The sequence below is a fragment of the Collinsella sp. HCP3S3_D1 genome, assembly GCF_052064015.1.
GTDB lineage: Bacteria > Actinomycetota > Coriobacteriia > Coriobacteriales > Coriobacteriaceae > Collinsella.
Genome location: NZ_JBQHWK010000001.1, coordinates 1 through 56,478, shown reverse-complemented (window position 1 = coordinate 56,478; position 56,478 = coordinate 1). Strand labels below are relative to the sequence as shown.

General features: G+C 59.7%; 51 protein-coding genes and 1 riboswitch. Of the genes, 31 read left to right on the top strand and 20 right to left on the bottom strand.

Going from position 1 to position 56,478, the window contains the following annotated elements; genetic code table 11:
* Positions 1-122 precede the first annotated feature (122 nt).
* Complete coding sequence (ettA, locus tag ACTNDJ_RS00255; RefSeq protein ID WP_055251458.1) at positions 123-1,802, top strand: energy-dependent translational throttle protein EttA; 1,680 nt, start codon at positions 123-125, stop codon at positions 1,800-1,802.
* Positions 1,803-1,861: 59 nt separating this feature from the next.
* Here the strand turns inward: ettA and ACTNDJ_RS00250 are convergent, their stop codons facing one another.
* Positions 1,862-3,169 (bottom strand): hypothetical protein, encoded by a 1,308-nt coding sequence (locus tag ACTNDJ_RS00250; protein WP_441063765.1) that lies wholly within the window; start codon positions 3,167-3,169, stop codon positions 1,862-1,864.
* A gap of 139 nt (positions 3,170-3,308) precedes the next feature.
* A complete protein-coding gene (locus ACTNDJ_RS00245; protein WP_441063767.1) occupies positions 3,309-4,271 on the bottom strand; it encodes a hypothetical protein in 963 nt (320 codons plus the stop codon).
* A gap of 203 nt (positions 4,272-4,474) precedes the next feature.
* Here ACTNDJ_RS00245 and ACTNDJ_RS00240 point away from each other — a divergent pair, with 203 nt between their 5' ends.
* The 7 genes from ACTNDJ_RS00240 (at position 4,475) to ACTNDJ_RS00210 (ending at position 10,993) form a co-directional block, all read left to right on the top strand.
* Positions 4,475-6,454 carry an NAD(+) synthase gene (locus tag ACTNDJ_RS00240; RefSeq protein ID WP_441063768.1) on the top strand — a complete coding sequence of 660 codons (1,980 nt, stop codon included), beginning with the start codon at positions 4,475-4,477 and terminating at the stop codon, positions 6,452-6,454.
* Between the two features lie 118 nt (positions 6,455-6,572).
* Positions 6,573-7,736, top strand: coding sequence for a pyridoxal phosphate-dependent aminotransferase (locus ACTNDJ_RS00235; protein WP_427718501.1), 1,164 nt, complete (start codon positions 6,573-6,575; stop codon positions 7,734-7,736).
* Between the two features lie 201 nt (positions 7,737-7,937).
* Positions 7,938-8,888, top strand: a complete 951-nt coding sequence (locus ACTNDJ_RS00230; protein ID WP_441063770.1) for an L-lactate dehydrogenase — start codon at positions 7,938-7,940, stop codon at positions 8,886-8,888.
* 172 nt (positions 8,889-9,060) lie between these two features.
* A complete protein-coding gene (locus ACTNDJ_RS00225) occupies positions 9,061-10,065 on the top strand; it encodes a nucleoid-associated protein (RefSeq protein WP_441063771.1) in 1,005 nt (334 codons plus the stop codon).
* Positions 10,066-10,077: 12 nt separating this feature from the next.
* Entirely contained in the window at positions 10,078-10,500 is a 423-nt protein-coding gene (locus tag ACTNDJ_RS00220; RefSeq protein WP_441063773.1) for a hypothetical protein, read from the top strand.
* Entirely contained in the window at positions 10,497-10,841 is a 345-nt protein-coding gene (locus tag ACTNDJ_RS00215) for a type II toxin-antitoxin system RelE family toxin (protein WP_441063775.1), read from the top strand. The genes ACTNDJ_RS00220 and ACTNDJ_RS00215 overlap by 4 nt, the downstream gene beginning before the upstream one ends.
* Positions 10,838-10,993 (top strand): hypothetical protein, encoded by a 156-nt coding sequence (locus tag ACTNDJ_RS00210; protein WP_441063776.1) that lies wholly within the window; start codon positions 10,838-10,840, stop codon positions 10,991-10,993. The genes ACTNDJ_RS00215 and ACTNDJ_RS00210 overlap by 4 nt, the downstream gene beginning before the upstream one ends.
* A gap of 70 nt (positions 10,994-11,063) precedes the next feature.
* Here the strand turns inward: ACTNDJ_RS00210 and dapD are convergent, their stop codons facing one another.
* Genes dapD through dapA form a run of 3 tightly spaced genes read right to left on the bottom strand, consistent with a single transcriptional unit; the run spans position 11,064 to position 14,865 of the window.
* Positions 11,064-11,783 (bottom strand): 2,3,4,5-tetrahydropyridine-2,6-dicarboxylate N-acetyltransferase, encoded by a 720-nt coding sequence (dapD, locus tag ACTNDJ_RS00205; protein WP_154517324.1) that lies wholly within the window; start codon positions 11,781-11,783, stop codon positions 11,064-11,066.
* 39 nt (positions 11,784-11,822) lie between these two features.
* Positions 11,823-12,563: a 4-hydroxy-tetrahydrodipicolinate reductase gene (dapB, locus tag ACTNDJ_RS00200; RefSeq protein ID WP_441063777.1), complete on the bottom strand. Its 741-nt coding sequence runs from the start codon at positions 12,561-12,563 to the stop codon at positions 11,823-11,825.
* Positions 12,556-14,865: a 4-hydroxy-tetrahydrodipicolinate synthase gene (gene dapA / locus ACTNDJ_RS00195; protein WP_441063779.1), complete on the bottom strand. Its 2,310-nt coding sequence runs from the start codon at positions 14,863-14,865 to the stop codon at positions 12,556-12,558. Before dapA ends, dapB begins: the two co-directional genes overlap by 8 nt.
* A 65-nt stretch (positions 14,866-14,930) precedes the next feature.
* Positions 14,931-15,099: riboswitch (Lysine riboswitch) on the bottom strand.
* Positions 15,100-15,243: 144 nt separating this feature from the next.
* Between dapA and ACTNDJ_RS00190 the strand changes: the two genes are divergently transcribed.
* From ACTNDJ_RS00190 to ACTNDJ_RS00180, 3 genes are all read left to right on the top strand, one after another.
* The gene (locus ACTNDJ_RS00190; protein WP_441048599.1) at positions 15,244-16,431 is read left to right on the top strand and encodes an N-acetyldiaminopimelate deacetylase; all 1,188 of its coding nucleotides are present in this window, start codon (positions 15,244-15,246) and stop codon (positions 16,429-16,431) included.
* 100 nt (positions 16,432-16,531) lie between these two features.
* Positions 16,532-16,813, top strand: a complete 282-nt coding sequence (locus tag ACTNDJ_RS00185) for a type II toxin-antitoxin system RelE/ParE family toxin (RefSeq protein WP_441063780.1) — start codon at positions 16,532-16,534, stop codon at positions 16,811-16,813.
* Positions 16,785-17,126 (top strand): HigA family addiction module antitoxin, encoded by a 342-nt coding sequence (locus ACTNDJ_RS00180; protein ID WP_441063782.1) that lies wholly within the window; start codon positions 16,785-16,787, stop codon positions 17,124-17,126. Before ACTNDJ_RS00185 ends, ACTNDJ_RS00180 begins: the two co-directional genes overlap by 29 nt.
* A gap of 416 nt (positions 17,127-17,542) precedes the next feature.
* On the opposite strand, the gene ACTNDJ_RS00175 is transcribed toward ACTNDJ_RS00180, so the two are convergent.
* Complete coding sequence (locus ACTNDJ_RS00175; RefSeq protein ID WP_441040960.1) at positions 17,543-17,836, bottom strand: hypothetical protein; 294 nt, start codon at positions 17,834-17,836, stop codon at positions 17,543-17,545.
* Positions 17,837-17,967: 131 nt separating this feature from the next.
* Here ACTNDJ_RS00175 and ACTNDJ_RS00170 point away from each other — a divergent pair, with 131 nt between their 5' ends.
* A complete protein-coding gene (locus ACTNDJ_RS00170) occupies positions 17,968-18,465 on the top strand; it encodes a hypothetical protein (protein ID WP_441063784.1) in 498 nt (165 codons plus the stop codon).
* Positions 18,466-18,762: 297 nt separating this feature from the next.
* Here ACTNDJ_RS00170 and ACTNDJ_RS00165 read toward each other — a convergent pair whose 3' ends face one another.
* Complete coding sequence (locus ACTNDJ_RS00165) at positions 18,763-18,957, bottom strand: hypothetical protein (protein WP_441063785.1); 195 nt, start codon at positions 18,955-18,957, stop codon at positions 18,763-18,765.
* 107 nt (positions 18,958-19,064) lie between these two features.
* On the opposite strand from ACTNDJ_RS00165, the gene ACTNDJ_RS00160 reads away from it, so the two are divergent.
* From ACTNDJ_RS00160 to ACTNDJ_RS00150, 3 genes are all read left to right on the top strand, one after another.
* Positions 19,065-19,607: a DUF4352 domain-containing protein gene (locus ACTNDJ_RS00160; protein ID WP_427795827.1), complete on the top strand. Its 543-nt coding sequence runs from the start codon at positions 19,065-19,067 to the stop codon at positions 19,605-19,607.
* Positions 19,608-19,646: 39 nt separating this feature from the next.
* Entirely contained in the window at positions 19,647-20,069 is a 423-nt protein-coding gene (locus ACTNDJ_RS00155; RefSeq protein ID WP_441063786.1) for an XRE family transcriptional regulator, read from the top strand.
* Between the two features lie 98 nt (positions 20,070-20,167).
* The gene (locus ACTNDJ_RS00150) at positions 20,168-21,547 is read left to right on the top strand and encodes a serine/threonine protein kinase (RefSeq protein WP_441063787.1); all 1,380 of its coding nucleotides are present in this window, start codon (positions 20,168-20,170) and stop codon (positions 21,545-21,547) included.
* A 37-nt stretch (positions 21,548-21,584) separates the two neighbouring features.
* Here ACTNDJ_RS00150 and ACTNDJ_RS00145 read toward each other — a convergent pair whose 3' ends face one another.
* Together ACTNDJ_RS00145 and ACTNDJ_RS00140 are read right to left on the bottom strand one after the other, a co-directional pair.
* Complete coding sequence (locus ACTNDJ_RS00145) at positions 21,585-22,718, bottom strand: coiled-coil domain-containing protein (protein WP_441063789.1); 1,134 nt, start codon at positions 22,716-22,718, stop codon at positions 21,585-21,587.
* A 234-nt stretch (positions 22,719-22,952) separates the two neighbouring features.
* Entirely contained in the window at positions 22,953-23,288 is a 336-nt protein-coding gene (locus ACTNDJ_RS00140) for a hypothetical protein (RefSeq protein ID WP_441063790.1), read from the bottom strand.
* Positions 23,289-23,508: 220 nt separating this feature from the next.
* Between ACTNDJ_RS00140 and ACTNDJ_RS00135 the strand changes: the two genes are divergently transcribed.
* Both ACTNDJ_RS00135 and ACTNDJ_RS00130 read left to right on the top strand, forming a co-directional pair.
* Positions 23,509-24,765, top strand: a complete 1,257-nt coding sequence (locus ACTNDJ_RS00135) for a carboxylate--amine ligase (protein ID WP_441063792.1) — start codon at positions 23,509-23,511, stop codon at positions 24,763-24,765.
* A gap of 85 nt (positions 24,766-24,850) precedes the next feature.
* Entirely contained in the window at positions 24,851-25,597 is a 747-nt protein-coding gene (locus ACTNDJ_RS00130) for an aspartate/glutamate racemase family protein (protein WP_441063794.1), read from the top strand.
* Positions 25,598-25,791: 194 nt separating this feature from the next.
* On the opposite strand, the gene ACTNDJ_RS00125 is transcribed toward ACTNDJ_RS00130, so the two are convergent.
* From ACTNDJ_RS00125 to ACTNDJ_RS00105, 5 genes are all read right to left on the bottom strand, one after another.
* The gene (locus tag ACTNDJ_RS00125) at positions 25,792-26,538 is read right to left on the bottom strand and encodes an energy-coupling factor transporter transmembrane component T family protein (protein ID WP_441083168.1); all 747 of its coding nucleotides are present in this window, start codon (positions 26,536-26,538) and stop codon (positions 25,792-25,794) included.
* A complete protein-coding gene (locus tag ACTNDJ_RS00120) occupies positions 26,531-28,297 on the bottom strand; it encodes an ABC transporter ATP-binding protein (RefSeq protein ID WP_441083167.1) in 1,767 nt (588 codons plus the stop codon). Before ACTNDJ_RS00120 ends, ACTNDJ_RS00125 begins: the two co-directional genes overlap by 8 nt.
* Before the next feature lie 168 nt (positions 28,298-28,465).
* Complete coding sequence (locus ACTNDJ_RS00115) at positions 28,466-29,035, bottom strand: tryptophan transporter (protein WP_427794869.1); 570 nt, start codon at positions 29,033-29,035, stop codon at positions 28,466-28,468.
* Between the two features lie 144 nt (positions 29,036-29,179).
* The gene (locus ACTNDJ_RS00110; protein WP_441015732.1) at positions 29,180-29,410 is read right to left on the bottom strand and encodes a hypothetical protein; all 231 of its coding nucleotides are present in this window, start codon (positions 29,408-29,410) and stop codon (positions 29,180-29,182) included.
* Between the two features lie 261 nt (positions 29,411-29,671).
* Positions 29,672-30,589, bottom strand: coding sequence for a diacylglycerol/lipid kinase family protein (locus ACTNDJ_RS00105; protein ID WP_427727874.1), 918 nt, complete (start codon positions 30,587-30,589; stop codon positions 29,672-29,674).
* 98 nt (positions 30,590-30,687) lie between these two features.
* On the opposite strand from ACTNDJ_RS00105, the gene rnd reads away from it, so the two are divergent.
* The 7 genes from rnd to ACTNDJ_RS00070 all read left to right on the top strand — a co-directional run bounded on the left by rnd (position 30,688) and on the right by ACTNDJ_RS00070 (position 37,798).
* Positions 30,688-31,821, top strand: a complete 1,134-nt coding sequence (rnd, locus tag ACTNDJ_RS00100; RefSeq protein WP_154517283.1) for a ribonuclease D — start codon at positions 30,688-30,690, stop codon at positions 31,819-31,821.
* Positions 31,822-32,059: 238 nt separating this feature from the next.
* Positions 32,060-32,764: a zinc metallopeptidase gene (locus ACTNDJ_RS00095; protein ID WP_154517280.1), complete on the top strand. Its 705-nt coding sequence runs from the start codon at positions 32,060-32,062 to the stop codon at positions 32,762-32,764.
* Between the two features lie 115 nt (positions 32,765-32,879).
* Entirely contained in the window at positions 32,880-34,331 is a 1,452-nt protein-coding gene (xseA, locus tag ACTNDJ_RS00090) for an exodeoxyribonuclease VII large subunit (protein WP_441083166.1), read from the top strand.
* Positions 34,332-34,373: 42 nt separating this feature from the next.
* The gene (gene xseB / locus ACTNDJ_RS00085) at positions 34,374-34,640 is read left to right on the top strand and encodes an exodeoxyribonuclease VII small subunit (protein ID WP_006234311.1); all 267 of its coding nucleotides are present in this window, start codon (positions 34,374-34,376) and stop codon (positions 34,638-34,640) included.
* Positions 34,641-34,795: 155 nt separating this feature from the next.
* Positions 34,796-35,131: a histidine triad nucleotide-binding protein gene (locus ACTNDJ_RS00080; RefSeq protein ID WP_035137921.1), complete on the top strand. Its 336-nt coding sequence runs from the start codon at positions 34,796-34,798 to the stop codon at positions 35,129-35,131.
* A gap of 147 nt (positions 35,132-35,278) precedes the next feature.
* A complete protein-coding gene (locus ACTNDJ_RS00075; RefSeq protein WP_006234305.1) occupies positions 35,279-36,457 on the top strand; it encodes an acetate/propionate family kinase in 1,179 nt (392 codons plus the stop codon).
* A 162-nt stretch (positions 36,458-36,619) separates the two neighbouring features.
* Positions 36,620-37,798, top strand: a complete 1,179-nt coding sequence (locus tag ACTNDJ_RS00070) for an acetate/propionate family kinase (RefSeq protein ID WP_441083165.1) — start codon at positions 36,620-36,622, stop codon at positions 37,796-37,798.
* A 554-nt stretch (positions 37,799-38,352) separates the two neighbouring features.
* Here ACTNDJ_RS00070 and pta read toward each other — a convergent pair.
* The gene (gene pta, locus ACTNDJ_RS00065; RefSeq protein WP_427718446.1) at positions 38,353-39,333 is read right to left on the bottom strand and encodes a phosphate acetyltransferase; all 981 of its coding nucleotides are present in this window, start codon (positions 39,331-39,333) and stop codon (positions 38,353-38,355) included.
* A gap of 231 nt (positions 39,334-39,564) precedes the next feature.
* Between pta and glf the strand changes: the two genes are divergently transcribed.
* Entirely contained in the window at positions 39,565-40,767 is a 1,203-nt protein-coding gene (glf, locus tag ACTNDJ_RS00060; RefSeq protein WP_427794426.1) for a UDP-galactopyranose mutase, read from the top strand.
* Positions 40,760-41,791: a glycosyltransferase family 2 protein gene (locus ACTNDJ_RS00055; protein ID WP_427729077.1), complete on the top strand. Its 1,032-nt coding sequence runs from the start codon at positions 40,760-40,762 to the stop codon at positions 41,789-41,791. Before glf ends, ACTNDJ_RS00055 begins: the two co-directional genes overlap by 8 nt.
* Positions 41,792-42,066: 275 nt before the next feature.
* On the opposite strand, the gene ACTNDJ_RS00050 is transcribed toward ACTNDJ_RS00055, so the two are convergent.
* The 5 genes from ACTNDJ_RS00050 to ppk1 all read right to left on the bottom strand — a co-directional run bounded on the left by ACTNDJ_RS00050 (position 42,067) and on the right by ppk1 (position 48,289).
* Positions 42,067-43,068, bottom strand: a complete 1,002-nt coding sequence (locus ACTNDJ_RS00050) for a P1 family peptidase (RefSeq protein ID WP_441083164.1) — start codon at positions 43,066-43,068, stop codon at positions 42,067-42,069.
* Between the two features lie 100 nt (positions 43,069-43,168).
* Positions 43,169-43,750 (bottom strand): Maf family protein, encoded by a 582-nt coding sequence (locus tag ACTNDJ_RS00045; protein ID WP_441083163.1) that lies wholly within the window; start codon positions 43,748-43,750, stop codon positions 43,169-43,171.
* On the bottom strand, positions 43,747-44,289 hold the full coding sequence (locus ACTNDJ_RS00040) for a DJ-1 family glyoxalase III (RefSeq protein ID WP_427718432.1): 543 nt from the start codon (positions 44,287-44,289) through the stop codon (positions 43,747-43,749). The genes ACTNDJ_RS00045 and ACTNDJ_RS00040 overlap by 4 nt, the downstream gene beginning before the upstream one ends.
* A 176-nt stretch (positions 44,290-44,465) precedes the next feature.
* The gene (gene rlmD / locus ACTNDJ_RS00035; RefSeq protein WP_427748199.1) at positions 44,466-45,794 is read right to left on the bottom strand and encodes a 23S rRNA (uracil(1939)-C(5))-methyltransferase RlmD; all 1,329 of its coding nucleotides are present in this window, start codon (positions 45,792-45,794) and stop codon (positions 44,466-44,468) included.
* A gap of 86 nt (positions 45,795-45,880) precedes the next feature.
* Positions 45,881-48,289, bottom strand: a complete 2,409-nt coding sequence (gene ppk1, locus ACTNDJ_RS00030) for a polyphosphate kinase 1 (RefSeq protein ID WP_441083162.1) — start codon at positions 48,287-48,289, stop codon at positions 45,881-45,883.
* A gap of 549 nt (positions 48,290-48,838) precedes the next feature.
* On the opposite strand from ppk1, the gene arcA (ACTNDJ_RS00025) reads away from it, so the two are divergent.
* The 5 genes from arcA (ACTNDJ_RS00025) (at position 48,839) to ACTNDJ_RS00005 (ending at position 56,015) form a co-directional block, all read left to right on the top strand.
* On the top strand, positions 48,839-50,080 hold the full coding sequence (gene arcA, locus ACTNDJ_RS00025; protein ID WP_427719159.1) for an arginine deiminase: 1,242 nt from the start codon (positions 48,839-48,841) through the stop codon (positions 50,078-50,080).
* A 261-nt stretch (positions 50,081-50,341) separates the two neighbouring features.
* Positions 50,342-51,466, top strand: coding sequence for an aminotransferase (locus tag ACTNDJ_RS00020; protein ID WP_441083161.1), 1,125 nt, complete (start codon positions 50,342-50,344; stop codon positions 51,464-51,466).
* Between the two features lie 580 nt (positions 51,467-52,046).
* Positions 52,047-53,288 (top strand): arginine deiminase, encoded by a 1,242-nt coding sequence (arcA, locus tag ACTNDJ_RS00015; RefSeq protein WP_427719159.1) that lies wholly within the window; start codon positions 52,047-52,049, stop codon positions 53,286-53,288.
* Positions 53,289-53,393: 105 nt separating this feature from the next.
* Entirely contained in the window at positions 53,394-54,389 is a 996-nt protein-coding gene (gene argF / locus ACTNDJ_RS00010; protein WP_154515223.1) for an ornithine carbamoyltransferase, read from the top strand.
* A gap of 138 nt (positions 54,390-54,527) precedes the next feature.
* Positions 54,528-56,015 carry a YfcC family protein gene (locus ACTNDJ_RS00005; RefSeq protein ID WP_427795812.1) on the top strand — a complete coding sequence of 496 codons (1,488 nt, stop codon included), beginning with the start codon at positions 54,528-54,530 and terminating at the stop codon, positions 56,013-56,015.
* Positions 56,016-56,478: the final 463 nt, after the last annotated feature.

Genomic DNA, 56,478 nt, shown 5'->3' with positions numbered 1-56,478 from the left:
TTAGGGGGTATGGGTAACCGTGCCCCTTTTTCGTTACGTTTTAGAGCTGGTTTTCTCATCTCGTTTCCACTAAAGCGAAACAAGAATAGGGAAACAGCAGGTAGAAAGGATAAAACAGGCAAATGGCAGAGTTTATCTACCAGATGTATCAGGCTCGCAAGGCTCATGGCGACAAGGTGATCCTTGACGACGTGACCCTGAGCTTCTATCCCGGTGCCAAGATCGGCGTCGTGGGCCCTAACGGCATGGGCAAGTCGACCCTGCTCAAGATCATGGCCGGCATCGAGGAAGTCTCCAACGGCGATGCCAGACTTACCCCCGGCTACACCGTGGGTATCCTGCAGCAGGAGCCGCCGCTCGACGACGACAAGACCGTCATCGAGAACGTGCGCATGGCATTTGGCGACATGATCGCCAAGGTCGATCGCTTCAATAAGATCGGCGAGGAGATGTGCGACCCGGACTGCGACATGGATGCCCTCATGGCCGAGATGGGCAAGCTCCAGGACGAAATCGATGCCGCCGACGGCTGGGATATCGATTCCAAGCTCGGCCAGGCTATGGATGCCCTGCAGCTGCCCGATTCCGACATGCCGGTCAATGTGCTTTCCGGCGGCGAGCGCCGTCGCGTGGCCCTGTGCAAGCTGCTGCTCGAAGCTCCCGACCTGCTGCTGCTCGATGAGCCCACCAACCACCTGGACGCCGAGTCGATCCTGTGGCTCGAGCACTTCCTGCACAACTACCAGGGCGCGGTGCTTGCCGTCACACACGATCGCTACTTCCTGGATAACGTTGCCGAGTGGATCTGCGAGGTCGACCGTGGTCACCTCTATCCCTACAAAGGCAACTACTCCACGTATCTGGAGACCAAGGCCGCGCGTATCGAGGCTCAGGGCAACCGCGACGCCAAGCTCGCCAAGCGCATGGAGGCCGAGCTCGAGTGGGTGCGCTCCAGCCCCAAGGCCCGCCAGGCCAAGAACAAGGCCCGTCTGGCTCGCTATGAGGAGATGGAGGCCGAGGCCCGCGCAAGCCAGAAGCTCGACTGGACCGACATCCGCATCCCTGTGGGCCCGCGTTTGGGCAACAAGGTGCTCGAGGCCCATCACCTGCACAAGGAGTTCGACGGTCGCGTGCTCATCGACGACCTATCGTTCACCCTGCCGCGCAACGGCATCGTGGGCGTCATCGGCCCCAACGGTGTGGGCAAGACCACGCTCTTCAAGACCATCGTGGGCCTGGAGCCGCTGACTTCGGGCGAGCTCGAGGTGGGCGAGACCGTCAAGATCTCCTATGTCGATCAGAACCGCTCCGGCATCGACCCCGACAAGAACCTGTGGGAGGTCGTCTCGGACGGCCTGGACCACATGATGGTCGGCGAGACCGAGGTCCCCAGCCGCGCGTACGTGGCGAGCTTTGGCTTTAAGGGCCAGGACCAGCAGAAGCGCGCTGGCGTACTTTCCGGTGGCGAGCGCAACCGTCTGAACCTGGCGCTTACGCTCAAGCAGGGCGGCAACCTGCTGCTCCTCGACGAGCCCACGAACGACCTCGACGTCGAGACGCTGTCCTCGCTCGAGGCGGCACTGCTCGAGTTCCCGGGCTGCTCGGTGGTCATTAGCCACGACCGTATGTTCCTGGACCGCGTCGCCACGCACATTCTGGCGTGGGAGGGCACCGACGAGAATCCGGGCAACTGGTATTGGTTTGAGGGCAACTTCGAGGCCTATCAGGCCAACCGCATCGAGCGCCTGGGCGAGGACGCAGCCCAGCCGCATCGTATTCACCGCAAGCTGACGCGCGATTAGTCGAGCTCAGGTGACCTAACGAGAAAGGGACGATAACCTTGAGGGTTATCGTCCCTATTTTACTTGGTAGAAGGCTCGACTTTGTCGATGGTCCAGGTGGCTCCAAGACCGCCGGTGGTGTTGCGGCGGATGCGCACGGTGACTTCGTGGCGCTCGCCGGCCTGCGTGTAGCGCAGGGGGAAGCTTGCGCGGTTTCGCGTGGCCTCGATGGTACCGCGCTCGCGGGCGATCCAGTAGTACTCGCCGACGATGCCGAGCGTGTCGGCGCCGTAGGGGAGATAGGTCGACAGCTGGTGTAGCAACGGGCCGGGGCAGAAGACCTCGGTTGTGAAATCGACGGGGAAGTCCTCGGGGATGGTCGGTGCTGCGGGTGCGGGGGTTGGGACCGCCGCGGGTGCCGAAGCCGGTGCCGGTGCGGGAATTTGGCCGCAAGCAGCGGCGGGCACGGACTCGATGACGTGTGCGGGCTTTGGCGTCGCTTCCGGCTTGATCGTAGAATCTGCGGGCTCCACGGTGACGGGCGCGTCTGCGGCTGCGGTTTCAACCTCAACCTGCGTCGCGTTCTCGTTCTCGACGCTCGACTTTGCCTCGGCTGGCGTGGAGGCCATGGTGGTGATGCCGGCGTTTGCGTTCTCGGGGTCATAGACGACCGTGAGCGAGATGGCGGGCTGCGGCGTCTCGGGCTCTGGCGTCGACTCGGTAGCGTCTTGATCGTCGGGCTCGTCGGACTGATCGTCCTCGGCCTCGTCGCCAAAGACATCGCTGTTTTGGAACGCAGACGTCTCGGGTTGGTTGGCGGCTTCTTCGGTTGTCGACTTGGGAGCCTCGTCGAGCTCCGCAGTGGCTTCCTGCTCTGATATGACCTCGGGATCGGTCGTGGCGGCGATTTCGGTTTCGGCTCCTGCCGTTACCTCAATAGCGACTTCGATCTCTGTCTCGGGCTCGGGTTCCGGTACGGCTTCAACCATGGCTTCTGGCTCGGGACGCTTAACGTGCTTGGGGCGCACGGCCTTCAGGTCCTTCTCGCCGCGCTTTTTCTTTTTGTAGGACTGCTTGGCGCCCTTGGCAGCCTTGGGCTTGTCCTCGCCTTTGGCAAGGGCGGCATCCCAGGCCTCGTTGGCGATGACGGTGGCATACAGGCGGCCGCCTTTAAAGACGGTCAGCTTAATGCAGTCGTCGAGCTCCTCGAGCAGCTCGCGCGTGGACTCGAAGCCCAGGTCATAAGCGGCCATGTCACCAGCGGCGAGCGCCTCCTCGACCTGCGTCATAAACGTTTGCTTGCCGCACCCAATCGCATCGCGCAGCAGGCGATACAGATAGATGTGGTTGCCCAACGATAGTGTGGGCTTAACTATTGTCTTGCTCATGGCAAATCTCCTCTATACACACCAAAGCATCTTACCATCGCATGGGGCTTGCCATCTCGTCGCCCATGGCAAACGGGCGCGACCGTTTGCCGGTTCGCGCCCGTTATGCAGGTCGGTTATCTATGAGAGGCAAACGTGCTTAGTTGCCCGATGCCGTGCCTTGGCTCGAGCTGTCAGATGGCGTGCCGGACGCGGATCCGCTCGAACTGTTCGAACTGTTCGAGCTATTGGTGTTGCTGTTGTCGGTGGAGCTTGTGCCCGATGTATTGCCGCTCGTCTGGTCGCCCGTGCTCGGTTGAGAGCCGTCGGTCGTTTGGCTTGAGTCAGTCGTGCCGGATTGCGTGCCGCTGTTGTTCACAGAGGAATCGGCGTTCTGCGATTGATCGGGGGCGTTCGAGGACGAATCGGTGGATGCGGAGTCGCCCTGCGAGTCGTCCTGCTGGCTTTGCGATTGATCTGAGCTATCCGCGTCGTGCTCGGTCATGCGCGACGATAGGATTGGCTCGGGGCGCTCGCCCAGACCCTCACCGGCGGTGGTGATAAGGATGGCGCCGGCGCAGGAGATGACCGCGACGATGGCGATGGCGATCGAGAAGACGATGACCTTCTTTTGCGTCTGGCTGCGCTCTGCCGCCGCCTTGGCACGCAGACTGTTGGGGGCGACGCGCGCCGTGGTCGCGCGCCCCGCAACCTGGCGCATCTCCTGCGTAGTCGCGGCGCCGCCCAGGTGCTCCTCGGCATTAAGGTCAACGGGCTCATAAGCGCCGGCAGGGTAGTCGACGGCGGCGTGCGTACCTTTGAGGGCTTCGGCGCTGGCAGAGATAAAGTGGCGGTAGACCTGCGAGGACACAACGGTGATGACCGAGCTCACGGCGGCACCGATCACCGATCCGGCGATGCCGATCTTGGAAGCAAGTGCGACGCTCGTGGCGGCAGCTGCGGCGCCGGCGATGATTTGGGGAATGGAAATGTCGTCGAACAGGCCCTTTTTGGGCGCGATGGCCATGGTCTGTCCGATGGAATGGTTTTCGTGAACGCCGTTGTTGAGTGCGGCCGGTGTCATGACGCGCGTGCGCGGCGCGTCGGTGTACTTGGTTGTCATACGGGGCCCTCCCGGTGTAAATCTGCTTCGTTTCGTGTAGCCATCAGGGTACCCACCAGATGTGAATCGTACGTGACATTTAACAGATACCATCAACTCATCAATAGCTCACCAAATTGGTGGGATGCGGTTACACCCGGCGGTTGAACTACAATAGGGCTTGCTAATTGTTGTGAATGGCGTCTACGCACGGGAGCATTCTTATGAATCTTCACCTTTCTCAGTCTGATGGCTTTTTGCGTGTGGCGGCGGCCTCGCCGCGGATTCGCGTGGCCGATGTCGAGGGCAATGCCGAGGTTGCGCTGGCGGCTGTTCGCGAGGCGGTCGAGCGCGGTGTTCGTGCTCTGGTGCTGCCCGAGCTTAATCTGACTGGCTATACCGCGGCTGATCTGTTTCATAACCGCACATTACTGCATACCTGCGAGACTGCACTGGCACATATTCTCGATGAAACCCGCGAGCTGCCGATTGTCTTTACCATCGGTCTTCCCGTTGCGGTGGCCGAGAATATCTACAACTGTGCCGCCGTGTGCTGCGCGGGCGAGCTTTTGGGCCTCACGGCCAAGAAGTATCTGCCCAACTATGGCGAGTTCTATGAGCGCCGTTGGTTTGCTCCGGCGCCCGCCGATCCCGTGTGGGTTGAGTTTGCCGGTCAGGGTCCGGTTCCGCTGGGTTCGGGGCTTGTCTACCGCTGCTGTGATGAGGGCGTCGAGGATTTGGTACTCGGTATTGAGGTCTGCGAGGACCTGTGGGTGCCGGCGCCCCCTTCGACCGAGATGGCGCTTGCCGGTGCGACGGTGATCCTCAATCCGTCGGCCTCGGACGAGATTATCGGTAAGGCAGACTATCGCCGCAGCCTTATCTCTAACCAAAGCGCGCGCCTGTACTGTGCCTATGCCTATGCAGACGCGAGCGAGGGCGAGTCCACGACCGACATGGTCTTTGCAGGCGAGAACCTCGTCTACGAAAACGGTTCGAAGCTCGCCGCCACGAAGCTCCTCACCTGCGATATGGCGGTGGCCGATGTTGACCTCGACCGTCTGGTTGCCGAGCGCCGTCGTTCGACCACGTGGACGCGCGCGGACGATGCGCCGGAGGCCACGACCGTTGAGTTTTCGTTTGAGGGCGTGCTGGCCGAAGAACCTGTCCTGCGCGATGCGCTCGACATCGACCGTGTCTTCCCCCGCGCGCCCTTTGTGCCGGACGACCATGGTGACCTGGCCGGGCGCTGCGAGACGATCCTCAATCTGCAGACTGCCGGCCTCAAGACTCGCCTTGCCCATACGGGTACCAAGGCTGCAGTCATCGGTCTTTCGGGCGGCCTGGATTCCACGCTGGCACTGCTTGTGACCGTGCGTGCCTTCGATGCGCTGGGGCTGCCGCGCACCGGTATCACAGCCGTGTCCATGCCCGGCTTTGGCACGACACATCGCACCAAGTCGAATGCCGAGTCGCTCGCTCGCGACCTGGGTGTGAGCTTCCGCGAGGTTTCGATCCACACGGCCGTGGAGCAGCACTTCAAGGACATTGAGCACGACCCGGCAGTTCAGGACGTGACCTACGAGAACAGCCAGGCCCGCGAGCGTACGCAGATTCTGATGGATCTGGCTAACCAGGCTGGCGGTTTTGTCATCGGCACGGGCGACCTGTCGGAGCTGGCGCTTGGCTGGGCTACCTATAACGGCGACCACATGAGCATGTACGCCGTCAACGCGAGCGTGCCCAAGACGCTTGTGCGCCATCTGGTACGTTATGCCGCTGATGTCTTTGGCGGGCGTATTGCCGAGGTCTTGCTCGATATCCTCGATACGCCGGTGTCCCCCGAGCTTCTTCCGCCGACGGGCGACGGTGAGATTGCTCAGAAGACCGAGGATTTGGTGGGCCCGTACGAGCTGCACGATTACTTCCTCTATTACCTGCTGCGTTTTGGCTTTGAGCCGGGCAAGATCTACCGTATGGCGCTCAAGAGCTTTGAGGGTGTCTATGACGCCAAGACCGTCCACACGTGGTTGCGTACGTTCTATCGTCGCTTCTTTGCCCAGCAGTTTAAGCGCAGCTGTCTGCCCGATGGTCCCAAGGTGGGCTCGGTGACGCTCAGCCCGCGCGGCGATTGGCGTATGCCGAGTGACGCCAGCTCGCGTCTGTGGCTTGCGCGGATCGACGCGCTCAATCCAATTGACTAAGGTTGGCTAAATTGAACCAATACGGGGGTTGCAAGCGTTACACTTTTGCAATCTGATGGCCCGTATCGCGCGGCGCTCTTGTCGGAGCGCCGTATTTTTTATATCGAAAGGTGGCACCATGCAGGCATCGCAGCGTCTCGACCGCTTTGGCGCGGAGGTCTTCGCCTCGCTCAACAACAAACTTCTTGCGCTGAAGGCTCAGGGCAAGACCATTTACAACATGAGCGTGGGAACGCCCGACTTTAAGCCGTACGACCACGTGGTCGACGCGCTCACGCAGGCCGCCCAAAATCCCGAGATGTGGAAGTATTCCCTGCGCGACCTGCCCGAGCTTAAGCAGGCCGTGTGCGATTACTATGAGCGTCGCTTTGGCGTTTCGGGCATTACGCCGTCCATGGTGCAGTCGTGCAACGGCACGCAGGAGGGCGTGGGTCATTTGGGCCTGGCCCTGCTCGATCCGGGTGACACCATTCTGGTTCCCGATCCGTGCTATCCGGTCTTTGAGGCGGGCGCCAAGATCGCCGATGCCAAGCTCGAGTACTATCCGCTGGTGGCGGAGCACAATTACCTGCCCTATGTGGCGGGCATCGATCCCGAGGTGGCCGATCGTGCCAAGTACATGATCGTGTCGTTGCCCGCCAACCCGGTGGGCTCGGTGGGCACGCCCGAGGTCTACGAGGAGATCATCGCCTTCGCCCGCGAGCACGACCTGCTGATCGTCCATGACAACGCGTACTCCGACATCGTGTTTGACGGCGAGCCCGGCGGCAGCTTCCTGCAGTATCCCGGCGCGCTCGAGGTGGGCGTGGAATTCTTCTCGCTTTCCAAGTCGTTTAACGTCACCGGTGCGCGCATCGGCTTTTTGGTCGGCCGTGAGGATGTGGTCTCTGCCTTTGCCAAGCTGCGCAGCCAGATCGACTTTGGCATGTTCTTCCCGATTCAGAAGGCCGCCATCGCCTGCCTCAATGGTCCGCGCGATGAGGTCGAGGCGCAACGTCTGAAGTACCAGGAGCGCCGCGATGCCCTGTGCGACGGTCTTGAGGACCTGGGCTGGGAGCGTCCCAACGCGCATGGCTCTATGTTTGTGTGGGCCAAGCTTCCCGGTGGCCGCACCGATTCCATGGCGTTTTGCGAGGAGCTTATGGAGAAGGCCGGCGTTGTGGTGACGCCGGGCGCGAGCTTTGGCCCTTCGGGCGAGGGGCACGTGCGCATGGCGCTGGTCCTGCCGCCCGATCAGATCGCTTTGGCTGTCGAGGCCATCCGCGAGGCGGGCCTGTATTAGAAGACTATTTGGGCTCGTCAATAGCTCGAAACCGATTTCGTGCAGTTATTTTACGAATCCTGCAAACAATTTCGGTAAACGGTCGATTTTTGGCTGCGTATAGGAGCATAATCAAAGTCCCGATTGGATGCATTGGGATTACGTCAAGCCGCTCGGGTCGTTCCCGGGCGGCTTGTTTGTGGAGAGAGATGGGAGTTTCTAATGGTTAACGAGAAGAAGGTCGCTATTGTCGGCTGCGGTTTCGTCGGTTCGTCTTCGGCGTTCGCGCTGATGCAGAGTGGTCTGTTCTCCGAGATGGTTCTCATCGACGTGGACAAGAACCGCGCCGAGGGCGAGGCCCTGGATATTGCGCACGGCATGACGTTTGCCGAGCCGATGAAGATCTACGCCGGCGATTATTCTGATGTCGCCGACGCCGCCATGATCGTCGTCACCGCTGGCGCTGCTCAGAAGCCCGGTGAGACCCGCCTGGACCTGGTCAACAAGAACGTCAGCATCTTTAAGTCCATTATTCCCGAGATTAAGAAGTCTGGCTTCGACGGCATTCTGCTCATCGTCTCCAACCCGGTCGACGTTCTGACCTACGCCGCCATCAAGATGTCCGGTCTGCCCGAGGGCCATGTCATCGGCTCCGGTACCGTGCTCGACACCGGCCGTCTGCAGCAGATGCTCGGCGCCCACGTCGAGGTTGACCCGCGCGACGTCCAGGCCTACGTCATGGGCGAGCATGGTGACTCCGAGTTTGTCGCCTGGTCCAGCGCTCAGGTTGCCGGCGTGCCGCTGAACACCTTCTGCGAGCTTCACGGCCACCTGGAGCATGAGGTTGCCGAGAAGCGCATTGCCGAGGACGTCAAGAACTCCGCCTACACCATCATCGAGAAGAAGCACGCCACCTACTACGGTGTCGCTATGGCGGTAAAGCGTATCTGCACTGCCGTCATGCGTGACGAGCAGACCGTTCTGCCCGTCTCCTCGCTCATGGTGGGCGAGTACGGCCTGTCCGATCTGGCCATCTCCATGCCGACGGTTGTTGGTCGCGACGGTGTCGTCTGCCGCGTTCCCGTGCCGCTGAACGATGACGAGCAGCATGAGCTCACCGCCTCCGCAAAGGCCCTCAAGGACATCATCGACAGCGTCGACTTCTCCTGCTAAATCAAGCTCGCTAGAGCGAAAAGCTACAATGAAGGCGTCCGGGCCCATGTGACCCGGGCGCTTTTTTATGCATTGGGGACAGGTTTGTCTGCACCAATCTTCGATGCGCCTGGGGCGGACTCGACCGCTATACTGGTTCGTGCTAAAAGCGATCTAGAACGGAATGCCGTATATGAAAATCAATCACGCGATTCTGCATATCCTGGACTTTGACTCTGCCGTCAACGTCATGAGCCAGCGCGAGCTGGATATCGAAAGCCGTACCGTGCGCAGCTTTCTGACCACGCATCTGCGCCGCGCGCGTACCTCGGCCGACAATAAGCGCGCCACGTTTGCGGAGAACTCTGCGTTTGGCGGCGAGCTCAAGGGCTATTTCTTTGGTGAGCGTGAGTTCGTGGACTTGTCTCAGCAGATTGCGGAGTTCATCTCTTCCGAACTCACCAAGGCCGAGAAAGCCGAGTCCACCGACGTGCTTGTGGCGGACTTTGACGATGATGAAGATGCCCGCTGGTTTGCCGTGATGCTGCTGGGCTCCAAGCAGGCATTCATGCACGAGGTGGGTCGCGAAGAGGGCGAGGTTCGTAACGACATCGCGCGCCACTACGCCATTTTGCCAAACCCCTCGCAAAAGGTGCCGAGCTATGCCATCGTGCGTGCAAGCACCATGGAGATCGGCTATGTGGATAAGAAGCGCAAGATTGCCGGCGAGGATCGCATGCTTATCCCTGATGGTCTGCTGCAATGCGACACGGGCGTATCGGGCAAGGAAGTCATCGACACCGTGACGCGTGTGGTCGAGGAAGTCGCCGAAGAGCACGGCGCCAACACGGCCGTAGCGCTCGCCAAGGTTAAGGCTGCCGTTGCCGAGAAGGTTGAGGATGACGAAGAACTGCCGCCGTGGGATATCGTCGATGAGGTCTTTGAGGACGAGCCGGTCATCAAGGAGAGCGTGCGTGCGGCGCTGACCGAGGAGAAGGTGCCCGAGCGCGTGCCCGTGGAGCGCAAGCAGGTCGAGCGAGCGGCCGTACGCAATCATAAGATTCGTACCGACACGGGCATCGAGATCAGCTTCCCGGCCGAGATGGGTTCAAACTCCGAGTACATCGAGTTCGTCAACGAGCCCAACGGCCTCATCTCCATCGAGCTCAAAAACATCGGTAGCATCGAGAATCGATAAGGCTTTTAACTTTTGAATAAAAGTCTGGATTATATTTTGAAGTATACTTTGAAATATAATCCAGATTATTTTTTGGAGGTCAAAATGTCCCCACTTGTTCTGGAAAAACCGGTGTTTACAAAAGACCAGGTTGTTTCTGCTACCGAAGCAAGCAAGTCCTTATCCACCATTCGTAAACGCGCAAAACGCGCGCCTCAGTTCATTGCTGATCATAATGATATCGATACCGTGATTATCGACTATGCTGCCTATGAGGAAATGTACGGCGCGCTGCAGTATCTGCGTGAACTTGAGATAAATCGCATCGCTGCGGATCGAGTCAAGCATGGTCCGCATGAGTTTGTTCCGTTTGAGGACGCCTTAACTGCCGAGGACCTCGCGGAGCTTGAGTCGATGGATCCGGACGCGATTCCCGACGAGGACCTTTTCGAATGAGCGGGCATTTTGTTGTCGGCTTTTTGAATCGAGACGTCGAGAAGGAATATCAAAAACTAGATGGATCCCAGCGCAGGCTCGTCCGTATTGCCGTCGCAAAATTAAAGACGCGCGCTGATGAAATCGGAACGCCGCTTCACGGCGAGCTCGCCGGCTGCAAAAAGATTAAATGGCGGAATGCGGGACTCAAAATAGTTTTCCGAATCCGAGAGGACGGAATGGTTGAGATTGCCGAGATTGTAGCAATAGGGCGGCGCGATCGTTCCGAGGTCTATAAGACGGCCGTAGGGCGCCTGTCAAAGCAACCCGCCATGGTTGAATACGACGGAGCCCTGAGATGATGAAGACCGAAGCCTCGGACGAGGGCTTCGGCCTTTTTACTTGGGGCTTAATCACGTTGCAGGTTGAGCATAAGTCAGCGAAAACGACCCAGAGCGAGCAAGGTGACGTGAAAGAGGAGGGCATTGACCTTCTGGTCATGCCCGACGATTGAACGTCAGATTGCCGCTCTGGGTCGTTTGGAGCGTCGAGCCGTTACGCGGTTTGGTAAAACCGCGTAACTATTAGAGCTGGCGCAGACCTTCCTCGAGACCGGTCTTGCTGTCGGTCTTCTCGTCGCGCATCTTGATAACGCGGGCAGGGACACCGGCCACGACGGCGCCGGCGGGGACGTCCTCGACGCACACGGCGCCGGCGGCAACGACAGCACCCTTGCCTACGCGCACGCCTTCCAGGACCACAGCATTGGCGCCGATCATAACGTCGTCCTCGATGATGACGGGCGTGGCGCTGGCGGGCTCCACGACGCCTGCCAGCACGGTGCCGGCGCCGATGTGGCAGTTCTTGCCCACGGTGGCGCGACCGCCCAGCACGGCGCCCATATCGATCATGGAGCCTTCGCCAATGACGGAGCCGATGTTGATGATGGCGCCCATCATGATGACGGCACGGTCGCCGATCTCGACGCGGTCGCGGATGATCGCGCCCGGCTCGATGCGGGCGTTGATGCCCTTGAGGTCGAGCATGGGCACGGCGGAGTTGCGGCAGTCGTTCTCCACATCGTAGTAGTCGATGGAATCGACGTTGGCGTCGAGGATTGCCTTGAGCTCATCCCAGTCGCCAAAGACGGTCTTGCCACGGCGGCCGCCATAGACATGCGCATTGCCCCACTGGACCTTCATGCCCGGCTTTTCGCGCACGTACAGCTTGACGGGCGTCTTCTTGGGCGCGGTGGCGATATAGTTGATAATCTCCTGTGCATCCATTTCGGCTGCGTTGCTCATTTGCGGTCTCTCCTTTGGGTGGATCCGGTTGATACCTGGTTAGGCAAACATGACCTGGTCGAACGTATAGAAGCCGGGTTCGCGGGTGACGAGCTTCTGCGCGGCTGCCAAGGCGCCGTTGACAAAGATCTGACGACTCGTGGCGCGATGCGCGAGCGTGACCTCCTCGTCCTGGCCAAAGAAACTCACTTTGTGCACGCCGGCGACAGTGCCACCGCGCAGCGAGTGCATGCCGATCTCCTTGGGGTCGCGCGCTCCGCACATGCCCTCGCGGCCATAGACGGGGTGGTAGCCTGCCTCGGGCTCGGCTTCGACGACGGCGTCGAGCAGCAACTTGGCAGTGCCGCTGGGGGCGTCGACCTTTTGGTTGTGGTGCGTCTCGACGATTTCGCAGTCAAAGCCGGGCAGCTCTCGCGTGGCCTGTGCCACCAGATGACGCAGGGCTGCGATACCGATGGAGTAATTGCCGGAGTGCATGACGCGGGTGCTCTGACCCAGCTCGCGCAGGCGATCCATCTGCTCGGGCGTATAGCCTGTGGTGCCCGAGACCAACGCCGTGCCCGTGCGCTCGACATAGGCGACGACGGCGTCGAAGGTCGCAACGTTCGAGAAGTCGATGATGACGTCGGCTGCCGGAGCGTTCTCGAGCTCGGACAAGTCGAAGCCGATCTGGGCGACGATGTCAAAAACGGGCTCTCCGGCAGCGTCGACAATACCCTCGGCGGTAGTGCGGATGAGCGAGCCCATGCGGCCCGTTCCCATAATGACGGTCTTAATCAAGCAGACCAGCTCCCTTCAGAGCATCGGTAAGTGCGGAGCGCGTGTCGTCTGCCATGGGGCACAGCGGCATGCGGTAGTTTGCCTCGATCATACCCATCTGGGCGAGCGCTTCCTTGACGGGGATGGGGTTGACCTCGCTAAAGAGGGCATTGATGAGCGGCTGGCCGGCAATCTGGATATCGCGGGCACGTGCCACGTCACCGTCCAGATAGGCGCGGCACATGTCATGTACGAGCTGCGGCTGCACGTCGGCCCACACGCTGATGGTGCCCGAAGCACCCAGACTCATGAGCGGCACGGTGAGCGCGTCCTCGCCCGAGTACATGCGGAAGTTGTCGGACAGCAGGTGGGCGATCTTGGCAGCGTAGGCGACGTTGCCCGAGGCTTCCTTAATACCCATGATGTTGGGGTGCGCGGCCAAGCGCTCCACGTTGCGCTCGCTGATGCCGCAGCCACAGCGGCCGGGGATGTTGTACAGGATGCAGGGGATGTCTACGGCATCGGCGACGGTCTTAAAGTGCTGGTAGATACCCTCTTCGTTGGATTTGTTGTAGTAGGGGGTAATGAGCAGTAGACCGTCGGCTCCCAAGCCCTGGTAAGTGAGCGACTTGGTGAGCATGGTCTGCGTGGAGTTGGAGCCCGAGCCGGCGATGACGGGGACGCGTCCTGCAACTTGCTTGACCACCGCGGCGACAACGGAGTTGTCCTCGTCGTCGGTCATCGTGGCGCTCTCGCCGGTGGTGCCCAGGGCGAGGATGGCGTCGGTGCCATTTTGCAGGTGGAAATCGATAAGGCGCTCGAGCGCATCAAAGTCGACACTGCCGTCCTTTTTAAACGGCGTAACCAGGGCGACGATTGAGCCCTCGAGATTGCGGATGTCCATGTTCTTCTCCTTCGCTTCGGCGATCTGGATGCGCTTGTTCCATTGGGCGGCGACTGCCAGGCGCTCGTCTTGGGCGCGGCGGCGGGCACTTTCGGCGCGCGACTTGGCCAACAGTTCTCGGCCGCACGGCAGCACGTCGAGCGTGGCAAAGTAATCGCCCGGGCGCTCGGCGCGGCGGATGAGGTCGGCCGCGCCATCGGGGCGCAGCAGGACCTCGGCGGAGCGCAGCCGTCCGTTGTAGTTGTAGCCCATGGAGTAGCCATGCGCACCGGTATCGTGGATTACAAGCAGGTCGCCCATGTCGATATGCGGTAGCTCGCGATCGATGGCGAACTTATCGTTGTTCTCGCACAGATTGCCCGTGATGTCATAGGTGTTCGTGACGGGCGCTGTGCCCTTGTCGGCGCCGCCCGGCTGACCCATCACCGTAATGTGGTGGTAGGCACCATACATGGCGGGGCGGATCAAATCGACGGCGCTTGCATCGACACCGATATAGTCCTTGTAGATCTGCTTCTCGTGGATGGCCTTGGTGACCAGGCAGCCGTAGGGGCCCATCATAAAGCGGCCCATCTCGGTGTAGATTGCCACATCGCCCATGCCTGCGGGGACCAGGATCTCGTCGTATGCCGCGTGCACTCCCTCGCCGATGGCGTGAATGTCGTTGGCCTGCTGCTCGGGTAGGTAGGGGATGCCGACGCCGCCGGATAGATTGATGAAGGCGACGTGTGCGCCGGTCTCGCGCTCCAGGCGCACGGCAAGCTCAAAGAGGATGCGCGCGAGCTTGGGGTAGTAGTCGTTGGTGACGGTGTTGCTGGCAAGGAAGGCGTGGATGCCAAAGTCCTCGGCACCCTTGGTCTTGAGCATACGGAAGGCCTCGAAGAGTTGCTCGGTGGTCATGCCGTATTTGGAGTCGCCGGGGTTGTCCATGATGCCGTTGGAGAGCTGGAACAGGCCGCCCGGATTAAAGCGGCAGCTGACCGTCTTGGGGATGGGTCCCGCAACGCGCTCAAAGAACTCGATGTGGCTGATGTCGTCAAAGTTGACGATGGCACCCAGCTTGTCGGCGAGCTCAAAGTCCGCAGCCGGCGTGTCGTTGGACGAGAACATGATGTCGTGTCCCGTGATACCCAGCGAGCGGGCGATCATGAGCTCGGTATAGCTCGAGCAATCGCAGCCGCAGCCGTATTCGTTGAGAATGGAGATGAGTGCCGGGTTGGGGTTGGCCTTGACGGCAAAGTATTCCTTAAAGCCCGGGTTCCACGCAAAGGCGTCGCGCACCTCTTGCATGTTGCGGCGGATGCCCGCCTCGTCGTATAGATGAAACGGCGTGGGGAACTGCTCGACGATATGCTCGAGCGTCTCCTTGTCCACAAACGGCTGCTTGGCCGCATATGCCTCGTTGGGGGTCAATGCCATGTCCCGTAAACCTCGCTATCCAGACGGCGCCATCTGCGCATCGAATCCGCATAGCGTGGACCCAATGTCCGGATAGCGCTCCCGCATTGCTGCAGACAGTCCTGTGGGTGTTTCCCACAGGCCCACCAGGTTGTTCGTGCCCGAAAAACCCAGTTCGGCGGGTTTCGCCTCCCCGCGGGGTCAAAGCCTGCCGACTCGCCCGCGGCTCTTCGTGCCCGCGCCTCTATCAAGTGGTAAAGACCCTATCACGTTGCACTTTACCAAACAAGAGTATTCGTATATAACGTTTAAAAAATGCAGGGATATGCTGGAAACATGTGCGCCACAATCCTGTATCACAATAAGTTGCAACAAATGTGCCTCACGAAGGGATCCTCTATGACCGAGCTCCAAGAACTCCGTCGCTATCGCCGCGATCTCCATCGCATTCCGGAGCTCGATTTCGATCTTCCGCAAACCATTGCCTATATCGAGGGCGTGCTGGCACCGCTCACCTGCGAAGTGACCCATCCGTGCCCCAGCTGCGTCTGCGCTTTCTTCGACGCCGGCGTTGATGCCGCGCATGCCACGGCGATTCGCGCCGATATGGATGCGCTGCCCATTGAGGAGGCGACAGGGGCGGCCTTTGCCTCGACCCATCCCGGCAAGATGCACGCTTGCGGACATGACGGTCACATGGCCATGGCACTTGCCGCCGCGACGTATGTCGACCGTACGATTCGCGAGCAGCCGGGCGTCATGAGGCGCAACGTGCTCTTTGTGTTCCAGCCGGCCGAGGAAACGACCGGTGGTGCCAAGACGGTATGCGAGAGCGGCGTGTTCGAGCGCTATGGGGTCGACCGCATTTTTGGCTTCCATGTGTGGCCCGATCTGCCTGCCGGCACGTTGGCGAGCTGTTCCGGTCCGCTGCTGGCGCGTTCGAGCGAGACGCATATCTATATTCACGGTACGAGCATCCATATTGCTAAGACCTATGGCGTGCCGGTCGAGGAGTCGCACGATGCCGCGTTGGCGGCAGCGAAGTTTTTGGTTGCCGAGCGCGAGCTGATGGACGAGCTGGGCGGCGACGAGCCCTGTATCGGCAAGTTTGGTCTGCTGCAGGCCGGTACGGTTTGCAACGCGGTGGCGGGGGAGGCCCATGTGGCCGGAAGCCTGCGTGTGTTTACGGACGGCATGTTCGACCGGGCGCGCGAGGGCGTGCGCCGCGTGCTGGACGATGCCTGTGCCGCAACGGGCTGCACGTACGATCTCGACTTTGCCGAGGGCTATCCGCCGGTCGACAACGACTCCGAGTTGTTCGCCAGCGTCGCGCCTGCCTTGCCCGGCCTGCAGCTTGTGGAGGAGCCGCTGTTAATTGCCGAGGACTTTGCGTTCTATCAGCGCCATCTGCCGGGCGTGTTCTTCTTGCTGGGCACGGGTGTGCCGGAGGGTCAAGAAAACCCGAGCGATTCGGATGGCTGTCCCGCCTATGCCACGAGCGCCCTTCACACTGATACCATGCTCTTTGACGAGGAAATTCTGCTCAAGGGCCTCGATGTCTACAAACGATTGCTTTTGCTTGGTTAATCGGCGCGGTCGCATGTTCTAGAAAATACGAACAAATGTACGGTATAATAGAGATGTATGTCTGTAGAAACGTTTGACGTTATTAACGTAAGGCGATACTATGATTGCATCGTACAAAGATGAGGATACCGAACGTTTTGCAATGGGTGTGCGGGTCAGGAGGTTCGTGCCCTTTGAGCGGGTCGCATTGAGGAAGATTCGTCAACTGCAGGTTTGTGATTCACTTGATGACCTTCGCGTTCCTCCGGGCAATCGTCTTGAAGCGTTGAAGGGCGATCGCGCCGGCCAATATAGTATCCGTGTTAATGAGCGCTATCGGGTCTGCTTTGAGTGGAGACAGGGGATGGCTTGGAATGTCGAAATCGTCGATTATCACAAGTGATGAGACCGCGCCCGATTTGCTGTTACCGGTGACTCCTGGTGAACTTCTCAAAGAGGAATTTCTTGTTCCTATGGGCATTTCTCAATATCGTCTTGCTAAGGAGACCGGGATTCCGGCACAGCGTATTGGGCAGATTATTTTGGGGAGGCGTCGTGTTACGGCTGACACCGATCTTCGCCTTTGCCGCTACTTTGGCCTAACGGATGGTTATTGGCTGCGCGCCCAGATAGCGTTTGACCTCGAGGCGGAAAAGAGGCGCATCGAGCCGGAACTGGATAAGATCGTTCCTGTTCAGCAGGCTATCGCATTGTAGTGTTCAAAGATGTTGAGGTTGAAGTGACGATGGGGCGACGCCGACAGTCTGCCGTTTATAGTCCCGGTGGGTGTGGATGCGGCTTGTTGTTGCTTCCGGTTATTGCTGTGAGCATTGGCGTTATGTTTGCGCTTGCCGGGTTGGCGGCAGCGGCACTCGTGTTGCTGATCGTGGCCATTGGCGTGACGATTTGGCTCTGCCGCAATCGCGAGCAACGCCATGCCGACGGCAAAACCAATGTCGGCGGGGGTCGTCTTCCTGATTATTGCGTACCCGCTGAGTGTCAGCTACCTGGTGTTCTTTGTCCTGTTGATGATCAGTGCCTTTACCGGGGAATCCGTAACGGTGGGGTAGGCTTCGACGAGCTTCTTGAGGATGAAGCTAGGGGGCGGACCCTGAATGAACCGCGCCCCGCATCAACAAGTTTCATTCGTTGTGTAGCAATCCGAATGCGCAAGCGTTTGGCGCGAGAGCACCGCCGCCAGCAACACGGGGATGCAGGCCGCAATCGCCAGCCCCCATGCCAGCCCATCGCAAAAGCGCGTCAACGTCGAGCCTGACCACGGCCATTTCCTGCTCGAGTTTGTAGGCTCGCTCGATGTGAGCTCGTCGATCTTGAGCTCCATAACCGCGCGGCTGCGCGAGTTGGACTCGACCACTCCGATCGGTGTTACAGTGACGCCGATGAGCGTCACTGCAATAGACTCCACTGGATCTCCTGGCAGGACATAGGTCAACTTGCGATTGCATTATCCGCTGTGGTCACAAATCAGCTGGCAACTGAGTAATCGGCCTAAAGCACGGGGTAAAATACGCCAAAGAGGAAGGAATGGAGGCTGAAATGGAAGAGTTCGAGTTCAAGGACGAGCAGCAGGAAGAGAGCGTGAAGACAACGCTGACGGAAACCGACCTTGAGCTTGACGATGCGGAAAAGAAGCCTCTCATGCAGGCCACCCGAGAAAAGGTGGAAGCCATTCCCGATATCGTTAAGGAGCGCGCAGCGAAAGCCGTCCAATTCGTCAAAGAACATAAGAAGGGGATTGTCGCCTGGGCGGCTGCCATTGGGGCTGTCGCCTACGTTGCCAACAACTCGCATGAGAAAGATCAGCTGCTGGAAAAGAATACTCGGCTGACGGAAGAAAACGCTCAGCTGTCAGACGACCTCGTAATAGAGCGCGAGGTCTCAGACCGTTTGGCATCGCGAGTGGTGGAGCTCGAGAATCTCTGCGATGAGAAAGACGACTATTTCCAAGAGACGATTTCGGACGGACTGCGTCATGGAAGTTCCCTCGCCGGAAAGCACATGGCCGACCGAAGGCAATATCTCAATGAGGGGTAGGCCGGTTCTTGCTACGCGCCATTACGCCCAACGCCTAGCCTGCAACGCTGGGGCGGCGCACTCATTCCTGGCAGCAGCGCAGGAAAGACGTCTGCGCAGCCGTCAGGGGTGCTATTTGGTTCAGTTCCAAGCCTCATCCAGCCGTCAGCTAACCCGCCTGCCCCTCGCCGTCGTCGCGGCGTATCGCGCCCATCGTCTGCTTTGAGCCGCAGGCCGTGTCATTGCCGCCCACGATGGCCTTGTGGTTGTTGGATGTGGTCGGGCCCATGCGACCCTTGGGCGGTTCTCAGCCCGCATCTACCAGGATTCTGTCGAGCTCGTGCGAGCATCGAGCGTGCAGGGCATGCTCGAGAGCGTCGTCGTCCGTATGGACCACGCCGTGCAGGTTCGCCATGTCGGAAATCGAGGCAAGGCGCTGCAGGCGTAGAACCAGTAGTTCAAATCGATGTTGGCAAGCCTCGAGGTGTCATCGGCGATGGACACGCGCTTCATGCTCTTCTATATGGCAACCTTAGCTCTCAGCTAATGAATTCAAGTTTAATCCTTCCTACGATGTGCTGTGTACCGGCGCGGTAGCCGGATCGTAGGAAGGATGCATAATGAAAAAGCTCGAAAACGAAGTGCTGCTGAGCCGTCGCGCTGCACTTGGCGCATTCGCCACCGTCGCCTTGGGGACTGCCGGTCTTCTTGCCGGTTGTGGTAGCGATAAGGCGACCGTCACCGAGGACGCTGGCGATGGCGACAAGAAGGAAGAGGCGAAGAAGGAAGAGCAGCCTACGACTGACCTGGCGGTTGGCACGACGGTGACCACGGCTGCCGGTCTTTCCGTCGTTGTCGATTCCGTCCAGCCCGGCCTTACAAATTATGACGGTTCGACTATGACGGGCATTCACGTCACGTACGTCAACAATGGCGATGAGGGCGCAGATTACAATGTCTACGACTGGAAGGGCGAGGACGCCAACGGCGCCCAACAGAATCAGGGTTACTACAGCGAGGGCTCCGATGAGCTGCAGTCTGGTACCCTTTCCGCCGGTGGCTCCGTGGCGGGCAATATCTACTTTGATGGCGATATCAAGAAGGCACTGTATTTTGCCAACATGTTTGATAAGTCTGCCACTGCAAGCTGGGTGCTGGCCTAGCATGTCGCTACCGTTGCGCCGGATGGGAGGTGAAGTCGTATGCCCGATAAAAAGCTGACCGAGGAGTTGCTCAATGAGCTTCTCGATGCGCCGAACATTGATGGCTATATCAGGGAGCACGACTTTGCCGCCCCGTCGCTTTCGGATTACCTGAAGCAGCTACTGCAGGAAAAGGGCTTGGAGCGCTCGCGCGTGGTTCGTATGGCCGATCTCAATGAGACCTTTGGCTATCAGATCTTTACCGGTGTGCGTCATCCGAGTCGCAATAAGGTGCTGCAGATTGCCTTTGCGATGGCGCTGACGCTCAAAGAGACCAACCGTGCGCTGACGGCTGCCGGGGTAAGCGTCCTTAACTGCAAGGACCGCCGCGATGCGATTATCATCTTTTGCATCGATCGCGGGTGCAGCCTCCAAAAGGTCAACGAGGAGCTGTATCGCTTTGGCGAGGAGACGGTGAATTAGCCGCTGATATCTGAGCCGGCGGAGCTGTCGAACAACGATGCAAACGAACGGGGCGCGGATGCGATGGGGTGTCTGCGCCCTGCGCTATGATGGAGGCTATGGATACTCAGGCCCCAACATATTCCAATGACGAGCTGACCGCAGCGCTTGCCGAGCACCTGGCGTCGCTCGATCGCGACGACAGCTATCGCGTGGAGCGTGTACTTAAGCGCTCGTCCGTTGAAACAACCGAGCTCGTGTACTTTGAAGGAGCCGGCGGTGGTTCGCTCGGTCCCTTTGTCCGTAAACGCATCGATGCTTCGGCTCAAATCGGCGGGGCATACGAGCGTCTGTTTGCCGCTCAGCGGGCAGGCAGGCGTTTTGAGCACCTGCCCAGAATCGTCGATTGTCGTCGTTCGGGCGACGAGCTCAACGTGGTTATGGAATACATCGAAGGGGAGACACTCGGGGCACTGGTGGACCGTCTGGGATCCGCTCCCGATTATGCGCGTGAATTGTATCCTGTCCTTTGCGACGCCGTGGGCGAGCTCCATGCCGGTTTTGCAATGGCGGGGGAGGCTTCGGCGCCGGTGATCCATCGCGACCTCAAGCCGTCGAATATCATCGTGGCAGGTGCCAACTATACGCCTGATGACGGCCTGACGTTTTCATCGCTGGTGATTATCGACTTGGGGATCGCGCGCGTGTGGCGCGATGGCGCCGATGCCGATACTGTCAAGTTTGGGACACGGCCCTATGCGCCGCCCGAGCAGTATGGGTTTGGGCAGACGAGCGTGCGAAGCGACGTCTACGCACTTGGCGCCCTGTTGTTCTTCTGCTTGACGGGAGTCGACCCTAAACCAGGGCTCGACATGCGCGAGCAATGCGAGGCATGCGGCGTTCCCGGCCCATTGGCCGATGTCGTTTGCATGGCGATGGCGCTCGATCCGGCCAAGCGCTTTGCGAGTGCGGAAGCGTTGGGACGGGCGACGCGCGCGGCATACGATCTGAGTCGCCCCGTGCGGCCTCCTGCGCCTGCGCCTGTCCGTACTCCGGCCTCGGAGACGTTGTTGACGCCCCAAGGGCTCCAGAACCCCGCAAGGCTTCCTAGGCCTGCCACCTCCGCTGCATGCGGTCTGCTCTCTCGCGTTCCGGAGTCCCTGGGGCGCATTTGGAATACGCTCGTCTGCTTCTCGCTGCTTGTGTTCTTTGCCGGAAGTCACTTTGCCGTCTTTCAACCCACGGGAGCAAACCAAAGCTACCCGACGTGGCTTCTCATAATCGAGTATTTTTTCTTTGTCGATGGCCTTATGGCGCTTATGCATTTTGCGGTGCTCGATAAGCGCCGTCTACGTCGGCGATTCGCACTGCTCGACAGCTATCGCGGCAAGAAACTCGCGAAACTCTGGCTCAAGGCATTGGGTGTGCTGCTCCTATGCATGATCGTCATAGTCGCGGTTGCCAATGCGACCGGCGTCGTCGATACCTCCGCTACCTAAAAGAAAAGGGCCCCATTGGGGCCCTTTGCAGTTGCACTTAGATGCGGTTCATCTGAGCGGCGACTTTGTTGTACCAGTCCTGCCACGTGGGTGGGCAGTACTTTTTGGCCGCAGCCGGGGTAAGGGTGGAGCCGTAGTTGGCGCCCAGATAGGCAACGTGAGCGAAGATGCCCTCGCTCCAGCTGCCAAAGCTGCGCCAACCGCCGCCACGTGCACTCCAGCCCCAGGCGTTGTAAGAATTGGCGCAATAAGCACCCTTGGTGCTCTCGATGCAGGCGATGGCGGGGGACCAACGGGGGTCGACACCGGTATTCCAAGCGGCGACGGCAAAGTTATAGCCCTGGCCTGCCATAGGGGAGCCGGCGAGGTAATTGTCGATGCGGCTCGTCCACTCATTAATGAACGAATCGTAATCGGAACTACCGGTGTTGGCGTTGTTCACCGTGGTGTCGATGGTGGTGTTGGCGTTGGTGGCCTGGCTGCTGGAATTGCTGCCGCTCACGCCCTCGCCCGAGAGCTTCTCGGCGGCAGCGGCCTTATCGGCCTCAAGCTTGGCAAGCTCGGCGGCATTTTCCTGCTCGGCTTTTGCCTGTGCCTCGCTGCGGAGCTGCTGGGCCTGCGCCAGCGCATCCTCGGCGTTTTTCTGCTCTGCCTCAAGCTGAGACTTGGCCTGCTGGAGCTCGGCCTTGTTCTGCTCGAGTTCGGTTTGCATGTTATTGAGCTCTTCGATCTCGTCGACGCTCGAGCTCGTGATCTGGTTGGTGTATTTGCAGGTCGTGATGAACTCACCCAGGCTCTGTGCGTTGACCAGGAAGCTCACGATGGGGTTGGTGCCCTTCTGGTACTTATACAGATCGCGCATGGCGGAGCTTGCCTTGGCCTGCTGTTCGGGTAACTCGGCCTCAATCTTATCGATGTTCGCCTCATTGGAGTCGATCTGCTTCTGCAGATCGCCGAGCTTGGTGCGGGCATCGTTGTAGGCGCTCGTGGCGGCTTCGATCTTCTGCTGGGCGGCGGCAAGCTGATCCTGCGTTGCCTGCGAGGCGGCATACGCCGCGACGGGGGAGAGCATCGGCGTGGCCGTCAACGCAACGGCGAGCGCGGCGCTCGTGATGATACGAGCCGGCTTCGACGCGATGAGCGCTGCGGTGCGATGATTCGAATGCTGCATCCAGTCCCTCTGCAATCAATCGTAGGTTATTGTTCCTCAGGTATTCTACTACTGCTTTCGACCTCAACTTGAACCTTAAAGGTTTTAAAGGGTCAAGTTGAACTTGAGACTTTGGCTTTGACCTGCAGTTATATCGAATTGTTGAGAAACCATAGAGTTCAACTTTAACGTTACGGGGGCCTGTTTGGGACGGGCTTTGGACTGTGAAGGCTATCTCAACGTTGGGGTTTGTGGCTATAAGGCCCCATTGCGGCGAGCTTGCCCTACTTCGTTGAGCGCCTGGGCGGGGGTGAACGAACAGGTGCCGTCGCCGAGTTTGATTACCCCGATGTTGTCCCCGGCGTGGGCATCGGAGACGAGGCCAAACTGATCGATGGCGGTATCGTGTCCGCCGGCGACGGGCGTCTTGCGCGTGCCTTTGTGCGCCGATGTATCGATGGAGGTGATGTAGGCGGCACCGTCGTAAGCGTCGTTTGCGGTGCGCAGAGGAGCAGTCGCTTGCTCGCGCTGCGCCAACTCGCGTTTTGCGGCATCGAGGATGGGGTTATCGGTTGGAAGTTCCTGGATCACGCGTGCGCCTTTCACTCGGGGGTATCAATATGCTGAACCCTACAACAACGGTGGGTTCATTACCGTTTGTCATACGGCGGTGAGCGCGGCCTTCATGCTGGATAATTGCGTTGATTGTCATAGATACAGTGGAGCTTTAGGTGGAAACGGTCCGGCACGCTAAAATAAACAGGTTGCATAAAGACCGCCCGTCGTGGGCAGTTCTAGATAGGAAGTTTCCATGGCATTGCAGTTTACAGAGCGCGAGTTTATCCCCGTGCTGCTCGGTGGCGACATCAACGCCTATTCGGTGGCGCGCGCCTTTTACGAGGAGTATCAGGTCAAGAGCCTGGTCTTTGGCAAGTACCAGACCGGTCCTGCGTACCGCAGCCAGATTATCGACTACACGCCCAATGTGGATATCGACACCATGCCGGTCATGATCGAGACCATTAACGGTGTCGCGCAGGCCAATCCCGATAAGAAGATTATTCTCATGGGCTGCGGCGACAACTATGTCGCGCTTGCCGCACAGGCTCAGGATGCCGGCGAGCTCGCCTCAAACGTCATTGCGCCCTATGCGCCCTACAGCATGCTCGAACAGTGCCAGAAGAAGGAAATCTTCTACGAGCTGTGCGAGAAGCACGGTGTTCCCTATCCGCATACGTTTACCTTTACCATGGCCATGCTCAACGCCCGGGGCGAGGCTCCTGCCGAGGTGCTCGACCAGATTGATTTTCCCTTCCCGATGATCCTGAAGCCTTCCGACGGCATCATGTGGTGGGAGCACGAGTTCGAGGGCCAGAAGAAGGCCTACGAGATCGCCGATCGCGCCGAGCTGGAGCAGGTCATTCGCGACGTATACGCGAGTGGCTACACCGATGATCTGATCCTGCAGGATCGCGTGCCCGGCAACGACGAGTACATGCGCGTGCTTACCAGCTATTCCGACCGTAACGGCAAGGTGCGCATGATGTGCCTGGGCCACGTGCTGCTCGAGGAGCACCAGCCTCACGGCGTTGGCAACCACGCCTGCATCATCACCGAGCCCAATGACGAGCTCATGGGCGGCGTGCGCAAGTTGCTCGAGGACCTCAAGTTTACGGGCTTCTCCAACTTTGACGTCAAATATGACGAGCGCGACGGTTCGTTTAAGTTCTTCGACTTCAACACTCGCCAGGGCCGCAGTAACTACTACGTCACCAACAGTGGCTTTAACGTTGCCAAGTACGTAGTGGACGAGTATGTGTACAACCGCCCGTTTGTGCCCGAGTTTGTGACGGCGCAGAACGAGGCGCTGTGGATGGTTGTCCCCATGGGCGTGGTCGATAAATACGTCAAGGATCCCGAGCTGCGCGCTAAGGCGCATCGCCTGGTCAAGGAGGGTAAGGCCGCCGACCCCTCGTTTATGAAGGGCGACTTTGTCTTTAACCGCTGGCTGCGCATGTGGCACACCAAGCTGCGTCACTTTAAGCTGTTTAAGACGTATTACAAATAGGATGAACGTCGCGCCTGCCCGGTTTGTATCGGACGGGCGCGGGTATGATACGCGCAATGGTGCGAGCGTCACCAAGGAGGCGGCGATGGAAAAGCTGGGAGTTATCGGCGGTATGGGCGCCGAGGCCACGTCGTATTACTACGACCAGGTGGTGCGTCACACGGCTGCTACCTGTGATCAGGAACATATCGACATGGTGGTGCTCTCTAAGTCGACCATGCCCGACCGCACGCTGGCCATTAAGACCGGCGACCATACCGAGCTGCTGGCGACCATGAAGGAATGCGCGCAGGCGCTCGAGACGCTGGGCTGCGCGCACATTGCCATTCCCTGCAACACGTCGCACTACTTCTACGATCAGATTCAGTCGTTTACCTCGGTCCCCATCATCCATATGCCGCGCGAGTCGGTGCGCTATGCGCTTGCCGGCGTGGTGATGGGGGAGTGTGAGTTCGACCCCAACTTGAGCATGCCGGCCGAGCCGGTGCGCAAGATCGGCATCATGGGTACCGATGGCACCGTGGGTGCCGGCGTCTACGGTCGCGAGTGCGAGGCAGCGGGCGTCGAAGTCGTTTATCCCAGCGAGAAGCGCCAGGCCGATGTGATGTCGCTTATTTACGATGATGTGAAGGCAGGACGCGAGCCCGATATGGATAAGTTTGACCGAGTGATGTGGGAGTTTGCCCGCAGCGGCTGCGACCGCGTCATTCTGGCCTGCACGGAGCTTTCGGTGCTGCAAAAGTATCGCGAGATGCCCGAGATCACCCTCGACGCCATGGACGTTTTGGTACGCGAGTCCATCATCCGCAGCGGCGCCCCCTACCGCCTGTAGCTCTCGACCTGCCAAAAAGGGACAGGTTTATTTTGGTAGGTTTTATCTGGGAAAACAGTAAAGGCCTCGGCTCGTTTGTGCGAGCCGAGGCCTTTTGCATTTGTCGGTTGCTGCTTGGTGCTGGAGCTTAAAGGACGAGACTGACATTTGCCCATATAAAACCGACCAAAATAAACCTGTCCCTTTTTGGCAGGTTAGAACAAGAATCCGAGGACGATGAGGGCAATGCTGGCAATAAGTATGGCAATGTCCATGCCCTTAATGGGATAGCGCTTGTACGAGCTCGCGCGCGTACGCAGATAAAAGCCACGTTGCTCGGCCGCCAGGGCAGTGGCATCGGTCTTGCCCACGGAGCTCACCAGCAGCGGCACGCAGAGCGGTAGCATGAGCTGGATCTTCTTGAGGGGGTTCTTGGTGTCGTATTCAACGCCGCGCGCGGTCTGCGCCTCCATGATGGCGTTCATCTCCTGGCTAAAGACCGGTACAAAGCGCAGTGCCGTGGTAAACGTGAACGCATAGCGGTACGGCACGTGCAGCACCTCCACGCAAGCGTTAGCGAGATCGCCGAGCTGCGTGATGGTGAGCATGAGGATGAGCGGCAGCGCCACGCCGAGCAGGCGAAGCGCCGCCTTGGTGCCGGTGATAAGACCATCTGTGGTAATCCAGGCAAAGATGGGGGCTCCGGTGCGGATAAAGGCGGTCTGCAGGACCAGCATGATTAGTGAGAGCGGCACCATGAGCTTGACGAGCGAGACTAGGCCTGCGGTCGATTTGGCGTAGATGCCCAAGATAAAAGTCAGCACAAGCAGGGCGATCAGGAGCATATAAGTGTCGCCGAGGAAGGTCGCCAAGATAATAGCCGCGGCCAGGGCTAGCTTGGTCACGGGGTTCAGCCGGTGCAGCAGTGAGTCTCCGGGCACGTAGTCGATCACGTTAGTCATGCTTGAGCATCTCCTTTACCAGGTCGACCAGATCGGAGACCTGACTGATTCCGGCGAATCGGGGCGAAACGTCGCGCGCGAGTTCTTTGGACAGGGCCACAACCTGCGGTGGCTCCACGTAGGCGGCGCGCATGAGGGCATCGTCGGCGAAGATCCGGTTCGCGTCGCCGCGCTCGAGGATGCGTCCGTCTGCCATGACTACCAGGCGCTGGGCAAAGTCCGAGACGACCTCCATGTCGTGGCACACCATGATCACGGCGCAGCCGCGCTCGGCCATCTCGCTCACCGTCTCCATCACGGTCATGCACTCGCGGTAATCGAGGCCGCTCGTGGGCTCATCGAGCAGAACCACCTGTGGATCGAGCACAACCACGGACGCTAGGGCGACCATCTGTCGCTGTCCGCGCGAAAGCGAGAACGGCGATTCGTCCAAGGGGAGCCCAAAGCGCTCCGCCGCCACCCGTGCACGCTGGCGGGCCACGTCGGTGCCGACACCGTGCAGTTCAAGACCAAAGGCAACCTCGTCGAGTACGGTGTCGCGGCAGAGCTGGCGGTCGGGGTTCTGGAACAGCGTCGCGCATTTTGCAGCGATCGCGCTGGTGGGGACGTCGGCGGTGTTCATCCCCGCCATACGCACGGTTCCCGACGCTGGATGCAGAAGGCCGTTCAACAGCTTGGTGAGCGTGGTCTTGCCAGCACCGTTCTGGCCGATGATGCCTACGAGCTCGCCGGGATAGACGCACATGTTGAGGTTGCTGACCGAGGCACCGCCATGGGGGTAGGCAAAGGTCACATCGGTGAGTTCGACTACTGGCTCCTGATTGACGCCGCGGGGGACCGCCGGGATATGGGGAGAGGTCTCGGGCACATCGGCGGGCGCGTCCTTGCTCGTTGCATCCGCAAGTAAGGACGAGATAAGCTGGTGCGCTTCGGAAACATTGAGGCAGGGCGCCTGATCGCTCGGCAACAGACCCACTTCTGCCAGGCTGTTCGCGATGCGCGCGACGCGGGGACTGTCGACGCCCATCTGGCGCAGCTCGCTTGCGTGGGCAAAGACCTGGTGGGGTTCGCCGTCAAACGCGAGCTTGCCGTCTGCCATGACGAGGACGCGGCTGCAGTATTTCGACAACAGCGCGACCTTCTGCTCGATAACAACCACGGTGATGCCGTGTTCGCGGTTGATCTGGCGCAGCGTGTCAAAAACGAGCGTGGAGCTTGCCGGGTCGAGCGCTGCCGTGGGCTCGTCGAGCACGAGCACGTTGGGCGCCATGGCGATGATCGCGGCGATTGCGACTTTCTGCTTCTGCCCGCCCGAAAGCGTGGCAATCTCGCGGTGGCGCAGGTCGCTAATGCCGACGGTCGTCAGCGTCTGGCTGATGCGCTCCTCGATTTGATCGTGCGGTATGCCAAAGTTCTCGAGGCCAAAGAGCATCTCGTCTTCAACGATGGGCGCAACCATCTGGGCATCGATGTCCTGCAGCACGCTTCCCACCACGCGCGAGATATCCGTGAGGGTGATCTCGCAGGTGTCGCGGTCATCGACGAGCGTGGCTCCAAAGAGCTGGCCGGTGTAATGGTGGGGGATGGCTCCGCTCATAACGGCGGCAAGCGTCGATTTGCCGGCGCCTGAGGGGCCGATGACGCCCACAAACTCACCCTTTTCGATGGCGAGTGAGACGTGATCGAGGGCATTCTGCGCCTCGTGCCCATAGGAAAATGAGACGTCATCGAGCTTGATGATGGTATTGCTGGAGCTCATGGGGGCCTTTCTATCGTAAAAGAGCACCGGCCGCAAAACGACCGGCGGTCTACATGGTAGCAAGTATTACTACTTGGACTTGGAGAAGACCTTCTTGAGCGGAACGCTGAGGGCCTGGACCAGGATGGCGTTGAAGACGGCGGTGCCTGCGTGTGGCCTGTCAGCTACTTAGTCGTTAAGCTTGAGGGCCTTCTTAATGGGGATGTAGAGGGCGGTCACGATGATGGCGTTGGCAACACCGGTGGCGACGACGACAGGAGCCATGACGCCCATGAAAGCCGGGTTGTTCATGACGCCAAAGGAGAAGATCGCCGCGTAGATCATGCCGGAGATGAAGGTGACAACAAAGGTGCTGACGAGCGGGAGCAGACCCTTGACCTTGGAGTCGGCGAGCACGGAGACGAGCAGAGCCATGACCATGGCGGCGACGGGCTCGGCGATCAGGTCGGGGCCCTTGACGGAGGCGGTGATTTGGATTACCACGCCGGCGAGGAGGCCGATAATCGCGGATTGGCCGATGTTGGGCTTGACGATGAGAATCTCGAGGCAGAAAGCCGCGATGATGAACTCGGGCGAGAGGAAGCCTCCGGTGAGGCCGCTAAAGAACTTGGAGACGGTCATGTTGAGGACGAAACCGGCGGCGAGGAGGATGGCATAGAGAGTGAGTGCCTTGAGGTCGAGTTTGCCGCGGTCAGTGGTCTGGACGGTGCGGGGCTGGGCGGTGGTGTTCTGAGACATGTTGAAAATCCTTTCGGAAGGGGAGTGCAAGGGAAAAGCGGAGGCGCGTGATGCGAATGCGATCGGGCTCGAGATAGAAAAAGGCCCCCGGTCGAAACCGGAGGCCTTTCAATCACCTAGAGCGCAAAAACAGGCGTGAGGGACTCACTGTCGACCGATCGTATTCGCATCACGCCACCACCAGTTGTTGAGGGACTTCATCGCGTTCTTCATCTTGGTGGCTCCTTTCGTGATGCCATGGCGCAGTCGCACCTTGTTTCTGTTGCGTTGCACTATAGCACAGCAAAGTGTTTGCGGGGAATCTTTTTTGAAAGATTTCAGCGACGTTTCCCGCCGGTCGAAGGGGCGGGCTGAGCGGGGGGCGACCTTGGCCATCCCGCCCGCGCCTTAAGGTGTGGGGTTCTTAGGCCTTCTTGCGACGATAGATCACGAAGCCACAGACACCGATGATGATGGCGCCAACACCCATGGCGGCCATGTTGTTGCCCTTGGACTTCTCCTCGGTGATTGGATGAATATCATACCAATGTGGATTTACTTCTTTCGGCGGTGAATCAGGTTGATGGCGTAGCCCACGAGCAGGGCCAGAACGATGACGATAAAGCCAAGGATAGGGTTGTCGTTCACGGGGCTCTCCTATTTTCCGAGTGGTGAGAATTCGTCGACGATGAGGTCGAGGCATTGCGGAAGCGCGCGGGCGCCAAAGACACCGGAGTTGCTGGAGATGATCTCGCCATCGAACTGCATACCCAGCGACGGCGTGCAGGTAATCTTGGCTTCCTTGGTCTGGATAATCTTAAACTGCGGGCGGCCGAGCACCTTGCCGGCGGGGTCGAGCGCGGCGGTGATCACCGTGGGGAGCAGCTGCACCGTGCGCACGGGTTCAATAACGACGATGTCGACCATGCCGTCGTTCATGCGGCAGTTGGGGAACAGGTTGATGTCGTTTTGGATGACTGAGGTATTGCCCGCCATGCAGCAGATGCCGTCGAGCTCCTCGACCATGCCGTCGTGTTCAATGGTAAAGTGCGCCACCGTGGGGTTGGGCGTGGCGAGCGCGGAGAGGAAGTAGGCGATCTCGCCAATGTCGTTTTTGGTGGGAGCGGCCTTCATCATGATCTCGGCGTCGAAGCCCGAGCCGGCGATGATGATAAAGCCGTGGCGCTTCTCGTTACCGTTCTCGTCGATCCAAAAGAGCTCACCCATGTCCACCTTGACCGTGCGGCCGGCGCGGCAAGCCTTGGCAAGCGCCGCCGCCTCGGGGGCATTACCGATGTTGTTAAAGAACAGGCAGGCCGTGCCGGAGGGGAAGATGAGCGTAGGGACACCGCACCCGCGCATCTGGTCGAGCACGTTGGAGACGGTGCCGTCGCCGCCCGAAACGACTACGCGGTCGAACTCACGAACGTCCGCTACCGCGTCCTCGGGCTCCATGCCATCGCCGATAAAGCGCATTACGACCTCGTCGCCGCCCTGTGCAAGAGCGTGCGTGAATGCGTAGATTTCATCGGAGCTGGGACCCGATGCCGGGTTGTGGATGATAAGGCAGCGCATACTTACGTTCCCGTTCTGTGACTAACCGAGTATAGTTGTAGGGCAATGCCGATATCCTACCCGTGTTTTTCGGGCCTAACCTTATTCGATGGGTTGATATGTACATTTCCACACATCAGGCTCTACTCGACTTTTGTCAGCGCGCTCGTGAGTTCGACGCGATTGCCGTCGATACCGAGTTTTTGCGCGAGCGCACGTTTCATCCGCGCCTGTGTCTGGTTCAGATTGCCACCCCTGCCGAGAGCGTCGCGGTCGATCCTTTGGTGATCGACGACTTATCGCCGCTGGCCGAGCTTATGGCCGACGAGAGCGTGGTCAAGGTCTTCCACGCCTGCTCGCAGGATATGGAGGTCATGCTCCACACCGTGGGTGCGCTGCCGCGACCGATTTTTGACACGCAGGTTGCCGCCGCCTTTTTGGGCGAGCGCCAGCAGATTTCCTACGGCGCGCTCGTTCAGACGTTCTGCGGCGTATCGCTGCCCAAGACCGAGTCGCTGACCGATTGGTCGCGCCGCCCGCTGAGCGATAAGCAGATTGAGTACGCGATCGATGACGTCAAGTATCTGATCGTCGCCTATACCGAGATGATGAGCCGCCTGCGTGAGCTGGGCCGTGTGGATTGGGTGCTCGACGAGTTGCGCCCGCTGGCCGACGAGTCGCACTACCGCGCCGACCGCCATGAGGCATTCCGCAAGGTCAAGCGCATCAACTCGTGTAGCCGCCATCAGCTGGGCATTGCGCGCGAGCTTGCCGCCTGGCGCGAGGACCGCGCCGAGCGCCGCAACATCCCGCGCAAGTGGGTCATGTCCGACGATACGCTGCTGGCGCTCGTCAAGCGCAATCCTGTGCGCGTTGAGGAGTTCCGCAGCATCCGCGGCACCGATCAACTGGGGGAGCGCGATGTGGACGGCGCGCTCATGGCCATCAAACGCGGCGCGAGCTGCCCGCACGATCGCCTGCCGCTCATGGTGCGCGGACATCGCCAGATCTCTCCGGAGCTGGAGAGCGTGACGGATCTCATGTACGCGCTCATTCGCCTGGTTGCCGAGCGTTCGGGCGTGGCGACCTCGGTAATTGCCTCGCGCGATGACCTAGCCGACTATATTGAGCATCCCGAGCAGAGCCCTTTGCGCGAAGGTTGGCGCTTTGAGCTTGTGGGCTCGCGCCTGGACGATCTGCTCTCGGGCAACATGGGCTTGACGGTGAAGGACGGCAAAATCGAGCTCCTGTAGGTATATGGTTACGCGGTTTTACCAAACCGCGTAACAGCTCGACGCTGCAAACGGCCGAGAGCGGCAATCTGACGTTCAATCGTCGCTCGCGTACCAAAGTACGCGTCGCCTCTCTTTCACGTTACCTTGCTCGCTCTCGGCCGTTTTCACTGACATTGCCAAAACATCGATGTTGATTTGCTGGTCAGTCGAATGGGTAGAATGCCTCCAACGTGTAACTCGATTCGGAGGAATTCGCATGCCCTATTACTATGGTTATGGCTTTGGCATCGACCCGCTGTACCTGCTGGTCGTCCTTGTTTGTACGGTGCTCGGTCTTGCCGCGCAGAGCTATATCAACTCGACGTATAAAACCTGGTCCAAGGTTCGCTCGGACGGCGACACGGGCGCTGCGGTCGCGCGCCGCATGCTCGACGCCAGCGGTTGCAATGCCGTGGGTATCAAGGGCGTCGCCGGTGAGCTCACCGACCATTACAACCCGCAGGATAACAACCTGTATCTCTCGGATGCCAACCGTTCGGGCGGATCGGTCGCAAGCGTTGCCGTCGCCTGCCACGAGGCGGGCCACGCCGCCCAGCGCCAAAGCGGCTATGCCATGATGAAGGTGCGCACTGCCCTGGTCCCGGTCGTCAACTTTACCCAGAACACCTGGACCATCGTGCTACTCATGGGCCTGTTTATGAACATCGCGGGACTCACGACCCTCGCGCTGATCTTCTTCTCGTTTAGTGTGTTGTTCCAGCTGGTTACGCTGCCGGTCGAGATTGATGCCAGCCGCCGCGCCGTGGCGTACATCGAGCGGTCGGGCATGAGTTCCAAGCAGGTCAACGGTGCCAAGAAGGTCCTGACGGCAGCCGCGCTTACCTATGTTGCCGCAGCGCTCACCTCGATCATTCAGCTGCTCTACCTGATGGCTCGCTACAACAGAAACTCCAACCGATAACAAATTGGCTTGACAGGCGCCGCGGGGATTTGTGTCCCCGCGGCGCTGTACTATGTGTTGGACTTGAATTTGCGCAGGGCTGGAGCCTTTGTGCACGATAACGAAAGGAGGCTGCGTGGCAGGCTGGAATCTAACCGGCAATGCTGTTTCCGCCGAGTTTGACGGCTCGGACGATCGGGAGCGCAAGGAACTCAGCGTGAGCCAGGCGGTGGAGATCGCCGCCGGTGCACTCGATGCTATTCCGCAGCTGAGTGTCTTGGGCGAGGTCACGGGCTTCCGTGGCCCCAATGCCCGAAGCGGCCACTGCTACTTCCAGATTAAGGACGATTCGGCCGCCGTTGACTGCATCATTTGGAAGGGTGCCTATCTCAAGCGCACGTTCGATCTGCGCGACGGCATGCAGGTGAGCTTTAAGGGTAGCTTCAATCTCTATAAGCCCACGGGCCGCATGAGTTTTGTCGCCCGCTCGTTTTCGCTGGCGGGGGAGGGTCTGCTGCGTCAACAAGTGGCGCAACTGGCCGAAAAGCTGAGCCGCGAGGGCCTGATGGACGAAGCGCGCAAGCGCCGCATCCCGGTGTTCTGCTCGCGTGTGGCGGTCGTCACCTCGCTTTCGGGTGCCGTAATCGATGACGTCAAGCGCACATTGCGTCGTCGCAACCCACTCGTCGAGCTCGTTTGCGTGGGTGCCAAGGTTCAAGGCGAGGGTGCGCCGGCAGAACTTATTGAAGGCTTGCGTCGCGCCGCTTCCATAACGCCGGCGCCTGACTGTATTTTGCTGGTGCGCGGCGGCGGCTCCTTCGAGGACCTCATGACCTTTAACGACGAGGAGCTTGCCCGCGCGGTGGCGGCTTGTCCTGTGCCCGTGGTGACCGGCATTGGCCATGAGCCCGATACCTCGATTTGCGACATGGTGAGCGATCGCCGCGCCTCCACGCCCACGGCGGCGGCAGAATCGGTGGCGCCGGCTATGACGGAGTTGGCCGACGTGCTCGAGACGCGCCATCAGCGTCTGGGCGCCGCGATGGCTTCGATGATCGGGTCGGATCAGGTTGATCTGGAAATGCTCGATCAGCGTGGTCGCCGCGCTTGGGACACCTATACGGCCCGTCTGGGCGATGCGCTCGATGCCGCCGCACGCCGTCCGTGCCTCAACGACCCCACATTTATGGTCGAGCGTCGCGAGTCCGAGCTTGCCCTGACGGCCGATCGCCTGTCCGGCGCCATAACGCGTTCGGTTGGGGCCTTCCGCTCCGACTTTGAGCGCCTGCCTGAGCGTCTGGTTGCAAGCACCTCGGGGCTCGATGGCAAGCGCCATGCGCTCACGCTTGCGAGCTCCCGTCTGGAGCATCAGGGGCGCACGATGCTCAGCAAGCCCGCGTCCGACCTGGGCCGAGCTGCTGCGTCGCTCGATGCCTTGTCGCCGCTCAAGGTGCTTGCCCGCGGTTACTCCATCGCGTACAGCGATGACGGTGTGGCTACGAGCGCCAAGACCTTTAAGCCCGGCGACGCCATCCGCGTGCGCATGGCGGACGGCAACGTGGCAGCAACGGTCGATACGGTCGAGTAGGCCGCGTTTCATAGTGATAGACCTTTAGGAAAGGAAATAGATATGGCAGAGAAGACCCCGGTCGAGCAGCTTACGTACAAGCAGGCCTCGCAGGAGCTGGAACTCATCATCCGCAGCCTGGAGTCGGGCGACATGGAGCTCGAGGAGTCGCTCGAGAGCTATACCCGCGGCGTCGAGCTCCTCAAGAGCCTACGCACCCGCCTGTCCGATGCCGAGCAGAAGGTCTCGGTGCTCCTTAAGGACGTCGACGGCAACGACGTGCTCGCCGACGGCGAAGCCGCCAACACCGACGACAACCTCTCGTTCTAACCACCTCGCAGCCTACTTTGGGGTAGTCTTTTTGGGACGGGGCTTTTTTGACTACCCTTGCGCGACGGCTCGCCAGGTGCCTGCGCTTGCGAAAAAGTAGTCAAAAAAGCCCCGTCCCAAAAAGACTACCTTGGTCTGTGAGAAAGGAACCAACCATGTGTGATTGCATCTTCTGCAAAATTGCCAACCACGAGATCCCCTCGACCGTTGTCTATGAGGACGATCAGGTCATCGCGTTCGACGACCTCAACCCCCAGGCGCCGGTCCACACGCTCGTAATCCCCAAGAAGCACTACAGCGACATCGCCGACAACGTGCCTGCCGAGACTATGGGCGCCATGGCTCACGCCATCCAGGAGGTCGCCAAGGCCAAGGGTCTGGAGGACGGCTTCCGCGTCATCTCCAACAAGGGCGTCAACGCCGGCCAGACCGTCATGCACTTCCACATGCACGTCCTCGGCGGCAAAAACCTGGGCGAGAACCTCATCTGAGGGCGCTTCTTCCGTGGGATGAGGCGAAAGCTTAGGCACCGATAACTTATATATCAACGCAATAAACCCGAGCGCGAGGGCGTTTGGGTTTATTATTGAAGCGTATGTAACCTGGCGGCGCCACACCGCCTGTTAGTAGGGAGACACATGAACGTTCTGGTCGTCAACGCAGGATCTTCGACCCTTAAGTATCAGGTCATCGATACCAAGTCTCACAAGGTGTCCGCGAAGGGCTCCTGCGAGCGCGTTTGCTTTACCGGCGGTACCTTCACCCACGCTGCCAACGGTTCCAAGAAGGTGACCGAGAACATCGAGTTCCCCGACCACAAGGTCGCCATCGAGGTCGTCCTGAAGGACCTCGAGGCCAACGGCGTCAAGATTGAGGGCATCGGCCACCGTATCGTTCAGGGCGGCTGGTACTTCGGCGATTCCTCCCTCGTCGACGAGGACGTTCTCGCCAAGATCCGCGAGGTCGCTCCGCTCGCCCCGCTGCACAACAACCCCGAGGCCAACGTTATCGAGTACTGCCTCGAGCAGTATCCCGACCTGCCCAACGTCACGGTCTATGACACCGCTTTCCACTTCAACATGCCCGAGGTCGCCAAGACCTACGCCCTGCCCAAGGACGTCTGCGACAAGCTGCACATCCGTAAGTATGGCGCCCACGGCACCAGCTACCGCTATATCTCCAAGAAGGTTGCCGAGATGACCAACGGCGAGGCTCGCAAGGTCGTCGTGTGCCATATCGGCTCCGGCGCTTCCCTGTGCGCCATCGAGGACGGCAAGTGCATGGACACCACCATGGGCTTGACGCCGCTCGACGGTGTCATGATGGGCACCCGCTGCGGCTCCATCGACCCTGCTACCGTGTGCTACCTGCAGCGCGAGGGCGGCTACACCTTCGACGAGGTCGACGAGATGATGAACAAGAAGTCCGGCCTTTTGGCTGTGACCGGCGGCAAGACCAACGACTGCCGCAACGTTGAGGAGCTCGCCGCTGCCGGCGACCCCGAGGCCCAGCTCGCCTTCGACATGTTTGTCTACAAGATTGCCGCCAAGGCCGCCGAGATGGCCACTTCCATGTGCGGCATGGACACTCTGGTCTTTACCGCCGGCATCGGCGAGCACGCTCCGGCCGTCCGCGCCGGCGTTGCCGACCGTCTGGCCTTTATGGGCGTTAAGATGGATCATGCCCGCAACGCCCTGCGTGGTGACGGCGCTTGGTGCCTGTCCGCCAAGGATTCCAAGGTCAAGATCTTCGTCATCCCCACGGATGAGGAGTTCATGATCGCTTCCGACGTTGAGCGCATCGTCAACGGCAAGTAATTGCAAGAGGGGAGGGCTGGACGACCGAGCGCCGTTCGGCCCTTCTTTTGCGCTCGTTGGGCGATATGCTGATAGCTATTTATCAAGATATGATAACTTCTTATTAACATGCGGCCGCCTTAAGGGGTCTGCGTCGACCGTATTGCACTGCAAAGGAGTCTCATGAACGTACTTGTTGTCAACGCCGGCAGCTCAAGCCTTAAATATCAGCTTTTGGATACCGATACCCGCAAGGTTTTCGCCAAGGGCAACTGCGAGCGTATCGGATCGGACATGGGCATCTTTGGCCACTCCGAGAACGGTGGCGCCAAGCAGACCGAGGAGGTTCCTTTCCCCGATCACCGTTCGGCTATCGCACGTGTGCTCGAGGAGCTTGAGAAGACCGACTTTACGATTGATGGCATTGGGCATCGTATCGTTCAGGGCGGCTGGCACTTCGATGATTCCGCAGTTGTCGACGACGAGGTTATGGCCAAGATTCTTGAGGTGGCACCGCTTGCTCCGCTGCACAACTACGGCGAGGCCGCGGCAATCGAATATTGCCGCGAGAAGTATCCGGAGCTGCCCAACGTGGCCGTCTTCGACACCTCGTTCCACATGACTATGCCCGAGGTCGCCTACACCTACGCGCTGCCCAAGGACGTGTGCGACAAGTACCACGTGCGCAAGTACGGCGCACACGGTACGAGCCACCGCTACGAGTGGATGATGGCCAAGGAGATCCTGGGCTCGCGCTGCCACCGTCTGCTTTCGTGCCATCTGGGCAACGGTGCTTCGCTCGCCGCCATCGAGGACGGCGTGTGCCGCGACACCACGATGGGCCTCACGCCGCTCGATGGCCTGATGATGGGCACCCGTTGTGGTTCCATTGACCCGGCTACCGTGTGCTACCTGCAGCGTGAGGGCGGCTACAGCTATCAAGAAGTCGATGACATGATGAACAAGCAGTCTGGTCTGCTTGCCATCTCGGGTATCTCCAACGACGCCCGCGACATCCGCACGCGCGCCTCCGAGGGCGATGAGCGCTGCCTGCTCGCCTTCGATATGTTCGCCTACAAGGCCATGCAGCAGGCCGGTTCCATGATCGCATCCATGGCGGGCGTGGATACCATCACCTTTACCGCCGGCATCGGCGAGAACGACTGGTCGATCCGCAAGGCCTTCTGCGACTGCTTTGAGTGGCTGGGCGTGCGCATCGACAACAACAAGAACCGCGAGGCCGTGGGCAACGGCCCGCAGGTCATCAGCGCCGCCGGTTCCGCCGTCACCGTCATGGTCATCCCCACCGACGAGGAATACATGATCGCCCACGACGTCGAGCGTCTGACCGCGAACAACTAGCGCGCCGATTGCATGTAAATGAAAGGCCTCCGAAGCAACAGCTCCGGAGGCCTTTTTTACTAGCAGAAGGACAGCGGAAACTCCATCCCGTTTCGAGCACAAATTCTGGGACACGCTTTCCGGTTGAGGCACGTTGCGGAAAATACGACCTACAACAAAGCAAAATTCCGTCCCACAGTTTCCCAAACAGCCCCCAAGTGGAAGCTGCATCCCACAATCCGCCTCCAAACCGGGACACGCTTTCCGGTGGGCCAGACATCGAACCGCAGCCAACATTTCGCATCCAAAGTGATTGCCGCCATCAACGTCTGCACTTTCAGCAACGGCACCCATCCATTCAGATTCTCAGCCCCAGCTCGTAGCCAAGCCGCCGTCCACTCCAGATGCCCTGATTGCTGCGTTGCGGTAGAAGGCCGTACGGGCTAACCCCTGAAAACAATCCGCAGACCAGATACGCCCCCGTTCGTAGCTCCGGAGGAGCAGAACGGGGGCGTTTCATTGGTCGAGGACGTTTTCAGGGGTTAGCCCGTACGGCCTTCGGGCGAGTGCGTCCGCTACTCAGCCATCTGAGCCTGGACGGCGGTGATGGCTACGACACCCACGATGTCGTCGGCAGAGCAGCCGCGCGAAAGGTCGTTAACCGGCTTGGCGATGCCCTGCAGGATGGGGCCGTAGGCGTCGGCGCCGGCGAAGCGCTGGACCAGCTTGTAGCCGATGTTGCCGGCCTCGAGGTCGGGAAACACGAGCACGTTGGCCTTGCCGGCAACGGAGGAGCCGGGAGCCTTGAGCTGGGCGACGTTGGGGACGATGGCGGCGTCGAGCTGCAGGTCGCCATCGATGGCGAGCTCGGGAGCCTTCTCCTTGCAGAACTTCACGGCCTCCTGAACCTTCTTGGCGACCTCGCCGCCGGCGGAACCCATGGTGGAGTAGGAGAGCATGGCCACGTGCGGCTCAACGTTGCCCATGAAGGTGGACCAAGAGTGAGCGGAGGCGATGGCGATCTCGGAGAGCTCATCGGAGGACGGGTTGATGTTGAGGCCGCAGTCGGCGAAGATCAGCGTGCCGTCGGTGCCGAACTGCGGGGTGTCGGTGCACATCACAAAGAAGGCCGAGACCAGCTTGGTGCCCGGGGCGGTCTTGAGGATCTGCAGCGCGGGGCGCAGAGTGTCGGCGGTGGAGTGGCAGGCGCCGGAGACCAGGCCATCGGCATCGCCCATCTTGACCATCATGGTGCCAAAGTAGGTGGCGTCCATCACCTGGGCGCGAGCCTGCTCGATGGTGACGCCCTTCTTGGCGCGGAGCTCGGCAAACTTCTGCGCGTACTCCTCGTGCTTCTCGGCATTGCGCGGGTCGATGACGGTAGCGCCGGGAACGTTAATCTCGTCGGGGTTGCCCAAGATGACGATCTTTGCCAAGCCCTCCTCGATGATCTTGGTAGCTGCGATGATGGTGCGCGGATCTTCGCCCTCGGGCAGGACGATCGTCTTAAGGTCGGCCTTGGCGGCAGACTTCATACGGTTTAGGAAATCGCTCATGTTACTCCTTACAAGCGTTTCGCTAAGCTCCAGGCACCCGGCTGTCCACGAATAAACCCGCTGCTAGCGGGTTTACCTTTTAAATATGTACGCCGGGGTGCTTGAGCTTTCCTTGTGTGGCAAGCTCATTATAGGACGCATTAGCGCTATAATCGCTCTGATAAATATGTCTCGAAGAATGTTCGAGAAAAGCCCAGCTAACGAGCCCGTGGCTTTTGACAAGGAGTATCGATGCAGATTACCTCAGGCCTGCCTGAAGGCTTTAACGCCGGCGCATACGACATGATTGTCGTCGGTGCCGGGTATGCCGGTGCCGTTTGTGCCCGCCGTCTTGCCGAGACCATCGGCTATCGCGTTGCCGTTTTGGAGCGCCGTGGCCACATTGCGGGCAATGCTTACGACTGCTTTGATGAGGCCGGGATCCTGGTCCACGAGTATGGTCCGCACATTTACCATACCTTTAACGAGCGCGTCCACAATTTTCTGTCGCGCTTTACCAAGTGGACGGACTACCAGCACAAGGTGCTCGCCAACATCAACGGCACCCTTATGCCCGTGCCCTTTAACCACGCGAGCCTCAAGCTCGCCTTTGGCGATGAGCGCGGCGAGGAGCTGTATCAGAAGCTCGTGGAGACCTTTGGCAAGGACGTCAAGGTGCCCATCATGGAGCTGCGCAAGAAGAACGACCCGGATCTTGCCGAGGTCGCCGATTACGTCTACGAGAACGTCTTTTTGCATTACACCATGAAGCAGTGGGGCCAGACGCCCGACCAGATCGATCCCTCGATCACCGGCCGCGTTCCCGTCTTTGTGGGCGACGATGACCGCTATTTCCCGCAGGCTCCCTTCCAGGGCATGCCGCAGGACGGCTATACCGCGTTGTTCGAGCATATGCTCGACCACGATCTGATTGATGTGTTCTGCGACGTGGACGCCCGCGACCTCTTTGAGATTGACGAGACCACCGTCAAGATCGACGGCAAGGTCTATGGCGGCGAGATCGTCTACACCGGTCCGCTCGACGAGCTGTTCAACCTCGACTTGGGCGCTCTGCCGTACCGTACGCTCGACATGAAGTTCGAGACGCTCGATATGGATCAGTTCCAGCCCGTGGGCACCGTCAACTACACCACGAGCGAGGATTACACGCGTATCACCGAGTTCAAGAACATGACTGGTCAGGTCCTGCCCGGCAAGACCACCATCATGAAGGAGTATTCCAAGTCCTATACGCCCGGCTCGGGCGAGACGCCCTATTACGCCATTCTGGAGCCCAAGAACCGCGAGCTCTATGAGCGCTATCTTGAGCGCGTCCAGAACCTGACGAACTTCCACCCGGTGGGTCGCCTGGCTGAGTATCGTTACTACGATATGGATGCCGTGACCAACTCTGCCCTCGATCTTTCGGATGAGATTATCGCCTGCCATGCATAAAGTCATATCATTCGGTATTCCCTCGTATAACGCCGCCAAGGACATGGACCATTGCATCACCTCCATTCTGGAGGGGAGCGATTACGCCACCGATATCGAGATCATCATCGTCGATGACGGTTCCAAGGACGAGACGGCAGCTAAGGCCGATGAGTGGGAGGCGCGTTATCCCGGTATCATCCGCGCGGTGCATCAGGAGAACGGCGGTCACGGCATGGCTGTCCTCTCGGGCCTGCGCGAGGCGCAGGGCACCTACTACAAGGTCGTCGACTCGGATGACTGGCTCGACGGTGCGGCGCTTTCGACCATGCTTTCGATTCTGCGTGGCTTTGAGGAGCGCGACCAGCGCGTCGATCTGTTTATCTCGAACTATGTGTACGAGAAGGTTTACGAGGGTACGCATACCGCTATTGGTTACAAGTTTGCCCTGCCGCGCAAAAAGATCTTTACCTGGGACCAGATTGGCCATTTCCGTCTGGACCAGAATTTGCTCATGCACAGCCTGTGTTATCGCACGGATGTTCTGCGCGCGTCCAATCTGCCTATGCCGCCGCACACGTTCTATGTCGACAATATCTACGCCTATGTGCCGCTGCCGCGCTGCAAGACCATGTACTACGCCGATATCGACCTCTATCGTTACTTTATCGGTCGCGAGGGCCAGAGCGTCAACGAGGCCACGATGGTCAAACGTCTGGACCAGCAGTTTCGCGTGACGCGCATTATGATGGAGTCGTTCCATCTGTACAGCGATGTCGAGTCGTCGCGTCTGCGCGCGTACATGATGGGCTATTTCACCATGATGATGGCAATTTGTTCGGTGCTTACCAAGCTTTCCGATGAGGATTGCGCCGACGAGCGCCTGACGACATTGTGGAGTGATTTGAAGGCCTACGATGAGCGTATGTATCGTCGTGCACGCTACGGTGTGGTCGGCTTCTTTACCAACCTGCACGGGCGGGCTGGAGACAAAACCACACTCGGCCTATACCGCCTTGCTTCAAAGATCTTCAAATTCAACTAGCTGTTGAGTAATCGCTGCTGATAGGTTGACTGGGCCCCTTGGCCTTTGCTATAAGAATCGATTGTCAGGCTGCCTGAATTTGAAGATCTTGGACGCGCGGTACATAGGGGCCTGGGCTGAAAGAGATCTTGTTGAGTAGGTTGCCCGGTTGGTCTTGGTTATGTTTGTCGCGAGTTCCGCACGAGCCGAAGAGCACTTAATGTGCTCTTCGTGCGAGCCAGGACTGTAGAGCAGCAAACATAACCAAGACCAACCGGGCAACCGGACGAGCTAGTTTACTTCGCAACGCCGGGGATGCCGTGGGATGTTTTGGCGGTTTTGGCTCCGTTTACGATGGCGGTTTCCAGGGCCCTTACGGCGAGCATGCCCAGCAGGTCTAGGGGAACGGCGGCGCTTGCCTGGCTGCCCAGCTTGCCGCTGGCAAGGGTGTAGATGGTGTCACCGTCGTTGGTGGTGTGTGTGGGGCGGATGGCGTGTGCATAGGCGTCTGCGGCCATCTGGGAGACCTTGGTGGCCTGGGCCTTAGTGAGCTCCACGTTGGTGACGATGCAGCTGATGGTGGTGTTGGTGCGGTCGAGTGGCATTTTCATAGAGCCGGCGGCGGCAAGGGCGGCGAGCTCCATGTCGACGATCTGGTCGCTATCGGCTGCGGCGCGCATGCCGGCCACCCACTCGCCGGTGGTCGGGTCGACCACGTTGCCACAGGCGTTGACCGAGACCACGGCGCCCACCTTGACGGTGCCGAGTGTCACGGCAGCAGCTCCAAGGCCAGCCTTCATGCAGGTGGCGGGCCCCATGAGCTTGCCTACGGTGGCGCCGGTGCCGGCACCTACATTGCCCTGCTCGAGTGTGGTGGGGGTATGGTCGAGCGCCTCGCGCACGGCGGCGATACCGGCCTCAATGTCGGGACGCACGGTGGGATCGCCAAAGGCGAGGTCGAAGATGCAGCTGGAACACACGATGGGCACCTGCGTGGGGCCGACGGGCAGGCCGATGCCGCGGCTCTCGAGTTCGCGGGCCACGCCGCTTGCCGCTTCGAGACCAAAGGCCGAGCCGCCCGAAAGGCAGACGGCGTGGACCTTATCGACGGTGTTCTCGGGACGCAGCAGATCGGTCTCGCGCGAAGCGGGAGCGCCACCACGTACGTCAATGCCGCCGGTGGCACCCTCGGGCGCCACGATTACGGTGCAGCCGGTGCCGGCCTCTTTGTCTGTATAGTTGCCAAAGCAAAAGCCATCGACATCGCAAACGTCAATGGCTTCGAGCAGGGTGTCCATGTTTTCTCCTATCGGTTTTCCGCCGGGCCTTATGCTCGGTCGGGATCCGTACGGTACGGCAAAATTGTAGGCGCCGGGGGATACCCAGCGCCAGATGCAATTACGAGAGTTTTTGAATCGCGCGTGCGACGCGAGCGATGGGTAAGCCCACCACGTTGTAGAAGTCGCCCGAAATGTCATGCACGAGCATGCGGCCGCCTGTGCCCTGGATACCGTAGGCTCCGGCCTTGTCCATGGGTTCGCCGGAGGCAACATAGTGCCCGATCTGCTCCTCGGTAAGCTCATAGAACGTCACGTCGGTCACATCGACAAACGACAGACTTTCGGCGGCATGCGGAGCTGCAGTGTCGCCGGCTTTAACGATGCAGACGCCGGTTGCCACCTGGTGCGTGCGGCCCGAAAGCTCGCGGAGCATGGTGCGTGCCTCGTTCTCGTCTGCCGGCTTGCCCAAAATTTGCCCGTCAAAGGTGACAATGGTATCGGCTGCGACAGTCAGTTCGTTGGGTTCGGCGTGCTCGGAGGCAACGGCAGCGGCTTTGGCGCGTGCCAAGCGTTCGACAAGCGTAAGCGGAGCTTCGCCATCAAAAGGTGTTTCGTCGATATCTGCGGGAATTACGCGAACGTCATAGCCCGCCTCGCGCATCAGCTCTATGCGGCGCGGCGATTGCGAAGCCAAAATCATAGCTGGATGCCCTCGGCAACCTTCTCGACGGCCTTGTCGCCGGCGAGTGTGCGCAGCAGCTCCAAGGCAAAGGGAAGTGACTGTGCCATGCCGCTGGCAGTGATGATGTTGCCGTCTTGCGTGACCTTCTCGCCGGTATAAGCACCCTCGGGGAAGCTCTTCTCAAAGCCGGGGAAGCACGTGGCTCGGCGTCCCTCGAGCAGACCAAGCTCGCCCAGGATAAACGGGGCGGCGCAGATGGCGGCAACATGCTTGGTTGCGGCGAACTCGCAGACTACATCGCAGACACGCTGGTCGGCGCGCAAGTTGGTGGCTCCGGGCAGGCCGCCAGGCAGCACGATGCAGTCGTACTCCTCAAAGTTGATCTCATCAAAGAGCGCATCGCAGGTCACGGGAATCTGCAGCGAGCTCACGACCTCGCGTGTGGGCATGATCGAGACGAGCGTGGCGCGCACGCCGCCGCGACGCATGACGTCGACCATGGTCAGGCATTCAATAGTTTCAAAACCATCGGCGGCGAGAACGGCAACGCTGGGCATGAGAGTTCCTTTCGTAAGGCGGATACAATTAGCCGTCTTATACCCCGAAGACCTATGCTTGCCACGCTCGATTTCCCAATGTTTAAAAGGGGACGGGGATTAAATAATCATTCGGAACAAATTTATTTTTATCCCCGTCCCAGAAAAATCATCGGGTGTGGTCTTGGGCAAACAGTCTAGTTGCGCTTGAGATGGGCGACGGTTTCGCAGTGGAAGGTTTGCGGGAACAGGTCGACCGGCGTGATCTTGACGGGGGAGAAGGTGCCTTCCTCGACAAAGCGCTTAAGATCGCGTGCCAAAGTCGCCGGATCACAGCTCACGTAGGCCACGTCGCGGGCGCTCGTGCTGGCGATGAGGTCGATTGCCTCGGGTGCCAGACCTGCACGCGGCGGGTCGACCACCAGGACATCGGCATCCTGGTCGGGGAACTCGCGCACGGCATCGCCGCCGATGACATCGACGTTATCGAGCTTGTTAATCTCGAGGTTGCGGCGCAGGTCGCGCACGGCCGGGCCGTAGGCCTCGACGGCGGCAACAAAATCACAGCGGCGGGCGAGCGGCAGGGTAAAGGTGCCGGCGCCGCAGTACAGGTCCATGGCAAGCTCGTCTTCTTGCGGGTCGAGCGCCTCCATGACAAGCTCGATCAAAATCTCGGCGCCCTTGGTGTTGACCTGGAAAAACGATGGGGCAGAAAGGCGCATCTGGCCGTCGGCGATGTTCTCGGTCCAGGAGCCCTCGCCGGCGAGCATCTCCACCTTGGAGACGCGGCGGGCTTTCTTCTCTCCCTTGCTCATGACGCGCACTACGCTCGTGGGGCGAGCGGCGTCTGCCAACACGCGCGAGACCTGCGAGCGCGGGAAGGAGCCCGTGGGCGTCCAAAGTGCGACCTCGAGTGCCTTGGTGCGACGCGAAGCGCGAATGCCCACGCGCTCCAGACCCAGATCGTGACTGCCGCTCAGATAGTTGAGCGCGCCGACGACCGATTTGAGCGCCTTGGGAAAACGCTTATCGAACAGCGGGCACGAATCTACGGTGACGATCTTGCTGGGATCGACGCCGTGCATGCCAAGGCGAACGCGGCCGTTAACGAGGGTGGGCTCCAGCTCAATCTTGTTGCGGTAGCCCCAGTCGTCCTTGGTGTGGCGGATGGGCTGGACAAGATCGTTGACCTGCTCGGGGGCGAACTTGCCAATGCGCTCGAGCGTGGAGCGCAGGTTTTGCTCTTTGGCGGCAAGCTGCGCGGTGCGCGAGAGATTGCCCCACGAACAACCGCCGCAGACGCCCACGAAGGGGCAGGGGGGCTGAATGCGATCGGGGCCCGGCTCCAGAATCTCGGTCGTGCGGGCGCGCATAAACGACTTGCCGTCCTGCACGATCTCGGCCTCGACGGTGTCGCCTGCCACGGCGCCCTGCACAAAGACGGCCTTGCCGTTGTCGGCGTGCGCCAGTCCGTCGGCGCCGTAGGTCATCGATTCTATGGTGAGCTTCATGTTCCTGCCTGTCATTCGCGGTATTGTTCGCAACCATGGTAGCAGTGAAAAGCGCCCCGTATTTGGGGTATTCCTCAAATACGGGGCGCTTCTACAAACGTCTATTTCGTCTTGCCGGTAATGAGCGTCTTAAGGCCTAGGCCGATCAGGCCCAGTCCCATGCGCACGCGACCGGGGCGATGGCGCTCGATGGTCTTGGTCTTGCCAGCGGGCTTCTCGCGGCGGGCGCCCTTCTCGGACGCGGGGTTGGCCGTCTGCGGTTGGGGCCGAGGAGCAGGCTCGGACTCAGGCTCTATGACGGTTGCCTGAACCTTTTGGACCTCGGGTGCGGCCGGCTGCGGTTCGAGCTCAGGCTTGGATGCGAGCGTAGGTTCTGCCTTGGCGACGGCCTCGGCGTTGCGATAGGCACGCTCCAGCAGAGCTTCCTGCGAGTTGAAGGGCTTCTCGCCTTCTTTGCGCTCCACGGGAATCCAGGTGCCGTCACTCGTCAGACTGCGTGCCTTCACGTTGTCGCGCAGCTGCATGCTCATGTACTCGTGCACCTGGGCGCGGCAGGTGGGGTCGAGCACGGGGAAGGCGATCTCCACGCGGTGCTCGGTGTTGCGCGTCATCATGTCTGCCGAGCTCAGGTAGATCATATCCGAGTCCACGCCAAAGGCATAGACGCGCGCATGCTCCAAAAAGCGTCCGACGATGGAGCGCACGTGCACGTTCTCGGTCTTGCCCGGAACACCGGGCTTGAGGCACGAGATACCGCGGATGATCATGTCCACGCGCACACCGGCACACGATGCCTCGGCGATCTTGTCGATGACCTCGCGGTCGGTAAGCGAGTTGAGCTTAAAGAACACGCGGGCGGGCTCGCCGACAAGGGCACGCTGAATCTCGCGGTCCAGGCCGCGCATGATGAGCGGCTTGAGGCCCACGGGCGCCACGCCCAGGAAGCGGTAGTCGCCGCGCAGGTTGCCCAGCGACAGGTTGCGGAAGAACAGGTTAGCGTCCTCGCCGATGCCGGGATGCGCGGTCATGAGCATAAAGTCGCTGTAGAGCTTGGCCGTCTTCTCGTTAAAGTTGCCGGTACCCAAAAGCGTCAGACGGGTAAGCGCCATGCCCTCGCGATAGGTGAGCTGGCAGATCTTGGAATGGCATTTAAAGCCCTCGGAGCCGTAGATAACGGTGCAGCCGGCCTCTTCCAGCCGCTCGGCCCATTCGATGTTGTTTTGCTCGTCAAAGCGGGCGCGGAGCTCCATGAGCACTGTAACCTCTTTGCCGTTTTCGGCAGCATCGATGAGCGACTCGCACAGGCGGCTTTGTTTGGCCACGCGGTAGAGCGTGATGCGAAGCGAGATGCACTCGGGGTCGTAGGCTGCTTCGTGCACCAGGTCCAAGAACGGATTCATGGTCTCGTAAGGGTAAAAGAGCAGCTTGTCGTGCTGCAGCACCTGATCGCGGATGGAGCGGGTCATATCGATGGTGGGGTTGGGCTGCGGCCTAAACGGCGTAAAGAGCAACTCGTTGCGTAGATGCTCGGGTATTTTGCCCTCGATGCCAAAGACATAGCCCAGGTTGAGCGGGATATCGCAGGTAAAAACCGAGCGGCGCGAAAGCTCGAGCGCTTTGCGGATGGTCTTGAGCGTTGGCTTTTCGAGCGAGCCCGATACGGCGAGCACCACCGGCTGCAGGCGCAGGCGCTTCTTGAGGATGCGCTTCATGTGCTGGCGGTAATCCTCTTCCTCCTCGACGCCCTCGCCGTCCGGATCGATGTCGGCGTTGCGGGTGACGCGGATGAGCGCGCGGTCGAGCGGCTTATAGGAGCCGAAGCAGCTGTCCAGGCAGGCGAGGATGACGTCCTCGAGCAGAATGTAGGAGTAGGTGCCGGTGGGCGAGGGGATTTCGACCACGCGGTTCATCGAGGCGGGAATCTCGATAAGGCCCAGCAGGCTCTCCTCGTCGGTGATGCCGTCCAGGCCACAAGCCAGATAGAGCGCGCCGTTGCGCAGGTTGGGGAAGGGATGGCGCGGATCGATGACCAGCGGCGAGATGACCGGTGATATGTAGGCCTGGAAGTAGCGGGTTACAAAGGTATGTTCCTCGGGCGTAAGCGAATCGATGCGGGCGCGGTGAACGCCCAAAGCGTCGAGCTTGTCCTCGATGCTCTTAAAGATCGACTCCCAGCGGGTAAGGAGCCCGGGCAGCTCTGCCATGACAGCATCGACCTGTTCGGAGGCGGTCATATTGCTCTTGTTGTCGACGGGCTGTTTTTTGAGCTCTGCCAGATCGGACAAGCCGCCCACGCGCACCATGAGAAACTCGTCGAGGTTTGACTCGAAGATCGAGACGAACTTAAGGCGCTCGAACAGTGGCACAGACTCATCGAAGGCTTCGTCGAGTACGCGGTTATCAAAGCGCAGCCAGCTAAGCTCTCGATTTTGCGTATGCGAGAAATCGCGCGGTTTCTTGCGCAGCTTGGCGGTGTTCTGCTTCTTTTCGATTTTGCTCGGCATATGCATCTGTCCGTTCAGTCCCTACAGGGGACGGTAGCCTAACACTATTTCTTATTGTCTCAATTTAGTCGACCTATGGCGCGGACGTATCGCGCGAACGGTATCTTTACCTACATATTACGCTGACGATCCGAAGCACTAACGTCCGGTGCTTTGAGCAAGCGATCTATATCCTCACTCAACTGGTGAGAATGTATGAATAAGAATGATAGCAAGCTGAATATAATCGAATTTAGGTCGAATCGAGGACAAGCGTTATATATATGCAGAAAACCGTTTTCGCTATGCAATTTAGAATCATGGATAACTTTGAGTGTTCAATCTTGATTTCCTAGAAAAATAACGTTTACCTAGGAAAATATGCTTTATGAAACTGAAGTGCATCATGGGAAATCGTATGCGATATACCGTTCATCGTACTTTGTTGACCGTTCGGGGGCGAGGTGGAATTGCGGTTGATATTTGGATATAACTAGAGCTGTCAGCAAGCAGCGCTCCATACGGAGGGGCGCTGATACATTTGGCCAGTAAGGCCCGAAAGAAAGGTAGGAGGCCATGACGAAAGGTCTGCACGTGCCTTCCGAGATCGGCAAGCTCAGGAAGGTCTGCCTGCACCGTCCCGGCGACGAGCTCCTCAACCTGCCGCCCGACGAGCTCGAGCGGCTCCTGTTCGACGACGTCCCGTTCCTGGAGGTCGCGCAGCAGGAGCACGACACCTTCGCCCAGATCCTGAGGGACCAGGGCGTCGAGGTGCTCTACCTCGAGAACCTCGTCGCCGAGGTGTTCGACCAGGTCCCCGGCGCCCGCGCCGAGTTCACCGACCAGTACATCGCCGAGGCCGGCATCCGCGGGAAGCACATGCCGCAGATCGTCCGCGAGAAGCTGGACTCCATCGAGGACAACCTCGAGTTCGTCAAGAAGACCATGGCCGGCATGACCAAGGCCGAGATCGAGATGCCCCTCACGGCCTCCACGACCCTCGACTCCCTGGTCAACTCCGAGTCCGAGTCCGACCTGATCATCGACCCGATGCCCAACCTCTACTTCACCCGCGACCCGTTCGCGGTCGTCGGCGAGGGCGTCAACCTCAACCGCATGTACTCGGTCACCCGCAACCGCGAGACCCTGTACGGCAAGTACGTCTTCAAGTACCACCCCGACTACAAGGACGTCTCCCTGTACTTCCGCCGCGACTGCCAGTTCCACACCGAGGGCGGCGACGTGCTGAACATCAACGAGAAGACCCTCGCCGTCGGCATCTCCCAGCGCACCCAGGCCGCCGCTATCGACGTCATGGCCCAGAACATCTTCTGGAACTCCGACTCCAAGGTCGAGCGCATCCTGGCCTTCGACATCCCGGTCTCGCGCGCCTTCATGCACCTCGACACGGTCTTCACCCAGATCGACGTCGATAAGTTCACGATCCACCCCGCCATCATGGGCACCCTGCGCGTCTACGAGCTGACCGCCGGCAAGAACCCGGGCGACGTGAACATCCGCCTGATCGAGGACACCCTCGAGCACGTCCTGGAGGACGCCACCGGCGTCGACCAGGTCAAGCTGATCCCCTGCGGCGGCGGCGACCCGATCGCGGCCTCCCGCGAGCAGTGGAACGACGGCTCCAACACCCTGTGCGTCGAGCCCGGCAAGATCTGCGTCTACGCCCGCAACACCGTCACCAACGACGTGCTGTACAAGGAGGGCCTGGACCTTCTCGTCGTGCCCTCCGCCGAGCTCTCCCGCGGCCGTGGCGGCCCGCGCTGCATGAGCATGCCCTTCTGGCGCGAGGACCTCTAAGGTTTCCAAAGACCCGTACGGGTCTTAATACAAACATCTAGCTGCCATTAGATGCCTTCCAATGGGGCGGTGCGGGTTTTCGCACCGCCCCATTCTTGTTTAATGAAGCTTAATTAACATCAGATAAGGCGGCCCATATGACCAGGGGCAGTCACGTTGATACCCCCCAACGGTGTCGGCTTCTTTGCCTTTTGGGCATCATCTCGATTCCCATGACCTTTGCCGGCATCACCCCCGTGTTCTAGCGATTGGAGCGTAACCATGGATATCAAGACAATCGGCGTTGAGGAGTGGCTTAACGTTTGGGAGAAGAGCGCTACGTGGGATATCGCCCAGTCGACGATCTCCTCGCTTACCATGGGCGAGCTGCGCGCGCTCGACGAGCAGGACGGCGCCATCTTCTACGAGCGCCTGGACCGCGAGAAGATGAGCTACGGCTGGATCGAGGGTTCACCGGAGTTTAAGGCTGAGGTCGCCAAGCTCTATCGTCGCGAGGTCAATCCCGACCACATTCTGCAGACCAACGGCTGCACGGGTGCCAACCTCAACGCCATCATGGCCGTGGTCGAGTCCGGCGATCATGTCATCGCCGAGTGGCCTACCTATGCGCCGCTCTATGAGATTCCGCGTACACTGGGCGCCGAGGTCGAGTATTGGGAGCTTCGCGAGGAGCTCGGCTGGAAACCCGATATCGAGGAACTCAAGCGCCTCGTTCGCCCCAACACGAAACTCATCTGCATCAATAACGCCTCGAACCCCATCGGTACGGTGCTTGATGCCGATACGCTCGGTCAGATTGCCGAGATTGCCCGTTCGGTGGGCGCCTACGTGCTGTGTGACGAGGTGTATCTGCCGCTCGAGAACACCGAGTCCTTTATGTCGATGGCCGACGTGTATGAGAAGGCCATTGTCACCAACTCGGTATCTAAGACCTATTCGACGCCTGCAGCCCGCGTGGGTTGGGTCGTGGCCGACGAAGAGGTGTCCAATCGCATCCGCACCTATCGCGATTACACCATGATCTGCGGCGGCGTGTTCAACGATGCCCTGGCGACCTATGTGCTTGAGCACAAGGACAAGATTCTCGAGCGCAACCGCAGGATCGTGTCTGGCAATCGCGATATCGCGCAGGCTTGGATCGATACGCAACATCGCGTTTCCTGGACGGCCCCGCAGGGCGTGTCTACCTCGTTTATCCAGCTTGATATTCCCGAGGACGACGAGGAGTTCTGCAAACGCCTGTTGTCCGAGAGGGGAGTGCTGCTGGTGCCCGGCAGCCGTTTTGAGCTTCCCTGCGGCGCACGCCTGGGCTACTGCGCGAGCGAAAATGTTCTTCGCGAGGGCTTGAGGCTTCTAGGCGAGGCACTGGCCGAGTTCGATCGCTAATCCCTTGAGGCCCTCGAAGGCCTAAACCTTACTTGGCCCTAGGTGTACCGAATGCAGACCCGCTCCCTTTTGGGGAGCGGGTCTGCATGTCTTTGCCGCCGGAAAAGTCAAGTTGTTACAAATGGAGACGCAAGATCGATCGGGTATTCGACGGGCCTTATACTAAGCTTCCGGTGAACGGTATTCAACGTCTGGTAAACGGTAATCTGTTTGCAAAAAATGAATAGGAAGAACTTTTTTTTGAATAAAACTCAAAATGGTTGAGAGACAGCAAGAATTGCGAATTCTATTCATATCGTTGCACGAAATATGCAATATGAGGGTGGTTTAACAAAGTTTAGTTCCATTTGATTTTTGGATTGAAAACGCGTTTAAGCACGTAAATACACTTTATTAAGATGAAGTGTGCCATGCGTGAAGTATATGTGTATGCCGTTCACCCCCTATAAAAAACCGTTCGGGGGCAAGGTGGAAGTATGGGTTGATTTTGGATATAAATATGTCGTCAGCAATAACGCCTCACACGGAGGGGCGCTAACGAATCGGCCCTGACAAGGGCCCGAAAGAAAGGTAGGAGGCCATGACGAAAGGTCTGCACGTGCCTTCCGAGATCGGCAAGCTCAGGAAGGTCTGCCTGCACCGTCCCGGCGACGAGCTCCTCAACCTGCCGCCCGACGAGCTCGAGCGGCTCCTGTTCGACGACGTCCCGTTCCTGGAGGTCGCGCAGCAGGAGCACGACACCTTCGCCCAGATCCTGAGGGACCAGGGCGTCGAGGTGCTCTACCTCGAGAACCTCGTCGCCGAGGTGTTCGACCAGGTCCCCGGCGCCCGCGCCGAGTTCACCGACCAGTACATCGCCGAGGCCGGCATCCGCGGGAAGCACATGCCGCAGATCGTCCGCGAGAAGCTGGACTCCATCGAGGACAACCTCGAGTTCGTCAAGAAGACCATGGCCGGCATGACCAAGGCCGAGATCGAGATGCCCCTCACGGCCTCCACGACCCTCGACTCCCTGGTCAACTCCGAGTCCGAGTCCGACCTGATCATCGACCCGATGCCCAACCTCTACTTCACCCGCGACCCGTTCGCGGTCGTCGGCGAGGGCGTCAACCTCAACCGCATGTACTCGGTCACCCGCAACCGCGAGACCCTGTACGGCAAGTACGTCTTCAAGTACCACCCCGACTACAAGGACGTCTCCCTGTACTTCCGCCGCGACTGCCAGTTCCACACCGAGGGCGGCGACGTGCTGAACATCAACGAGAAGACCCTCGCCGTCGGCATCTCCCAGCGCACCCAGGCCGCCGCTATCGACGTCATGGCCCAGAACATCTTCTGGAACTCCGACTCCAAGGTCGAGCGCATCCTGGCCTTCGACATCCCGGTCTCGCGCGCCTTCATGCACCTCGACACGGTCTTCACCCAGATCGACGTCGATAAGTTCACGATCCACCCCGCCATCATGGGCACCCTGCGCGTCTACGAGCTGACCGCCGGCAAGAACCCGGGCGACGTGAACATCCGCCTGATCGAGGACACCCTCGAGCACGTCCTGGAGGACGCCACCGGCGTCGACCAGGTCAAGCTGATCCCCTGCGGCGGCGGCGACCCGATCGCGGCCTCCCGCGAGCAGTGGAACGACGGCTCCAACACCCTGTGCGTCGAGCCCGGCAAGATCTGCGTCTACGCCCGCAACACCGTCACCAACGACGTGCTGTACAAGGAGGGCCTGGACCTTCTCGTCGTGCCCTCCGCCGAGCTCTCCCGCGGCCGTGGCGGCCCGCGCTGCATGAGCATGCCCTTCTGGCGCGAGGACCTCTAAGTCTTTCCGTTTCCGGTGCGGTCCCCCTACAACCGCACCGGTTTTGCCCGTCAAACGGGCAACACGAATACTTGCGTAATTCATTTTTTCGAAAGGAAACGAACCATGGGTGTTAACCTCTCCGGCCGTAGCTTCCTCAAGCTCCTCGACCTCACCACCGAGGAGATCGAGTACCTGCTCAAGCTCTCCAAGAACTTCAAGGACATGAAGCGCGCTGGCGTTCCGCATCGCTATCTCGAGGGCAAGAACATCGTTCTGCTCTTCCAGAAGACCTCCACTCGTACCCGCTGCGCCTTCGAGGTCGGCGGCATGGATCTGGGCATGGGCGTCACCTACCTCGATCCGGGTTCGTCGCAGATGGGCAAGAAGGAGTCCATCGAGGACACCGCCCGCGTTCTCGGCCGCATGTATGACGGCATCGAGTTCCGTGGTTTTGCCCAGGACGACGTCGAGGAGCTCGCCGCTAAGTCCGGCGTGCCCGTGTGGAACGGCCTGACCACTGAGTGGCATCCCACCCAGATGCTCGCCGACATCCTGACCGTCCAGGAGAACTTCAACTACGACATCAAGGGCAAGACCCTCGTCTTCATGGGCGACTGCAAGAACAACGTTGCTCGCTCCCTCATGGTTGTCTGCTCCAAGCTCGGCATGAATTTCGTGGCCTGTGGCCCCGAGGAGTGCATGCCCGCTGACGACGTCATCGAGGCCTGCAAGCCTATCGCCGAGGCTAACGACTGCACCATCAAGCTGACCACCGACGTCAAGGACGGCGTCACCGGTGCCGACGTTATCTACACCGACGTGTGGGTCTCCATGGGCGAGCCTGACGAGGTTTGGGCCGAGCGCATCGCTCAGCTCACCCCGTATCGTGTTACTTCCGAGGTCATGGCTATGGCCAACCCGGGTGCCATCTTCCTGCACTGCCTGCCCAGCTTCCACGACACCAACACCACGATTGGCGCCGAGAAGTGCGAGCAGTTTGGCATTACCGAGCAGGAGGTCACCGACGAGGTCTTCGAGAGCCCCGCTTCCAAGGTTTTCGACGAGGCCGAGAACCGCATGCACACCATCAAGGCTGTCATGTACGCAACGCTCAAGTAAGAGCCTTTAAGCATTTCGCTCGGGGTGTATTGCTGCACACCCCGAGCGGTTTGTCTGGTAAATATCTTGCGTCGGGCGGTGGGCACGGCACGGAAGATCCGCTTTGCGCGAGAAAGTTAAATGATTTATGAAGGGGGGATGAGAACTATGACTGAGACCGCTAAGAAAAAGCGCGGTATGCCTTCATCGTTCACCATTCTTCTAGCTCTGCTGGCAATTGTTGCAGTGATTACCGTTATCGTCTCCGGCACGTCCGGCGGCGCTGTTACTGCAGCCCGTCTGAGCGATTTCTGCACCGCCCCGATCCTGGGCTTCGCTGACGCTCTGCCCGTCTGCCTCTTCGTTATGATCCTGGGCGGCTTCCTCGGTATGATGACCGAGACTGGCGCTCTGGACAACGGCATCGCCGTTCTGGTGCAGAAGCTTAAGGGCAACGAGATCATGCTCGTTCCTGTCCTTATGCTCATCTTCTCCCTCGGTGGTACCACCTATGGTATGTGCGAGGAGACCGTTCCCTTCTACGCCCTGCTCGCCGCTACCATGATGGCTGCCGGCTTCGACCCCATGGTCGGCGCCGCTACCGTCCTGCTCGGCGCTGGCTGCGGCTGCCTGGGCTCCACGGTTAACCCGTTCGCCGTCGGCGCTGCCGTCGACGCTCTGACCGGCGTTGGCATTGAGGTCAACCAGTCCATCATCATCGGCCTCGGTGCCGTCCTGTGGATTGTTACCACGGCCATTTCCATCTTCTTCGTCATGGGCTATGCCAAGAAGGTCAAGGCTGACAAGGGTTCCACCATCCTGTCGATGCAGGAGCTCAAGGATGCCGAAGAGGCTCACGGCAAGGCTGCTTCCGAGGTTAGCAAGGAGGTCAAGCTCACCGGTCGTCAGAAGGGCGTTCTGATCGCCTTTGCCTTCACCTTCGTCGTCATGATCGTCGGCTTCATTCCGCTGGCCGACCTCAACGAGGGCGTCGCCAACTTCTTTGACGCTGGCGCTGTCTACGATGCCGACGGTAACACCGTCGTCCAGGGCTGGTCTGCCCTGATCACCGGCCTGCCCATTGGTCAGTGGTACTTCGACGAGGCTTCCACCTGGTTCTTCCTCATGGCTATCCTGATCGGTATCATCGGTGGCCTGTCCGAGAAGCAGATCGTTAACACCTTCATCACCGGTGCCGCCGACATGATGTCCGTTGTTCTCGTCATCGCCCTCGCCCGTGGCATCTCCGTCCTCATGGCCAACACCGGTCTCGACGTCTACGTCCTCGACGCTGCCGCCAGTGCCCTGGCTGGTCTGTCCGGCGTGATCTTCGCTCCCATGAGCTTCCTGGTCTACTTCGGCCTGTCCTTCCTGATCCCGTCGACCTCTGGTATGGCTACCGTCTCCATGCCCATCATGGGACCGCTGGCTGTTAAGCTCGGCTTCTCGCCCGAGGTCATGGTCATGATCTTCTCCGCCGCCATCGGTGTCGTGAACCTGTTCACCCCGACCTCCGGTGCCATCATGGGCGGTCTCGCCCTGGCCAAGATCGAGTGGACGACCTGGCTCAAGTTTGCCCTTAAGCTCATCGTCGTTCTCTCCGTCGTCTGCGCCATCATCCTGACCGTCGCCTGCGTGTTGATCTAAGTACCCAACGGGTGCCCCACGGAAACCTTGACGATCCTGTAGAGGATCACTTGGTCATCGTCTGTCCGGTGGGGTCAACCCACCGGTAGACTCCTACCTTTAGCCCCCTCCCGTTCCGTGCGCGGGAGGGGGCGCTCTTGTGTTCCGGCGTTTTACCAAACGCCGGAACCGGCCGACGCTGCAAGCCCGCCAGAGCGGCAATCTGACGTTCAATCGTCGGGCATGGCCAAAAGGCCTATGCCCTCCTCTTTCACGTCACCTTGCTCGCTCTGGCGGGCTTTCGCTGACTTATGCTCAACCTGCGATGTTGCCATTGTTGGTGCAGGGGAAGTGCGTTTGGGGCAGCTAATTTTGGTCGGGGGGTTTTTTTTATACCCCCTTTTGTGGGGGGTTGTAAAAAAACCCCCGGCCAAATATGTTGGCCCGGCGCGCGGGGGGGGGGGGGGGGTGTGCCGGCGTAAAA

Bases quoted from the DNA above. Each gene is read 5' to 3' on its own strand.
- ACTNDJ_RS00080 (WP_035137921.1), top strand. From the start codon at position 34,796: ATGTGTGATTGCATCTTCTGCAAAATTGCCAACCACGAGATCCCCTCG.
- ACTNDJ_RS00235 (WP_427718501.1), top strand. From the start codon at position 6,573: ATGCAGGCATCGCAGCGTCTCGACCGCTTTGGCGCGGAGGTCTTCGCC.
- ACTNDJ_RS00045 (WP_441083163.1), bottom strand. From the start codon at position 43,750: ATGATTTTGGCTTCGCAATCGCCGCGCCGCATAGAGCTGATGCGCGAG.
- ACTNDJ_RS00150 (WP_441063787.1), top strand. From the start codon at position 20,168: ATGGATACTCAGGCCCCAACATATTCCAATGACGAGCTGACCGCAGCG.
- ACTNDJ_RS00050 (WP_441083164.1), bottom strand. From the start codon at position 43,068: ATGGACACCCTGCTCGAAGCCATTGACGTTTGCGATGTCGATGGCTTT.
- ACTNDJ_RS00160 (WP_427795827.1), top strand. From the start codon at position 19,065: ATGAAAAAGCTCGAAAACGAAGTGCTGCTGAGCCGTCGCGCTGCACTT.
- ACTNDJ_RS00210 (WP_441063776.1), top strand. From the start codon at position 10,838: ATGATGAAGACCGAAGCCTCGGACGAGGGCTTCGGCCTTTTTACTTGG.
- ACTNDJ_RS00185 (WP_441063780.1), top strand. From the start codon at position 16,532: ATGATTGCATCGTACAAAGATGAGGATACCGAACGTTTTGCAATGGGT.
- ACTNDJ_RS00105 (WP_427727874.1), bottom strand. From the start codon at position 30,589: ATGCGCTGCCTTATCATCCACAACCCGGCATCGGGTCCCAGCTCCGAT.
- ACTNDJ_RS00155 (WP_441063786.1), top strand. From the start codon at position 19,647: ATGCCCGATAAAAAGCTGACCGAGGAGTTGCTCAATGAGCTTCTCGAT.
- ACTNDJ_RS00095 (WP_154517280.1), top strand. From the start codon at position 32,060: ATGCCCTATTACTATGGTTATGGCTTTGGCATCGACCCGCTGTACCTG.
- ACTNDJ_RS00165 (WP_441063785.1), bottom strand. From the start codon at position 18,957: ATGAAGCGCGTGTCCATCGCCGATGACACCTCGAGGCTTGCCAACATC.
- arcA (WP_427719159.1), top strand. From the start codon at position 48,839: ATGACGAAAGGTCTGCACGTGCCTTCCGAGATCGGCAAGCTCAGGAAG.
- ACTNDJ_RS00070 (WP_441083165.1), top strand. From the start codon at position 36,620: ATGAACGTACTTGTTGTCAACGCCGGCAGCTCAAGCCTTAAATATCAG.
- ACTNDJ_RS00110 (WP_441015732.1), bottom strand. From the start codon at position 29,410: ATGGCCAAGGTCGCCCCCCGCTCAGCCCGCCCCTTCGACCGGCGGGAA.
- ACTNDJ_RS00130 (WP_441063794.1), top strand. From the start codon at position 24,851: ATGGAAAAGCTGGGAGTTATCGGCGGTATGGGCGCCGAGGCCACGTCG.
- xseB (WP_006234311.1), top strand. From the start codon at position 34,374: ATGGCAGAGAAGACCCCGGTCGAGCAGCTTACGTACAAGCAGGCCTCG.
- ACTNDJ_RS00190 (WP_441048599.1), top strand. From the start codon at position 15,244: ATGACCGAGCTCCAAGAACTCCGTCGCTATCGCCGCGATCTCCATCGC.
- ACTNDJ_RS00225 (WP_441063771.1), top strand. From the start codon at position 9,061: ATGAAAATCAATCACGCGATTCTGCATATCCTGGACTTTGACTCTGCC.
- ACTNDJ_RS00180 (WP_441063782.1), top strand. From the start codon at position 16,785: ATGTCGAAATCGTCGATTATCACAAGTGATGAGACCGCGCCCGATTTG.
- dapA (WP_441063779.1), bottom strand. From the start codon at position 14,865: ATGGCATTGACCCCCAACGAGGCATATGCGGCCAAGCAGCCGTTTGTG.
- ACTNDJ_RS00005 (WP_427795812.1), top strand. From the start codon at position 54,528: ATGAGAACTATGACTGAGACCGCTAAGAAAAAGCGCGGTATGCCTTCA.
- rlmD (WP_427748199.1), bottom strand. From the start codon at position 45,794: ATGACAGGCAGGAACATGAAGCTCACCATAGAATCGATGACCTACGGC.
- ACTNDJ_RS00135 (WP_441063792.1), top strand. From the start codon at position 23,509: ATGGCATTGCAGTTTACAGAGCGCGAGTTTATCCCCGTGCTGCTCGGT.
- ACTNDJ_RS00245 (WP_441063767.1), bottom strand. From the start codon at position 4,271: ATGACAACCAAGTACACCGACGCGCCGCGCACGCGCGTCATGACACCG.
- ACTNDJ_RS00250 (WP_441063765.1), bottom strand. From the start codon at position 3,169: ATGAGCAAGACAATAGTTAAGCCCACACTATCGTTGGGCAACCACATC.
- ACTNDJ_RS00040 (WP_427718432.1), bottom strand. From the start codon at position 44,289: ATGCCCAGCGTTGCCGTTCTCGCCGCCGATGGTTTTGAAACTATTGAA.
- ACTNDJ_RS00075 (WP_006234305.1), top strand. From the start codon at position 35,279: ATGAACGTTCTGGTCGTCAACGCAGGATCTTCGACCCTTAAGTATCAG.
- ACTNDJ_RS00055 (WP_427729077.1), top strand. From the start codon at position 40,760: ATGCATAAAGTCATATCATTCGGTATTCCCTCGTATAACGCCGCCAAG.
- ettA (WP_055251458.1), top strand. From the start codon at position 123: ATGGCAGAGTTTATCTACCAGATGTATCAGGCTCGCAAGGCTCATGGC.
- ACTNDJ_RS00215 (WP_441063775.1), top strand. From the start codon at position 10,497: ATGAGCGGGCATTTTGTTGTCGGCTTTTTGAATCGAGACGTCGAGAAG.
- glf (WP_427794426.1), top strand. From the start codon at position 39,565: ATGCAGATTACCTCAGGCCTGCCTGAAGGCTTTAACGCCGGCGCATAC.
- rnd (WP_154517283.1), top strand. From the start codon at position 30,688: ATGTACATTTCCACACATCAGGCTCTACTCGACTTTTGTCAGCGCGCT.
- arcA (WP_427719159.1), top strand. From the start codon at position 52,047: ATGACGAAAGGTCTGCACGTGCCTTCCGAGATCGGCAAGCTCAGGAAG.
- ppk1 (WP_441083162.1), bottom strand. From the start codon at position 48,289: ATGCATATGCCGAGCAAAATCGAAAAGAAGCAGAACACCGCCAAGCTG.
- dapD (WP_154517324.1), bottom strand. From the start codon at position 11,783: ATGAGCAACGCAGCCGAAATGGATGCACAGGAGATTATCAACTATATC.
- ACTNDJ_RS00020 (WP_441083161.1), top strand. From the start codon at position 50,342: ATGGATATCAAGACAATCGGCGTTGAGGAGTGGCTTAACGTTTGGGAG.
- ACTNDJ_RS00120 (WP_441083167.1), bottom strand. From the start codon at position 28,297: ATGAGCTCCAGCAATACCATCATCAAGCTCGATGACGTCTCATTTTCC.
- ACTNDJ_RS00240 (WP_441063768.1), top strand. From the start codon at position 4,475: ATGAATCTTCACCTTTCTCAGTCTGATGGCTTTTTGCGTGTGGCGGCG.
- argF (WP_154515223.1), top strand. From the start codon at position 53,394: ATGGGTGTTAACCTCTCCGGCCGTAGCTTCCTCAAGCTCCTCGACCTC.
- ACTNDJ_RS00125 (WP_441083168.1), bottom strand. From the start codon at position 26,538: ATGACTAACGTGATCGACTACGTGCCCGGAGACTCACTGCTGCACCGG.
- ACTNDJ_RS00170 (WP_441063784.1), top strand. From the start codon at position 17,968: ATGGAAGAGTTCGAGTTCAAGGACGAGCAGCAGGAAGAGAGCGTGAAG.
- ACTNDJ_RS00115 (WP_427794869.1), bottom strand. From the start codon at position 29,035: ATGTCTCAGAACACCACCGCCCAGCCCCGCACCGTCCAGACCACTGAC.
- ACTNDJ_RS00145 (WP_441063789.1), bottom strand. From the start codon at position 22,718: ATGCAGCATTCGAATCATCGCACCGCAGCGCTCATCGCGTCGAAGCCG.
- ACTNDJ_RS00230 (WP_441063770.1), top strand. From the start codon at position 7,938: ATGGTTAACGAGAAGAAGGTCGCTATTGTCGGCTGCGGTTTCGTCGGT.
- pta (WP_427718446.1), bottom strand. From the start codon at position 39,333: ATGAGCGATTTCCTAAACCGTATGAAGTCTGCCGCCAAGGCCGACCTT.